Raw genomic sequence first — 54362 nt, 5'->3', positions numbered from 1 at the left:
CTGAAGATGCGCACGCGGGTGAGCATGGGGGACTGCCAGGGACGCATGTGCGTGGGCTATTGCAGCGATCGCCTGCGCGCCGCGACGGGGCGTGCTGACGTAGGCTGGTTGCGGCCGCGATTCCCGGTAGACCCGGTACCGTTTTCGGCATTCAAGCACGCAGGCACGGAGGCCTGACATGAACAAGACCTATGACATCGTGATTGCCGGTGCTGGTGTAATCGGCGCGTCCTGCGCGTACCAGCTGTCCAAGCGCGGCAACCTGCGCATTGCCCTGATCGACGACAAGCGGCCCGGCAATGCCACACGTGCTTCGGCAGGCGGGCTGTGGGCCATCGGCGAATCGGTGGGCCTGGGCTGCGGGGTGATTTTCTTTCGCATGCTGTCTTCCCAGGCCAAGCGCCAAGCTCACGGTGCGGCGGTGGCCGTGGACTCGAGCACCCCGCACATCCTGCCGCAATGTTTCTTCGATCTGGCGTTGCAGTCCAATGCGCTTTATCCGCAATTGCACCAGGAGCTGATCGAGCGCCACGGGATGGACTTCAAGTTCGAGCGCACTGGACTCAAGTACGTGATCCAGGACGATGAGGATCAGCTTTACGCCGAGCACATCGTCAAGCACATCCCTCATCTGCAGTCACAGATCCGCTGGCTGGACCGCCAGGCACTTCGCAAGGCGGAGCCATCGGTCACCGAAAACGCGCACGGTGCGCTGGAGTTTCTCTGCGACCACCAGCTCAGCCCGTTTCGCCTGGGGGACGCCTACATGGAAGGCGCACGGCAAAATGGCGTCGACTTGTATCTCAACACGCGTGTCACTGGCGTGTTGCATCAGGGCGGACGCATCAAAGGGGTTCGTACCGAACAGGCCGGTGACTTCCATTGCGACACCCTGATCAATGCGGCCGGCGCCTGGGCTGCCGAATTGAGTGAGTGGGCCACGGGCACGTCCATCCCCGTCAAACCTGTCAAGGGGCAGATCGTGTTGACCGAGCGCCTACCCAAGCTGCTTGATGGGTGCATCACCACCAGTGACTGCTACATGGCGCAAAAGGACAATGGGGAGATTCTCATCGGGAGCACCACCGAGGAGAAAGGCTTCGATGTCACCACGACTTTCCCGGAGATCAGCAGCCTGGTCCAGGGCGCCATACGCTGCGTCCCGGCACTCGAACAGGTCAACCTCAAGCGTACCTGGGCCGGCCTGCGGCCAGGCTCGCCCGATGAGCTACCCATCCTCGGGCCCGTGGATGAGATGCCGGGTTATTTCAACGCCTGCGGGCATTTCCGCACCGGGGTGCTGACCTCGGCAATCACGGGGGTAATGCTGGACAAGGTGGTCCACGAGGAGGCTTTGCCATTGGACATCACCCCGTTTCTGGCGCAGCGGTTCAGCAAGGTGGCGCTGCCGGCGTGAGAGGGCCTGGCGGGCCGTGTGAAAGCGGCTCGCCAGGCTGTGCATCAGGCAATGCGTCAAGGTGTGCTGATCGATTTGGCCATGGCAAAGGGTGCGGCAGGCGGTAGGGCGCACGCTATCGGTTCAGGCGGTCGCCGCCAGCCACTGAAGGGTCAGCTCAGTGGCGCCGGTGTGTTCATCTTCGCCGTGGGCCACGATTGAAAAGCCAGAACGTTGATAGAACGCGACCGCGCTTTCGTTGGCGCTGTAGACCTTCAGTACCAGGCGCGCCGAGCGTTGCTTGGCGTAGTCAAGCAGGCGGCTACCGATGCCCATGCCTTGTGACGCAGGCGCGACGAATAGCGCAGCAACCGTTTCCCCTTGCAGGGAAATGAAGCCTTCGACAGTGGCGTGCTGCTCGAAGACGAACGTTTCTGAAGCGGGAAGGTAGACGGTCCGCATCGCGTCGAGCTGGCCTTCCCAAAAGGCGCGGGGCACGAAGTGGTGAGCTTGGACTGACGCATCCAGCCAGATCTGCAGTACTGCATCGGTATCCGGCAACTCATAGGGGCGTAGCATGTCATGACCTCCTGTTCGACGCGGCAGGACCCTAAGCGACCCGCACATCTAATGCAAGCTGACGTGCGCTCATGGCCCTTTTGCACCCGACAATTCCTGCCGCACGATTGCAGCGCCTGCTGTCAGTGCGCGCAATTTGCCTTGGGCAACCGAGCGGGGCAGGGGCGCCATGCCGCAATTGGTGCATGGGTAGAGCTTGTCGGCGTCCACGAATGCCAGCGCCTTGCGCAGCGTATCGGCAACGGCCTCGGGTGTTTCGATAGCGTGCGTGGCCACATCGATTGCGCCGACCATGACTTTCTTGCCGCGGATCAACTCGATAAGGTCCATGGGTACGCGTGAGTTCTGGCATTCCAACGACACGATGTCGATACTCGATTGCTGAAGTTTGGGAAACGCCTTTTCATACTGGCGCCATTCGGCACCCAGGGTTTTCTTCCAGTCAGTGTTGGCCTTGATCCCGTAGCCGTAGCAGATATGCACTGCTGTCTCGCATTTGAGGCCTTCCAACGCCCGCTCGAGCGTGGCGATGCCCCAGTCGTTCACTTCATCGAAGAACACGTTGAAGGCGGGTTCGTCGAACTGGATGATGTCGACACCTGCAGCTTCCAGCTCTCTGGCTTCCTGGTTGAGCAGCACGGCAAACTCCCATGCGAGCTTTTCGCGGCTCTTGTAGTGGCTGTCGTAAAGCGTGTCGATCATGGTCATGGGCCCTGGGAGCGCCCACTTGATAGGCTGTCGAGTCTGCGCGCGCAAGAACCTGGCATCGTCGACGAACACGGGCTTGCGCCTGGCCACGGTACCTACCACTGTCGGAACGCTGGCGTCGTAGCGATCACGGATGCGCACAGTCTGCCGGTTCTCGAAGTCCACGCCGCTCAGGTGCTCGATGAACGTGGTCACGAAATGTTGACGCGTCTGTTCGCCGTCACTGACGATGTCTATCCCGGCGCTCGACTGTTCGTGCAGCGCCAGGCACAGTGCGTCCTGCTTGCCTTCGAGCAAGGCATCGCCGTGCAGTTTCCAAGGTGACCAGAGGGTTTCGGGCTGAGCCAGCCAGGTCGGCTTGGGCAAGCTGCCAGCGGTAGAGGTGGGGAGCAATGTGTTCATGAAATTCGACCTTGTGCGAGGAGGCGATCAACCTGCGAAGTGTGCAGACCATTGTTCGAGCAGCGTGTGGTAAGGCTTGATGAAGTGGGCCTCAGCGAACGTTCCTTGTTCAACGGCCAAACGGCTGCGCTCTACACGGTCGTAAACAATGCGCGTCAAAGAGTAGTCTTCGTGTTGCAGGCTAGGCTGATACGTGGCGCCGGCCGTTGCATTGGCGTTATAAATTTCGGGACGATAGATTTTCTGAAAGGTTTCCATCGTGCTCAAGCTGCTGATCAGTTCCAATGAGGTGTAGTCATTGAGCAAGTCGCCCGAACAGTACAAGGCCAGCGGCGCCCGGCTGCCTGCAGGCATGAAATAACGAACACGCAAGCCCATTTGCTTGAAATAAGCATCGGTCAATGAATAGTCATCCTGCCGGTACTCTTGGCCCAACACGGGGTGGTCATGCCCCGTGCGCTGATAGGTTCTGCTACTTGACACGCTCAGGCAAATGACCGGTGGCTTGATAAAGTGTTGCTGGTAAACCGATGAGCCCACAAACCCTTTGAAAAGTTTACCGTGCAGCACGCCAAAATCGGCAGGGGCACTGAAGTCCGGGCGGTGGACGTTATAGGCGGGCAGCACGATGCTGAAATCGTAATCGCGCACATAGGACGAAAAGTTGTTGCCGGCTATGCCCGGCAAACGCTGGCCGGTGTGATGATCAATGACGGCAGTGGACAGTATTTCGATCAAGGGCAGCGGCGTATGCGTGACCTCGGTTGTAAAGTGAATGTACACCGATACGATATCCAGCTCTACGGTGTAGCGGTCACCGGCAGGGTTGTCCCAGTGGGCCAGCGCGTTGAAGCGATTATTGATCATGCTCAGTGTGTGGCGAAGGTTCTGTTCGCGAAGTGAACCCCTTGCCAAGTTGGCAAAGTTGGTGGTCAGCCGCGTGTTTTCGCACGGGCAATAATGTTCGTCAAATCGCGTGCGTTTGAGCGAGTAGGTAATGGCTTGATGCGTCATGAGTATTGAGGTCCACTCGTTGAGTCTGTCCCTGTAAAGTGGGGGTCATCTTAGAGTGAGCGCACAGGTATCCCTACTGAATTGATTTCAGCACAGGATCAAGAGGACTCATGAAGCCAGGCGCACGCGTCAGCCTTCAGGAAGGCTGACGCCACAGACAAAGTCATTCGAGCCCAGGCGATGAGCGCCATATTCCACCACATACCCACTCCCTCGACGTTGGGCTTCGATGTGGGCCGTACGCTGGTCAGCGTAGACGTCGACAAAATGCCACGGATGACGATCTCTCAACACGCCCCAGCCCAGTACCCACCCTGGCTTGTGTGGATCAGCAGGCAGGTTCCTCTTAAGACTACGGATACTCATTCGAGACTCCCGTGGCGACCGGTTAACGCGTTGGCTCAACAGGTGTAGAGGATGGTGTATGACGCATCGCACCTGGGTACGATCACGACGGGTTTTTCGAACAACTGGTTGCCGTGAATGGTCGTCGTGAAGTGCGCCTTCTCCAGGCGTGCCCAGAGGCCCAGATCATGTATTTCAATGCGCGTAGCAACACGAGCTTGATGGCTGAGTTCGTGTTGGATGCGCGTTACAACATCACTCGCTTCTTCTTCTGTCATGACGATTACTCCGGTTGAGCAGAAACGTCCACGTCCCATAGAACCTGGACCTTGAACGGGGACTCCTGTGTAAGTAGAGCGCAATACTTCGCTGTTGGTGACCTTCTCCGACGAACGTAGCAGCGCCTTGATAACTGTTCGAGGCGCGTGGAGATCATGGCTGATGTGGGGGCGGGGACAGATAAACACAGCAGGGACTGCTAGTCTCAAGGTACCTGTTGATCGCTTTGGCTGAACCTCGCGCGGCAGTGGGGGTCATCAAGTAAGAGACCCACGATTTATTGCGTTTTGCGTTGCCAGTTTCTGAAAGGTTGGCTCGCTATGATCAGGCTCATCAGGTGAACACCTTCCGCAAAGGAGTCAGGCAATGGACTATTCCAGTATGGTCGAATCTTTGAACAAGATGCTCAAGGCGGCATCGGACGAGCGTGAGCATGCGCAGGCTTGTGCAAAGGCCAAGGACGCCTGTGAGAAACCGCGTGCAGAAGTGGAGGAAGCCGAGGTCATGGCGCAGCTGCCAGGATCTCAGGTCTGGGTCTATGAAGGGCGCAGCAGAAAAGCGACGACGTCGGCCTATGCGGTGCGAGGTCATGGCCGTTGAGCACGGCGCTCAGCGGTCTGCAGCCACCCTTGCAGTGGCTGGCGACCCCGATGAACAGGGCCGCTGCCCGCTGCACACAGCTTGAGTGAAGGGCCTCGTTCAGCCCTCGAACTGGATCACCATCCGGCCCTTGATGCGGCCATCGAGCATTTCTTCGAAGATCTGATTGATGTCCTCGATGGGGCGCAGGCTGACCTTCGGCACCACCTTGCCTTCGGCAGCAAATTGAAAGGCCTCTTGCAGGTCCTGGCGCGTGCCCACCAGCGAACCGATGACCTCAATGCCATCGAGCACCAAGCGCGGGATATTCAGGTTCATCGCTTCTGACGGTAGCCCCACGGCCACCAGCCGCCCACCGGCACGCAGAGCATCGACGGCCGAATCGAAGGCGCCCTTGGCCACGGCGGTAACCACAGCGGCATGGGCGCCACCGGTCTGGGCCTGGATGACCTTGGCAGCATCCTGGCTGGAGGGGTTGATGGTAAGATCGGCTCCCATTTCAGTCGCGAAGCGCAGTTGCTCTTCGTTGACATCAATCGCAATGACCTTGGCGTTGAAGACGTTCTTGGCGTACTGCAGTGCCAGGTTGCCCAGCCCGCCGAGGCCGTAGATTGCGATCCACTGGCCGGGACGAATGTTGGACGTCTTGACTGCCTTGTACGTGGTCACGCCTGCGCAGGTGATACTGCTGGCCGCAGCGGACGATAGCCCTTCCGGTACCTTTACCGAGTAGTCGGCCTTGACGATACAGGCCTCCGCCATGCCACCGTCTACGGTGTAACCGGCGTTCTTGACCTGCCGGCACAGCGTTTCATTGCCGCTGGTGCAATACTCGCAGTGGCCGCAGCCCTCATAGAACCAGGCCACGCTGGCGCGGTCGCCCGGTTTGAGGGACGTTACGCCAGGACCGACGTCCTGCACCACGCCAATGCCTTCATGGCCCAGCACAACACCCGTCTTGTCGCCGAAGTCACCGTTCTTGACGTGCAAATCAGTGTGGCAAACGCCGCAACACTGCATTTTCAGCAGGGCCTCGCCGTATTCGAGAGGGCGAACATGTTTTTCGACCACCTCAACGCGACCGCCTGGGGCTACGACAGCAGCTTTCATACGAACCTCCGTGTCTATTCGGTTGACTTGAAGCTAGCCCATGCAGAATAGCGCCCGCTTGCAAGTGGAAAACTGCCGCAGGTCATAGGAAGGCGGTGGCGTTGAGGACGGCGACAAAAAGAAAAGCCCGCGGCAAGAATGCGGCGGGCTGCAAGAACATACGGAGCACGGTCAGAGTGCCAAGGCGAATGTGATCATTTCGTGAAGAGAAGGTGATGGGTACGTCGTACGTGAAGAAAATGTGCGACTGGGCAGTGGCAGGCCCTGCTGACCGACAAAAAAATGCCCGCCAGGAACGAGCGGGCCAACAACGTCTTGAAGGGAGAACTCCTACGTTGAACGCAGGGCGTTAACCTGGGATTAAGTCACTGCGGCGTTGACCGCAGAAGCCGTTGAGCCTATACAGGCGTGCGACTTGAATTGAGGCTCATTATGCGCGACGACGACCTGCACGAACCTGAGCATGATCATTTGCTGGATCATGAATTTCATGATGAACAAGACGCGCTCGAGCCGGATGCCCATGGGGCGCAAGACGAGATCGAGATGCCATCGCTTGACGCGCTGGAAGAAGAAGAGCGCGATCATCCTGCGTGGTTCGACGACTGCGAGGATGAGTGATGGCGGGCCAGCAAAAGACAGGCAACAAAAAAGGCGCCTTGGGCGCCTTCTTCAGGATGTGGTGCGAGTGGCGGGACTCGAACCCGCAAGGCTCACGCCGACAGATTTTAAGTCTGCTGTGTATACCAATTCCACCACACTCGCACGCTTGAAAGGGCCACGGGGGCCGGCTTACTTCAGACAGAAGGGCTGTGCAATCAAGGCGGCTTTATAACCCACCGTTATAGCAGAGTCAACCTTGGCTGCCATATTCCGCACATCGCATCCCATCACACCTGGCCGATTGACAGTGTCATGAGCTTGGCCCAATGTTAGCCAAGTCACTGGATGTGATGGTCGGGCCGACGACTGCGCAATGAAGGTGAACAGCGTGCGTCAAGGTCTGAGCTCTAGCCGTTTGGATGATGTTCACCTGCCGTGCCGATGGAGCTCGCATGGTTTCAACTGATTGCCAGGTCAATTCAGATATGCCTGCTCATCGTTACGAGCAATTGGTCCAGTCGGTGGTGGACTACGCCATCTACATGCTCGATACCACCGGCCATATCGCCTCGTGGAATGCGGGCGCCCAGAGGATCAAGGGCTATAGCGCCGATGAAGTGGTGGGGCGTCATTTTTCCCTGTTCTTCACGCCTGAAGACTGCGCCGAAGGCAAGCCTGAGCAGTTGTTGCGTCAAGCGCTCGAACAGGGGGTGTCGCGGCATGAAGGGTGGCGCCAGCGCAAAGACGGCACGCGCTTCTGGGCATTGGTGGCCCTCGATGTGGTTCGCGATGACCAAGGCCAGGTCGTCGGGCTTGCCAAGGTCACGCGGGACATTACCGACCGCCGCGAGTCAGCGATGCAACTGGACGCCGTCAGAGCGCAGCTGTTCGAGGCTCAGAAGCTCGAGGCGCTGGGTCAGTTGACCGGTGGCCTGGCACATGATTTCAACAACCTGCTGACCATTATCCTCAGCTCTGCACGCTTGGCCCTTGCCGCCCCGGACCCAGAGCGCGTTCAGCGCATGCTGCACAACATTCTGGAAGCTGGCCAGCGCGGCACCGACCTGACCCGTCAGCTGCTCAGCTTTGCGCGTCATCGCAAGCTCGAGGTGACCTGTATAGAGCCGGCCAAACTGATCGACGCCACCCATGGATTGCTTGTTCACGCACTGCCCAGTTCGGTCACACTGGATGCGCGAGTGCAGCCCGATCTTCCCATCATCGAAGTGGATGCTGGTCAGTTGCAAATGGTGTTGCTCAACCTGCTGTTCAATGCCCGGGATGCCATCGCCGAGGAAGGCCGCATCGTGCTGACCGTCGAAGCGGTGTCGCTGACAGGTGAGGTCGATGGCCTGCACGGCCACTTCGTGTGCTTCGAGGTGCAAGACAGCGGCGAGGGCATGGCGGCGGAGGTACAGCCACGTATTTTCGAACCCTTTTTCACCACTAAACCCTTCGGTCAGGGCACCGGCCTGGGCCTGAGCCAGGTGTACGGATTTGCCAGGCAAAGCGGCGGTGCCATCAGCGTGCAAAGCGAGCTGGGGGTCGGCACGTGCATGCGGCTGTATTTACCCGTTCATTCAAGCCAGCCAGTTACCGAGCCGTGAGGGGCACAGCATGACTCAGACACTCAAGCGATTGTTGACAGGTATCGACGGGCTCGATGCCCTGCTCAAAGGTGGGTTGGTGGCGGGTGCGTCGTACATCGTGCAGGGCCCACCTGGCGCAGGCAAGACTATTCTGGCCAACCAACTGGCCTGCGAGCATGTGCGCAAGGGGGGCCGGGCGCTGGTGGCAACGTTGCTCAGCGAGTCCCATGAGCGGCTATTTCAATACTTGGGCACGCTGGACTTCTTCGACCCCTCGATGGTCGGCGATCAGATCCAGTTTGTCAGCGCCTTCGACACCCTGGAGCACGATGGCCTTGATGCCGTGGTCAGGTTGCTGAGGCAGGAGATCAGTCGACACAAGGCCAGCCTCCTCATCGTCGATGGCGTACTCAATGCCCGCCTACGTGCCGAAACATCGCTCGATACCAAAAAATTCGTCTCAGCGCTGCAAGGTCATGCGGCCTTTGCTGGCTGCACCGTACTGTTGTTGACCAGTGCGCGGCTCGAAGAAGGCAGCCCTGAACACACGATGGTCGACGGCGTGATCGAACTGGGTGAGCAGATGATGGGTAGCCGCGCCGTTCGTACGATTCAGTTGCGCAAGACACGTGGCAGTGGAGCCTTGTCCGGGCGTCACGAGTGCCTGATCGACGATACCGGTGTGAGGGTGTTTCCGCGTCTGGAGTCGTTGTTCGCCAAGCCCAGTGCGCCCGCTAGTGCAGTTGCATCCCGGATCAGCAGTGGTGTGTCGACGCTCGACGACATGCTCGATGGCGGACTGTCCTGCGCCTCTGTAACGCTTCTGATCGGCCCGTCGGGCATTGGCAAGACCTCGCTTGGCATGGCGTTTCTGGCGGCCAGCACACCCCAGGCGCCCGGCTTGCATTTCGGTTTCTACGAATCACCCGATCGCCTGCGCATCAAGGCGGCTTCGCTGGGGTACGACTTTGCAGCCATGGAACAGACCCAGAGCTTGACACTGTGCTGGGAGCCTTGTACGCAGGTGCTGCTGGACCAGCTGGGTGCGCGCTTGATCGAACAGGTGCAGGCAACCGGGGCCAAGCGAGTCCTTATCGACAGCCTGGGCGCGTGGAGCCGCCTGTCCACGGAACCTGACCGTCTGAATGCCTTTTTTCGCGCGTTGACCGGAGAGCTGCGCAATCGAGAGGTGAGTGTGATGCTGACCTGGGAAATGCGCGATATCTTTGGTGCGGAGATCACTGCGCCAGCGCCCGATTTATCAAGCATCGTCGACAACCTGGTGTTGATGCGATTCGTTGAGCACGACGGCACCTTGCGCCGAATGCTCTCCATCCTGAAAGTACGCGACAGTGCTCACGACGCGTCTTTGCATGAGCTTGTAATCGCATCGTCTGGGATCTCACTGCGTAGAGCGTTCGAAGGCACCAGCGGGGCCCTTTCTGGCACAGCTGTGCCGCAAGGGAGCCTTTAGGTTTCTCTTACATGAAGACTGTGCTGATCGTCGACGACGAATACCTGATAGCCGAGATCTTGGGTTTTGCCCTGGAAGACGAAGGGTATGCGATCGAAAAGGCGAGTAACGGCCAGAAAGCGCTGGAGGTACTCAAACGCGTACAGGTGCAGTTGGTCATCACCGACTACATGATGCCCGTGCTCAATGGTCAGGAGCTGGTACGTGCCATGCGGGCAGATCCTGCCTTGCGAACGCTGCCGGTCATCCTCATGAGCGGCGCCCAGGCCAGCGAGGGATGCCCGACATTATTCGCGGCAGTGTTCGACAAGCCATTCGACATGGGCGAGATGATTGCGACCGTGCGTGGCCTACTGAAGGGCTAAGGCTGTGGGCGCATCCCTGCAGCCCGCTTGAATGATCGGTGTCAATCGTCCTGCTTCTCAGGGGCCGGATTGCCGGCCTGGATGCGTTTGAAGATCTCCTCGCGGTGCACTTGAACGTCCTTGGGTGCGTCGATGCCTATTCTCACCTGCATCCCTTTGACGCCCAGAATGGTGACTTTGATGTCATCGTTGATGACGATGCTCTCGCCAACCTTACGGGTGAGTATCAGCATGTACTTCTCCTTGGTGATAAAAAAGTCCGCAGGCCATGTGCGCTAGCGGTGGGAGCCTATCCCTTTTCCTTCCATTAAAGACGCTTTAGAAGCCTAGTAATTCCCAAAATGTCAAAATCTATGGCACGAAGAAGGGATGCGAACAGCCAGCTACCGTATAAAGGATTTGTAGGACAAGGTGCTCTGTTGGGAAGGATAGTGGGGGCCTCGTTCAATAGGAAATACCTTTGCATCATGGAGTGGATAGACAAGCTCAATGTGCGGCCTGCTGTTCCAATGCCTTGAGAAAGACCAGCAAAGCGACCTCTTCCGGGTCCAGCCCCTTGCGCACTCGGCTCTTGGGCAAGGCGGCCAGCCGCCCGAGTGTGTAATGCTCCAGCACCGCTGGGTGGATATAGCAGCGTCGGCACACGGCGGGGGTGTTGCCCAGGCGCGAGGCGACTTGTTTGACAATGGCAGCGACCTGGCGCTTGGCCTCGGTTTCAGGCTCCCAGGCCAAGGGTCTGAGCAGGTCCAACGCAAGACTGCTGCCGGCCCAGGTACGGTAGTCCTTGGCCGTGAAGTCGGCGCCAGTCAACTGTTGCAAAAACTGATTGATGTCGCTCGAACCAATGCTGTGACGCTGGCCATCGGCATCCAGATACTGGAACAGCGCTTGGCCGGGCAGTTCCATGCAACGCTTCAGCAAGGCCGCCAAGCGTCGGTCACGCAGCGTCACATCGTGCTCGACGCCACGCTTGCCACGGAACTGAAAGCGGATGGTACTGCCCTTGACCTCTACATGTCGATTGCGCAGGGTCGTCAGCCCATAGGACTTGTTGTCGCGCATGTAGCGCTGGTTGCCAATGCGGATGAGGGTATGGTCCAGCAGGCTGACTACCAAGGCCATGACCTTTTCACGGTCAAGGCCCGGTCGTGACAAGTGGGTTTCCAATTGTGAGCGCAGCTTTGGCAATGCCTGGGCGAAGGCGAGCATTCGGTCGTATTTGTGCTGGTCACGGGTTTCACGCCATTGGGCATGATAGCGGTACTGCTTGCGGCCACGGGCATCGCGGCCAGTGGCCTGCAAGTGCCCTTGCGGGTCGGCGCATATCCAGACATCGGTATAGGCCGGTGGGATCACCAGTGCGGCGATACGTGCCAGTGTTTCAGGGTCGCGGACCCGTTCACCATTGGCGTCCAGGTAGATGAAGCGGTCGCGCCAGCGGCGACGAGTCAAGCCGGGCTGGCTGTCGTCGACGTAATGCAGCGTTTCGGGAAGCGGGCAGTCGAGCATGGGCGGCAGGCCTCGATCAAGTCACTGATCAATGGACAACGGCCGCTTGGTCGTTGCTCCATTTCTGCGCGTCAGCTCAGCAATGCAACCGATTTGATCTGTGCATACAGGCGCTGGCCTGGGTGTACCCCAAGCTGGTCCGCCGAGAAACGCGTAATACGGGCGAGCAGGGTGCTGCCGTCGGCATCCAGGCTGACCAATAAATGGGCTGGGTTGTCGGCAGCGTGGGTGGCGCGTACCTGAACCTGCACTCGGTTGAGGATGCTTGAGGTGCCGTCGGCGGTGAGCGCCAGGCTGACATCGCGAGCGTGGACCTTGACCCTCAAGGCGCTGCCCAGGGCCCGGATGGGGTGTGCGAAACGTAGTACGAGCCCGTTGTTGCCAGGCAAGCGCAGTTCAAGCAGGTCGTAGTGCGGGTCATGGCCTGTCACCTGGCCTTCGAGCACCACGCCGGCATCCTCGCCCTGAGCCAACGATAAGTCCAGACGCGCCAAGGTAGGGGCAACCGGGCCGCTCGCTACCACACGTCCATGCTCCAGCAGCACGACGTGGTCAGCCAGCCGCGCCACTTCGTCCTGTGCGTGGCTGACATAAACCACAGGCACGTCCAGTTCCTCGTGCAGGCGCTCGAGGTAAGGCAGGATTTCACGCTTGCGGGGCCCGTCCAAGGCAGCCAGGGGCTCATCCATCAGCAGCAGCCGGGGGCTGCTGAGCAGCGCGCGGGCAATCCCGACGCGTTGCGCCTCGCCACCCGATAGCGTCGAGGGCCGGCGCGCCAGCAGGTGGCCGATGCCCAGCAGCTCGCTGGCGTGTTCCAGGTCCACCTTGCGCTGGGTCCACGGCACACGGCGCCAGCCGAACTCCAGGTTGCCACGCACGGTCAGGTGCGCGAACAGGCTGGGCTCCTGGAAGACGTAGCCCACCGGGCGCTGATGGGGCGGTAGAAAGACGCCACGAGCGGTGTCCTCCCAGACCTCGCCATTGATTTCCACATACGCTTGGCCAGGGCGCTCCAGCCCGGCCAGACAGCGCAGGCAACTGGTTTTGCCCGAGCCGGAGTGTCCAAACAAGGCGCTGATACCGCGCCCTGGCAGTTGCAGGTCGACGTCCAGGGTGAAAGCGTCGCGTGCCAGTTTCAGGCGTGCCACGATCGAGTGCGTCATGTCAGTTCCAGCCCGCATTGCCGCGTCGGCCTGCGTACAGCAACAGCAGCACCAAGAAAGAGAACGCCAGCATGGCGCCTGCGAGCCAGTGCGCCTGGGTGTAGGCCATCGCCTCGACATGGTCGAAGATCTGCACGGATACCACGCGGGTCTTGTCTGGAATGTTGCCTCCGATCATCAACACGACACCAAACTCGCCTACGGTGTGGGCAAAACCCAGGATGCTGGCGGTGATGAAACCCGGACGGGCCAGTGGTAGCGCCACATGCACGAAACTGTCCCAGGGCCCGGCGCGCAGCGTGGCCGCCACTTCCATGGGTCGCTTGCCAATGGCGGCAAAAGCGTTTTGCAACGGCTGGACCACAAAGGGCATCGAGTAGATGACCGAGCCGATTACAAGGCCCGAGAAGCTGAACACCACATTGCCCAGGCCCAGTGCCGCAATCCCTTGGCCAAGCCAGCCATGCGGGCCTAGTGCAATCAGCAGGTAAAACCCGATCACCGTCGGCGGCAGCACCAAGGGCAGGGCAACGATGGCGCCTATCGGCCCGCGAAACCATGACCGCGTGCGTGCCAGCCACCAGGCAACCGGTGTGCCTACGATTAAAAGAATCAGGGTGGTCAGGCTGGCCAGCTTCAGGGTGAGCCAGATGGCGCCAAGGTCACTGGCATCGAGCGGCATCAGATTTCATAGCCATAGGCTTTGATCACCGCAGCTGCCTTGGGGCCCTTGAGGTAGTCCACCAAGGCCTTGGCAGCCGGGTTGCCTTTGCCTTTTTCCAGAATCACCGCGTCTTGGCGAATGGGGTCGTGCAAGGAAGCCGGGACGATCCAGGCCGAACCGCTCTGCACCTTGCCATCTTTGAAGATCTGCGACAGCGCCACGAAGCCCAGTTCTGCGTTACCGGTAGAGACGAACTGGAAGGCTTGGGTGATATTTTGACCTTCTACCCATTTGTCGCGCGTCGCCTCGGTCAGCTTGAGCTTTTCTAGCACTTGCGTGGCCGCCAGGCCGTAAGGGGCGGTCTTCGGGTTGGCGAGCGCGAGGTGCTGGTATGCATTGCGCTGCAAGACTGCGCCCTTGTCATCCACATACCCAGGCTGGGCCGACCACAGGGCCAGCGTGCCGATGGCGTAGGTAAAGCGTGAGCCTGGCACGATGGCGTGCTCTTTCTCGAGCTTGGCCGGGGTGCTGTCGTCTGCGGCCAGGAACACTTCGAAGGGGGCACCGTTGTTGATCTGGGCATAGAACTGCCCGGTAGCGCCGTAGGCTGCAATCAGCTTATGGCCGGTGTCCTTCTCGAAGTCCTTGGCGATGGCCTGGATGGGTGCGGTGAAGTTGGCAGCGACAGCCACCTGGACCTCGTCGGCCCAGGCAGTGTTCAGGGTGATCAGGCTGGCGAGGGCGGCTAGGTAAGGCAGGCGAGAACGCATTGGGAAAGCTCCTGGTTTTCGTTATATGCCTGACTATATAGCGCTTCGCCAATTGCTTGCAGCTGTTTTTATTGGATCGAGGCTCAAGCAAGGCACGGCGCGCTCGATCGGTCCGGTTAGCGGTTCAGACGAGCCAATGCCTTGTCTGCAATGTCACGGGTCAGGTCTGCAGCGGACAAGTGCCGGCCGAGGCGTAGTGCCTGGCCTGCCCAAAGGTTGCTGAAATCACTGCTGCCTTGGGCTTCAGTGATTGCCCGCAGTGGCATCAATGCGCCACCTGCGAGCGGAAACCGGGGTGCCTGCGCGCTCATGGGGCCCAGCTCGCGCATCAGGCGATTATGGATACCGCGGGCCGGGCGACCGGTGAACAGGTTGGTCAGGGCCGTGTCGCTGGCGGACGCGCTGTCCAGCGCCTGCCGATGAAACGGCGACACGGTGGCTTCGGGGCAGAACAGGTAGGCGGTGCCGATCTGCACCGCAGAGGCACCCAATGCCAGTGCGGCCAGCACACCACGGTGATCGCCAATGCCACCGGCCGCAATCACCGGGACATCGACGGCATCGACCACCTGCGGCACCAGCGCAAGCGTACCGATTTGGGTGGTGATGTCTTCACTGAGGAACATGCCGCGATGCCCGCCAGCCTCATAACCCATGGCGATGATCGCATCACAGCCGCGATCCTGCAGCCAGCGTGCCTCTTCGACGGTTGTGGCACTGGACAGTACTCGGGCCCCGCTGGCTTTGACCCTGCGCAGCAGGTCAGCCTGAGGCAGGCCGAAGTGAAAACTCACCACTTCAGGGCGCAGGTGCTCGACCAGCTGGCAGCTGTGTTCGTCGAAAGGCGCGCGGTTGGACACCGGTGCAGGTGCTTCGAAATCAGCCCCCAGCGTTCGATAGTAGGGCTCGAGCACCTGCTTCCAAGCGGTGAGGGCGTCAGCATCGGATGCAGGTACCTGATGGCAGAAGAAGTTCAGGTTCAGGGCGCGGCCAGGGCTGGCGGCTCGAAAGACAGCGATTTGCTCGCGTACCTGCTGGTGCGTGAGCATGGCGCAAGGCAATGCGCCCAGACCACCGGCCTGGCTTACCGCAATAGCCATCGCCGTACCTGATGCCCCGGCCATCGGCGCTTGAAGGATGGGCAGTTCGATACCCAGCAAATCGAGAATACGGCGATCGGGCCACTGGCTCATGCGACGCTCCTTCAGGCGCAATGGATGGAGACTGGGCGATTAGAGTGCCTTGCTGACCTGGATGTCGCTGACCTTGTCCACGTCTTCACCATGGATCTTGCGCAGGGCTTGTAGCGCTTGTTCCCGAGAGTCGTCTGACATGAGGGCGAAATCCCAGCGGCGCTGGCCTTCGAGCTTGTACTTGATGACGTACTTGATGGTTTGGGTCATGGCTGGCCTTACCTGAGCTGCGACGAGGAACGACGGATGATCTTGATCTTGTGCGTAAGGCTGGGCTTGCGCGTGACCGAGATCGGGCGGGTCGTCACGGTATCGATGGTGATGTTCCAGAAACCGGTGCTGGGCACGGTGATCTTGGCGGGGAACTTGTCGAAGTGGCCGCCGTGATAGGTGTGACGACCGCCATTCTTGAAGCTGCGGAAGTTGGCGTCGTTCATCAGACGGATGTTGCAGCGCTGGGAGCACTCGATGACGACGATGTCGTCCTCGTTGAGGTGCTCGCGCTGGTGTACGAATTTCATGTGTGGCTCCGCAAAGTCTGGTTTTGCAAACGCGCACGATAACACGATGCGCGGTGAGCGCGCCGGGCTGCTGACCGGGCGCAGATAAATCTGCCAGTACAGGGAGCAAAAGAGCCAGATCACGGTCGAACGGTGTTCCTGATGACAGAGGTGCAGCAGATGAAGTGGATGTTGGCGGCGTGGATGCTGACCCTGGCCGGGTGCGCCAGTGTGTCTGACCTAGAACAATCCCATGAGACGATGGATGTGATGTCAGGCAAGACGCCACGTGAATATGCCGACTGCGTGAAGGCCCGGCTGGCCGACTCGCGTGGCCCGTTGACGGAAGAAAAACGCGGTGATGGATTGCGTTTGATCGTGCCGCAGAAGTTTTCGCCAGGCGAGGGCCCAGGCGCGCTTCTGGATATCAGCCAGCGTGGCAACAATGGCAGCAGCATCAAGTTGCATGAACGTCTGAGCAACTTCCCATTGCGTCCGGGTGATGTGCGTAAAGCCGCGACGGCTTGTATTTCCGGGGATTGACCCAGCGCAAGTGACCGACCTCCTTTTGCTTATATGTTTTGGGCCTAAGCATATAACAATAGAAAAGGAGGTTCGTGATGAGACCATTCAGCGTCATGGTGATCGGTGGCCTGATGTCCCTGGCCTGGGCATCGGCCCACGCTGCAGATGGCCAGAAAGTCTTTACCCAAGGGGGCGCCGACCCTGCAGCCCTCGCCTGCATCGGATGCCACGGTGCCGATGGCAACGGTATCGGCGCAGCAGGCTTCCCACGGCTCGCCGGCCTGCCGGCCCCTTACTTGAGCAAGCAACTGCGTGACTGGCGCAATGGTACTCGACAGCAGGCGGTCATGGCGCCCTTGGCAAAGGCATTGTCCGAGGACGAGATCACAGCGGTGAGTGCCTACCTGGCCAGCTTGCCGGCGCCGGCAACCGGTGACCTGCGTCGTCAGCAAATCGCCAATGATCCAACGCTGCGGCTTGCGCTTTATGGCGACTGGAACCGGCACGTCCCTGGATGTATCCAGTGCCACGGCCCAGGCGGTAGCGGCGTAGGCGAGCATTTCCCGCCGTTGTCTGGCCAGCCCGCCGCTTATCTGGCGGCTCAACTGAACGCTTGGCGTGATGGAACGCGCAGCAACGACCCCAACCAGTTGATGGTCGGCGTGGCCAAGGCCATGACCCCCGACGAGATCACGGCCGTTTCCGCGTTTTTCGCTCTTCCTGCCAACCTGGAGGCCAAGCCATGAAGCCTTTGCTTACAGCCCTGCTGCTGGCAGCAGGTAGCGTTCACGCCAGCCCCGTGACCATGGAAGACCAGTCCCAGCTCAAAGTGCCGAATGCACAGGCGCAACCGCGCTTCGTGCCGCCGGCAGAGGGCGAGTTGCCGGACAATGCGTTTGGGAAGAGGGTGCGCGAGGGGCACGCCCTGTTCGTCGATACCCGACGTCTGATGCCTGAAGCGGTTGGCAACGGCATGAACTGCTCTAATTGCCACCTTGATCAAGGGCGCATGGCGCACTCGGCCCCTCTGTGGGGCGCTTACCCGATGTACCCGGCCTACCGAAAGAAAAACGACAAGGTCAACACGTATGCCGAGCGAATCCAGGGATGTTTTCAGTTCAGCATGAACGGCAAGCCGCCGGCGGCTGACAGCCCGGAGATGACCGCGCTGTCGGTTTATTCCTACTGGCTCTCTACCAAAGCGCCGACCGGTGTGCCGTTGGCCGGGCGAGGCTATCCGGAAGTGGCGCCGCCAGCGGGGGGCTATGACTTCAAGCGTGGGCAGCAGGTGTACCTCGAGCAGTGCGCGATCTGCCACGGCAAGAAGGGCGAAGGCCAGAAGGTGGCGGGCGAGTATGTGATGCCGCCGCTATGGGGCAGGGACGCCTACAACTGGGGGGCGGGCATGCACCGGATCAATACGGCGGCGTCATTCATCAAGTACAACATGCCGCTGGGTCGACCGGGCTCGCTCAGCGACCAGCAGGCCTGGGACGTGGCGGCCTGGATAAACCGGCACGAGCGGCCCCAGGACCCAAGGTTGGTAGAGGGCTCCATCGAGAAAACCCGCCTGAAGTTCCATGCCAATGATGGGGTCAATCTCTACGGCCAGAAGGTCGAAGGCGTGTTGATCGGGCAGGGCACCGGTCGCTGATGGCCAGGCAAGGGCCTGGAAGGATGACGTACCGGTCAGGAATATTGGGCGGCCCTTTGAACTATCCGTGAGCGGTTGCCTCTATGTTCCCAACGATCGGCAACAGGCGGGGCATTGTAAGGTGACCGCCGCCTGATTAGACTTCGCCGTAACCCCCAGGCCTAGCCTTTGTTAAGGACGTTTATGATCAAGAAATGCTTGTTCCCGGCAGCCGGCTATGGCACTCGCTTCCTGCCAGCCACCAAAGCCATGCCGAAGGAAATGCTGCCAGTGGTCAACAAGCCGTTGATCCAGTACGGCGTTGAGGAAGCATTGGATGCAGGGTTGAGCGAGATCTCCATCGTTACCGGCCGCGGTAAGCGCGCACTGGAAGATCACTTCGACATCAGCTACGAGCTGGAAAACCAGATCAAGGGCACCGACAAGGAGAAGTACCTGGTAGGCATTCGTCGCCTGCTGGACGAGTGCTCGTTCTCCTACACCCGTCAGACCGAAATGAAAGGCTTGGGTCACGCGATCCTCACTGGCCGTCCCCTGATCGGCGACGAGCCGTTCGCAGTGGTGCTGGCCGATGACCTGTGCGTCAACCCGGAAGGCGATGGCGTGCTGACCCAGATGGTGAAGCTGTACAACCAGTTCCGTTGCTCGATCGTCGCCATTCAGGAAGTCGATCCGCAGGAAACCAACAAATACGGTGTCATTGCCGGCGACATGATTCGTGACGACATTTTCCGTGTCACCAACATGGTTGAGAAGCCCAAACCCGAGGATGCGCCGTCCAACCTGGCCATCATCGGCCGTTACATCCTGACGCCCGACATCTTCGATATCATCGAGAACATCGAGCCCGGCAAGGGCGGTGAGATCCAGATTACCGACGCCTTGATGAAGCAAGCCCAGAGCGGCTGCGTGATCGCGTACAAATTCAAAGGGAAGCGTTTCGACTGCGGTGGCGCCGAGGGCTACATCGACGCGACCAACTTCTGCTTCGAGAACTACTACAAGGCTGGCAAGGCTTACTGAGCCCCTGCTGCAAGCCAGGCGCATTTTTTCTTGCCGCCTGATGCTTGAAGCTTGAAACTGCCGGTACCAAGCTGCAAGTGACAAGCCACGCTGCCCGTTCGTGCAGCCTGCCGCTTGAAGCTTGCAGCTTTTTTTTGGAGAACGAAAAGTGGCCTACGATTTTGATCTGTTCGTGATTGGCGCCGGCTCCGGTGGCGTGCGCGCCGCACGTTTCGCTGCCGGTTTTGGCGCCAAGGTAGCGGTTGCCGAGAGCCGCTATTTGGGCGGCACCTGCGTCAACGTGGGGTGTGTGCCCAAAAAGCTGCTGGTGTATGGCGCCCATGTGGCTGATGAGCTGGAGCAGGCGGCTGGATACGGCTGGACCCTGGAAGAAGGGCACTTCGACTGGGGCACCCTGATTGCCAACAAGAACCGTGAAATCGAACGGCTCAACGGTATCTACCGCAACCTACTGGTCAACAGCGGCGTGACCCTGGTTCAAGGTCATGCGCGCATCACCGGACCTAACGAGGTCGAAGTCGAAGGCCAGCGCTACAGTGCCGAGCACATCCTGATCGCCACTGGCGGCTGGCCCCAGGTGCCGGACATCCCGGGCAAGGAATTGGCGATCACCTCCAACGAAGCGTTTTACCTCAAGGACCTGCCGCGGCGGGTGTTGGTGGTGGGCGGCGGCTACATCGCGGTGGAGTTTGCCGGGATCTTCCAAGGGCTGGGCGCCGCGACAACGTTGTTGTACCGCGGCGATCTGTTCCTGCGCGGCTTCGATGGTTCGGTGCGCACTCACCTGAAGGAGGAGCTCGAAAAGCGCGGGCTCGATTTGCAGTTCAATGCTGACATCCAGCGCATCGACAAGCTTGAGGATGGCAGCCTCAAGGCGACGCTCAAGGACGGGCGGGAACTGGTTGCCGACTGCATCTTCTACGCCACCGGCCGGCGTCCAATGCTGGACAACCTTGGCCTGGAAAACACTGGTGTCGAACTTGATGACAAGGGCTACGTGCGCGTAGACGATCAGTACCAGACCACGGCGCCTTCGATCCTGGCCATTGGAGATGTAATCGGCCGTGTGCAGTTGACCCCGGTGGCATTGGCCGAAGGCATGGCTGTGGCCAGGCGTCTGTTCAAGCCGGAGCAGTACCGCCCCGTGGATTACCAGAACATCCCCACGGCCGTGTTCAGCCAGCCGCCTATCGGCACGGTAGGGCTCACTGAAGAACAGGCCGTCGAGCAGGGCTACGAGGTCAAGGTCTTTGAAAGCCGCTTCCGCGCCATGAAGCTGACCCTCACCGACATTCAGGAAAAGACCTTGATGAAGCTGGTGGTAGATGCCAAGACCGACAAGGTACTGGGTTGCCACATGGTCGGGCCGGATGCAGGCGAGATCATCCAGGGCCTTGGCATCGCACTCAAGGCGGGCGCGACCAAGCAACAGTTCGATGAAACCATCGGCGTGCACCCCACGGCAGCGGAAGAGTTCGTGACTCTGCGCACGGTGACCCGCTGACTCAGCCCAGGCCGCATGCAACGTGCGGCCTGCTTGCGGGGCGACGATTACGTAATCGTCGCCCCATGCGCGGTCGGTTTCATAGGCTAGCCGCGCGCTTGGGCATTACCGCGGTAAGCGCTTTGTAACCTGTCCCACTCATAGCCAAAACCAATCATGAGCATCAGGTTTGCCAATGAGCCTTTATCGGTTCATGCGGTTAGGATTCTCTCCGTCAACTGATTTCAACCCATGAAGGAGCGTCTCTCATGCCTATCATCAACAGCCAGGTCAAACCGTTCAACGCCACTGCCTACCACAAGGGCGAGTTCGTCCCGGTCAGCGAAGCCGACCTGAAAGGCAAATGGTCTGTCGTGTTCTTCTATCCAGCCGACTTTACGTTCGTTTGCCCGACCGAGCTGGGTGACCTTGCTGACAACTATGCCGAGTTCCAGAAACTGGGCGTTGAGATCTACGGTGTTTCCACCGACACCCACTTTACCCACAAAGCGTGGCACGACACCTCCGACACCATCGGCAAGATTCAGTACCCACTGATCGGCGACCCGACCCATGTGATCGCCCGCAACTTCGACGTGCTGATCGAAGAAGCCGGCCTGGCGGACCGCGGTACCTTCGTGATCAACCCCGAAGGCCAGATCAAGATCGTCGAGCTGAACGACGGCGGTGTGGGTCGTGACGCCACCGAGCTGCTGCGCAAGGTCAAGGCTGCCCAGTATGTCGCCGCCCACCCAGGCGAAGTCTGCCCAGCCAAGTGGAAAGAAGGCGAGGCCACTCTGGCGCCGTCGCTGGATCTGGTCGGCAAGATCTGATTGTCGCCCGATAAGCGCCTGTGCAGCGGCAGCGCCGCACAGGCCTTGCGGGATGAGCAGCCAGTCATGTGCCAAACGCGGGCGGTAAGCAGCCGCCACAGCTGAACCACTTACCGCCCCGTCAAACGCCCGGGCGACTTCGCCTGGGCGTTTTTGTATCTGAGTTTGAAAAAGGAAATCGCCCGTATGTTGGACGCCACGCTTAAATCGCAACTGAAAACCTACCTGGAGCGGGTCACCCAGCCGATCGAGATCGTTGCCTCCCTCGACGACGGTGCGAAGTCCCGCGAATTACACGACCTGCTGGTGGAAATCGCCGGCTTGTCCAGCCTCATCACCCTGCGAGCCGATGGCGACGACGCCCGCCGCCCTTCGTTCTCGCTCAATCGCCCCAACGGCGACATCAGCCTGCGTTTTGCTGGTATTCCCATGGGCCACGAGTTCACCTCCCTGGTGCTGGCGCTGCTGCAAGTGGGCGGCCACCCCTCCAAGGCCAGCCTGGAAGTGATCGAGCAGATCCAGACGCTGGAAGGGGAGTTCAACTTCGAGACTTACTTCTCGCTGTCCTGCCAGAACTGCCCGGATGTGGTCCAGGCATTGAACCTGATGGCGGTGCTCAACCCCAGCGTGCGCCATGTAGCCATCGATGGTGCGTTGTTCCAGGCTGAAGTCGATGCCCGCCAGATCATGGCCGTGCCCAGCGTGCACCTCAATGGTGAGGTGTTCGGCCAGGGGCGCATGGGCCTTGAAGAAATTCTTGGCAAGATCGACACCAACGCCGGCGCACGTCAGGCCGAGAAGCTCAACGCCAAACAAGCATTCGATGTACTGGTCGTAGGCGGTGGCCCGGCGGGTGCCTCTGCCGCCATCTATGCCGCGCGCAAGGGTATCCGCACTGGCGTGGCCGCCGAACGGTTCGGCGGGCAGGTGCTCGACACCATGGCCATCGAGAACTTCGTTTCCGTGCATGAAACCGAAGGCCCGAAACTGGCCACCGCGCTTGAAGAACACGTCAAGCAGTATGACGTGGACATCATGAACCTGCAGCGCGGTGAAGCACTGATTCCGGCTACCGACGGTGGCCTGCATGAAGTGCGCATGGCGAGCGGGGCTTCGCTCAAGGCCAAGACGGTCATCCTGGCCACCGGTGCTCGCTGGCGCGAAATGAATGTGCCGGGCGAACAGCAATACCGTGGCCGTGGCGTGGCCTACTGCCCGCACTGTGACGGCCCGTTGTTCAAGGGCAAACGCGTGGCGGTGATCGGTGGTGGTAACTCTGGCGTGGAAGCGGCGATCGACTTGGCGGGTATCGTGGCGCAGGTGACGTTGATTGAATTCGACAGCCAGCTGCGTGCCGATGCGGTGCTGCAACGCAAGTTGCACAGCTTGCCTAACGTGACGGTCATCACCCAGGCACTGACCACCGAAGTGATCGGCAATGGCGAGAAAGTGACTGGCCTGCGCTACAAGGACCGCACCAGCGACATCGAGCATGAGCTGGCGTTGGAGGGGATTTTCGTTCAGATCGGTCTGTTGCCGAACACTGATTGGCTCAAAGGCACCGTTGAACTGTCGGCACGCGGCGAAATCATCGTCGATGCCAGAGGGCAGACCAGTATTGCCGGTGTGTTCGCTGCAGGTGACGTGACGACGGTGCCTTACAAGCAAATCGTGATCGCCGTTGGCGAAGGGGCCAAGGCGTCTCTGGCCGCCTTCGACCACCTGATCCGCACCTCCGCGCCTGCATAAGCGACATTTCAGCAGAACCGCAACCCTCGCATGAACTGGCCGTGCCCCATGGCGCAGTGCATGCGGGGGTCTTGTCATGGGCCTGGCTAAACCCACGAGCCATGAGGGTGTCTATGCTTACAAGCAGACCCCTCAGGAGCCACGCCATGACCCTGATCAGCCGCGAACCCTGGTGGCTAGTGCCGCCAAAGCCCGGGCAGACTGAACAAGACCTGCACTGGGGCTACCTTGAGATCTACAGCAACGGCCACACGGTGTTTGTCGACCAGCGCCCAAGCGATCGCGAAATGACCGAGCGCAAGAGCTGCCGCAACTTCCCCAAATCAGACCGCTGAAGACTAGCCGCCTAGTGCGTCCAGCCGCGCTTCCAGTGCAGCGATGCGCGCTTCCAGTGCCTCGATTCGATCCTGTGTAACCGTACTGGTACCACGTCGCATTGAGCTCTCCTGCTGCTTTGCAGCCAGAATGGCTTCGATGTCTGCCGGGTCACCCAACGCATGAGTGTAACGGTCCTCACGCTGGCCGGCCTGACGCGGCAGGTGCACGGCCAAGTTCCGTGACACCAGACGTTCTAGCTGGTGGTGAATTTGGTCGGTGTCGTCGAAATCGTGCAGGCGGTTGCTACGGGTCAGCAACTCGCTCAAGGTTTGCGGGCCACGCAGGAACATCAGCCCCATCAACACCAGCTGCGCAGGAACCAATTCCAGCGCCTTGTCCACCCGGTGTTCCCAACGGTCGGCGCGGCTGCCCATCTGCAAGCGTGCCATCTGTTGTGCTTCGAGGCTGCGCAGCGCCTGACCCACTTGGCCCTGGGTAAGGTTCATCACCGGTTCGCGGCTGGTCTTCTGGTTACAGGCCAGGAGCAGGGCGTTGAGGGTAAGCGGGTAACTTTCCGGGCTGGTGGCCTGTTTCTCGATCAGCGAGCCGAGCACGCGAATCTCGACGCTGCTCAAGCGACCTTCAGTGGTGGTGTCTTGCTCGGACATGGCCCTGTCTCATTGCTGGGAAAAGGCCATTAGCGTAGGTGTATGAGGGAAGGGCCGCAAGACGGCCCGGCTAAATCAGGCGCTGCGGCGCGCTTCGGCCTGGCAGGCGGCTGCGGTGAACAGCACGTCGGTGGAGGAGTTGAGCGCGGTCTCGGCAGAATCCTGCAGCACGCCGATGATGAACCCCACCGCCACAACCTGCATGGCGATCTCACTGGGAATGCCGAACAAGCTGCAGGCCAATGGGATGAGCAGCAGGGAGCCGCCGGCCACACCGGACGCACCGCAGGCACAGACCGCCGCTACCACACTGAGCAACACTGCCGTGGGAAGGTCCAAGGGAATCCCCAAGGTGTGCACCGCCGCCAGCGTCAATACGGTGATGGTGATTGCAGCGCCAGCCATGTTGATCGTGGCCCCCAGCGGAATGGATACCGAATAAGTATCCTCATGCAGCCCAAGGCGTTCGGACAACGCCATGTTCACAGGGATGTTGGCTGCCGAACTGCGGGTGAAAAATGCAGTGATGCCGCTTTCGCGCAGACACAGCAGGGTGAGTGGGTAGGGATTTCGACGGGTTTTCCAGAATACGATCAGCGGGTTCATGACCAGGGCGACGAACAGCATGCACCCGATCAGTACCGCCAGCAGGTGCAGGTACCCCAACATGGCTTTGAGCCCTGACTGAGCCAAGGTGGAGGTGACCAGGCCGAAGATGCCCAGTGGCGCAAAGCGAATGACGATGCGCACGATCAGCGTGACGCCGTTGGACAGGTCGTCGACCACCTTGCGGGTGGTGTCACCGGCGCGGCGCAACGCGATGCCCAGGCCGATAGCCCAGGTCAGCACGCCGATGAAATTGGCATTGAGCAACGCGTTGATCGGGTTGTCGACCGCACTGAGCAACAGGTTCTTCAACACCTCACCGATGCCGCCCGGTGCACTTAGGGCGGCATCCGCTGCGTTCAGTACCAGGTGCGAAGGAAATACCATGCTGGCAACCACCGCCACGACAGCCGAGGCGAATGTGCCGAGCAAGTACAGCCCCAAGATGGGGCGGATGTGGGTTTCCTGTCCGTGCCGGTGATTGGCAATCGATGCCATGACCAGAACGAAGACCAGCACTGGCGCCACCGCCTTCAAGGCACTGACGAACACCGTACCGAGAAAGCCCAGGTCACGGGCAACGGTAGGGGCGATCAGGGCAAGCGCGATACCTGCCACCAGGCCGATAACGATTTGCGTCACCAGGCCGGTGCGGTTGAGAAGGCGAAGAAGCGGTGTCATGCGCAGCGAGGTCCTGAAATTCGAAAAGGTCTGGACTTTACCATAGACCTCGCCCAGGCACTTACTGCCCGTTGTGGGGAGCGCTACCAGTTGAACAGTTCGCGTCGCGCCCCTTCGGTGATGGCAACGATGCCAGGATGCTTGACCTTGCGCTCGACCGAAATGGCGTAGAAGGACTCGTTCACGGCCTCGGTTTGCCCAATCAACTGTACGCCATACTGCCGACACACTTCTTCGGCAATCACGCTGGGCGCCACGAAGATGCCGCTGCCAGACTGCCCGAACGCCTGCATCAAGGCACTGTCGTCGAACTCGCCGACGATGCGCGGTTGAAGATGTTGATCACCAAGCCAGCGTAGAAGGCGGCTGCGCAGCACCGTTTCTTGCCCGGGTATGAGCAGCGGCGCATCGTGCAGGCATTCAGGGAACGGGCCATCGTGCTGAAGGGCCAATGTTGGGGTTGCGAAAAAGCTCAGGCCGCATTCTCCCAGTTTCTGGCTATACCCTTTGATGTCCAGGTGGGGCGGCATCGGGCTGTCTGAAATGACCAGGTCCAGTCGCTGAATGGCAAGGTCGGCCAGGAGCCGCTCCAGCTTGTCTTCACGGCAGTTGATGCGCAGCACGTTCTCAAGCTCCATGGTGGGTGCCAATAATCGATAGACAATGGACTTGGGCACCACGTCAGCCACCCCGACCCGGAACAGGATCTGCTCCTGAGGGCCGGCACGCAGCATGGCTTCGAGTTCGCCCCCCAGCTGGAACATCTGCTCGGCATACGTCAGCGCCTGGCGTCCGGTCTCAGTGAGTTCCAATTGCCGGCCAACCCGCTGGAACAGCTCGACGCCATAAGCCTGTTCCAATAGCGTGATCTGACCGCTGATGGTCTGTGGCGTCAGATTCAATTGCTCGCTCGCCCGAACGATGCTGCCGGTTCGGGCTACCACCCAAAAGTAGTGGAGCTGGCGATAGTTAAGCATTAGCGCAGATGCCGATTCGGAAAAACCGAAGTATATCGCTTGAAAATACGAATTTTACAGAAGTATTGCGCCCTCTAGAATCCACTTCATTCAGGCGGATACGAGCCTGCGCACATCATTCCGGAGGCGCCTATGCTGTATTTCAAATCAATGGGTACTGCGCTGGTCATGAGCATGACGCTGTTGGCCCTGGCCGGCTGCGATCAGGCCGAGAAGTCTGCCCAGCAAGTGCTTGACCAGGCGGCGAAGTCGGCTCAGCAGGTGATCGAGCAAACCAACCAGGCGGCCCAGCAGGCCTTGAGCGACGCGCTTGGGACCGACCGGCGAGAGCCCGAGCAAGATGACACCGCTTCCGAAACCCAGGACATTTGATCCCCAACCCGCGTGACAGGATGTGAACAATGGAATATTTGCTGGAACTTGCCGCTAGCCCGACAGCCTGGGTGGCGCTCGCCACGCTGGTGGCCATGGAAGTTGTACTGGGTATCGACAACCTGATCTTCATCTCCATCCTGACCAACAAACTGCCAGTCGCGTATCGCTCCAAGGCACGCCGCATCGGTATCAGCATGGCACTGGTGATGCGCCTGGCACTGCTCAGCACCGTTGCCTGGATCGTGCAGCTGACCGACCCTGTGTTCGAGGTGTTTGGCAACGCCTTCTCCTGGAAGGATGTGATCCTGATCGCCGGCGGCCTGTTCCTGCTGTGGAAGGCCACTAAGGAAATTCACGAGAACGTCGATCCACACGGTGCCAAGGAAGAGTCCAAGGCTTCTTCTACCGTTACCTTGGGCTTCGCCGCAGCGATTTTCCAGATTCTGCTGCTCGATATTGTGTTCTCGGTAGACAGCATTATCACCGCAGTAGGCATGACTGAGCACTTGCCTATCATGATCATCGCCGTGATCACTGCCGTGATCGTGATGATGGTGGCGGCCGATCCGCTGGCCAACTTCATCAACGACAACCCAACAGTTGTCATGCTGGCGCTCGGTTTCCTGATCATGATCGGCATGACGCTGATCGCGGAGGGCTTCGGAGCCCACGTGCCCAAGGGCTATGTGTATGCCGCCATGGCGTTCTCAACCGCTATCGAGATTCTGAATATCCTGGCGCGTCGAGCACGGCTGAAGCGTGAGGTCAAGCAAGGGTGACAGCAGGCGGGGCGCATGGCGCCCCATTCGCTGCATGTTTCAGGTGGGTTCAGTGCGCCGCTGCTGCGTGTGGAGCACGCCGTGCAGGGGCGGGTTGAGGGCGTGGCTGTGGTTGCGCAACGGGTTGAGCGTGCCGCCGTGCGATGCGCAGTACGCCCCAGAGCATGGCCGCTGCAACGCTGAGCCACATGCACACCAACATGATGATTGCCAAGGTCATATTCATTTGTGCCTCCATCTCTACGGCGAGCGCTTGATACGCCAGCGATTGCCTTCCAGACACTTGATTAGTGTAGCCCTTGCGTGGGTACGTTCCATCGAATAACGCCTGCGGTGCCGAGATGATTCGCCAACATGCCCTGTCGGACTGTACCGCCATCGTTGTGGGACCTATCATCGCGAACACAGCAGGGCGCTGCCTGCCCTGCGTTCAGCAAGCGAGTATCCATGCCCAATTTCACCTTCTCGTCGCCGACCAAGGTCGTTCGCCAGCTCATCCTGGCGTGCTGGTTGGGTGTCACCTTGGCAGGTTGTGCCGGGACACCTTCTACCGCACTCCAGGGCCTGCCCCAGCGGGTGGAGCTCAGCAGCGTTCCGTTCTACCGCGGTAACGCCAACCACAGCGCAGCCATGGCATTGGCCGCGATTCTGTCGCAGCAAGGTGCGCCCATCACGCCTGGGCTGCTCGATCAGCCGCTGAACCTGCCCACAGGTATCGACAGCCTAGATACCAGCATCCCGCGCGTTGCGCGCGACTACGGTAGGGTGGTGTACCCCTTGGACAAGCGGCTAGATGCCTTGTTGACGCAGGTGGCCGCTGGAAACCCGGTGCTGGTTCGCTACCAGGACGGTTCGGCATGGTGGAGCGAACCCAGGTATGCGGTATTGATAGGGTATGACCGTTACAAACAGCGTGTGCTGATGCGTGCAGGCATGCAGCGCCGCCTGGTGATGGCATTCGACGATTTCGCCTCTGCCTGGGCGAAAGAGGGCCGTTGGGCAATCCTGGTGCAGCCGCCGGGGGAGTTGCCGGCGAACGTTGACCGTCAGCGCTGGCAACAGGCCGCTGACGATCTGGCGCGTGCGGGCCAGGAACTGGCGGCCAGGCAGGCCCTGGACAGCCTCAAGTGAGGCTGCTCGCATTTGGCTTTCCACGGTCACTGAAGGCGTGGCCTTGCCGGGGCGCTGGGCTGGTCGGCATGGGCCGCAACGCGGCCCGGCGAACATGAGTGAACCCCATCACGCCAGTGGCAGCCCTTTACCGGTTGCCACGTCTTGACTCAGAAGCCCAGACGGTCACGCAAGCTGTAGTACCAAGCGCCCAAGGCACTGAAGGGCACGCGCAGCATCTGACCGCCCGGGAAGGGGTAGTGCGGCAGCCCGGCAAAGGCATCGAACCGCTCCGCCTGGCCACGCATGGCCTCGGCCAGGACTTTGCCTGCCAGATGGGTATAGGTGACCCCGTGCCCTGAGCACCCCTGGGAATAATAGATGTTGTCACCGATACGGCCGACTTGTGGCAGACGCGACAAGGTGAGCAGGAAGTTGCCGGTCCAGGCGTAGTCGATCTTGACGTTCTTCAACTGCGGGAAGGCCTTGAGCATCTTCGGACGAATGATCGCCTCGATGTTGGCCGGATCCCGTGCACCATAAACCACGCCGCCTCCAAAGATCAGGCGCTTGTCGCTGGTCAGGCGATAGTAGTCGAGCAGGTAGTTGCAGTCTTCGACGCAGTAGTCCTGGGGAAGCAGTGTGCGCGCCAGTTCATCGCCCAGGGGTTCGGTCGTGATGACCTGTGTACCGCAAGGCATCGACTTGGCGGCAAGCTCCGGGACCAGGTTGCCCAGGTAGGCGTTGCCCGCCACGATGATGAACTTGGCGCGCACTTTACCCTGTGGGGTATGCACGACCGGGTTGGCGCCGCGCTCGATGCGCACCGCCGGAGTTTGTTCATAGATGGTGCCGCCCAACGATTCGACCGCAGCAGCTTCGCCGAGGGCCAGGTTGAGTGGATGGATATGCCCGCCGCTCATGTCGAGCATGCCGCCGATGTAGTTGTCGCAGGCCACCACTTCGCGGATGCGCTGTTGATCCATCAGCTCCAGCTGGTTGTGGCCGAAACGTTCCCACAGGCGCTTTTGCGATTCCAGGTGACCCATTTGTTTGCTGGTCAGCGCAGCGAACACGCCACCGTCCTTGAGGTCGCACTGGATGTTGTACTTGGCCACCCGCTCGCGAATGATGCGCCCGCCTTCGAAGGCCATCTGGCCTAGCAGCTGGGCTTGGCGAGCACCCACGGTGCGCTCGATGACATCGATGTCGCGGCTGTAGCTGTTGACGATCTGGCCACCGTTGCGGCCCGATGCGCCGAAGCCTACCTTGGCCGCTTCGACAATGCTTACCTTGAAGCCATTTTCCAGAAGGAACAGGGCGCTGGACAAGCCGGTGTAGCCCGCGCCGATGATGCAGACATCGGTTTGCACCTCACCCTGCAGCGCCGGACGTGGCGGCACCGGGTTGGCCGAGGCGGCGTAGTAGGACTGGGGGTAGGGGGTGTTAGCCATGCTGCAGAACCTCGTGTTTTATATTTTTAACGAATGTAGCGATGCTATCAATAATAATAAACACCCGCTAGTCGTCCGCTGAAAATCATGAACAGTGCTCGCGCCTGACGCCTCTTTATAAAGAGTTTGCAATTCAGTGGGTTAGCTTCAAAAAAACTGTTGACACGCCTTTGTAATTGCGTAGAATGCGCACCACGACAGGCACATAGCTCAGTTGGTTAGAGCACCACCTTGACATGGTGGGGGTCGTTGGTTCGAGTCCAATTGTGCCTACCAAATTGAAAAAGGGTGATCCGCAAGGGTCACCCTTTTTTGCGTTTTGCTTTGGAAGCTCTTAGATGGCTCCAATTCTCCGGCTGCTCGAAAGTTTTTGATTTATATCGAAAAAAAAGCTTTACAGGTGTTCAGTGAGTCTCTACTATGCGCACCACACGACAGGCACATAGCTCAGTTGGTTAGAGCACCACCTTGACATGGTGGGGGTCGTTGGTTCGAGTCCAATTGTGCCTACCAAATCCCAAAAAGGGCGATCAGAAATGATCGCCCTTTTTGCATGCCCGGCGGAATCAGCCTGTAACCTTTGGCCGCAGTTCGATGCTCAGTCTCGCGTGGTAGAATCCGCCTCTTCGAACCTGGAGGTACACGCGTGCGCAAACTGGTGGTGGTAATGGCAGTGCTGGCCCTGGCGGGCTGTGACAACGAGGTGGAGGGCGTGCACAAGCGTGTGGCCGAACACCTGCAAAATCCCAAGACCGCCAAGTTCGGTAACGTTCGCATCGATACGCAGGGTACGATCTGCGGTCAGGTGCGCGGCAAGGACGATGCCGGCCAATTCCAGGCCTACCGCAGCTATGTGGCCATCAAACGCGACGGTCAGTACGAAATCATTGTCGACGACAATGGCGACAACCTGCGTATTCGGGAGCTGTGTGGGGGTGCTGAATTGCAGCGCCGTGCGCAAGCGCTCGAAGGTGAGCCCGCGCCAGAGGGATGGGACGTCGAAGTGGTCCAGGGCGCCAACATGGGTGCACTCAGCGACATGACCGCGCGTCTGATCGAGAAAGGTATTCCGTCTTCGGTGGAGTACCGGGACGGCAAGCCTGTGGTGCTGCTGGGGCCGTTTCCTACCCGGGAGCAGGCGCAGGCCCGTCGCGATGAAGTCATGGCCAAGCTTGGCACCGACTCGGTGGTCATCCAGCACGGCGCAGCCCGCTAAGCGCTCGTGGCCGGTCGATCAGCTGCACGCCTTGAGGTCGACCGGCCCTACAAACTCATTACCGTGCCCCATCAGGCACCCGACCCGCTGGTTGCGTTGATACTCCCAAGGCTGCGGCGGATACGTCTTGTTCCATGCCTCGAACAGCTGACGGTCCTGCCTTGAGAGGCGCAAGTTGTATTGCTTGCTCATGTAGAAATAGGTGCGTGCAATCATGCCGCGGATCGAAGGCCGCGGCATGACCTTCCTGGCCTTGAAATCCACCTGGGTAAGGCATTGGCCGTATTGCCCACGTTGTTCCGGCAGCCAGCCGAAGCTGTAGTTGCTGCGGTCGCCGTTGACCTCCCCAACGCTTGGCACCAGATTGTGCAGGTCGGCTTCGGCGCGTTTGTATACCTCGTCGTGCTGCGAGCAGGCCTTACGACCGCCGCTTTGCCAACACTGGCGCTGATGGCCGATTTGCCAGGCCGGCACGATGTGCTCCCACTCGATGCGTGAAGCGCGTTGGGCATTCTTGCGTGGTGAATACCCACATGAAGCCATATCGACTTTGTTGCCGTTGTATTTGCAACCGCAGTAGAACTCGGTGGATTGTGGTGCGTAGAGTTGCCTGGCCACCTTCTTGGCTTCCTGGAACGTGCGGGGCGCATCGGCATAGGCAAGCGGAGCCATCAGCAGGCAGGCAGCTGCAATAAGCGAAACTCTCATGCGCGGTCAGTCTTCCTTGGGCACGGTCCAGAAAAGCTGTACGCCACCATCGTCGCGGTGGGCGAGGGTAACGTTGTCATTTTCGGCAATCTCGGCCAGCAACGTGTCCCAGTCCTCTGGTGTTTCCTGTTCCAGGCGAAAAATCAAAGCCGCCCGGCTGCGCTGGGCAATGGGGTTGTTGATGATTTTCTGAATGCGCATGCCCAGTTGTTGGTAGCTGGCAGGTGAGGGCGAGGAGGTAGACACAGGCATTTCCTTTTTTTGCTGTATGCACGTACAGTATTTCACTGTAAGGGATTTCGCAACAGCTTGAAGGCAAAGTTCTGTGGATCGCCCTCGCCATGTTCGCGATTCAGGCCAGGGTCTGCTGTAATAGCGGCACTTTCCGGAAATTGCTCATGTATCGATTGGTCTTACGCGTTACCTCTTCCACGCACCTCGCCCTGTTGTTTGTCGGTGGTGTCACTTCTCATAATCAAGCCTGGGCCGACCCGGCAACCGCGATCGTTATCGATCCGATGGTTGTCACGGGTGCCTACGCGCCTACCAGCAGCTTCGATCTGCCGTTCTCGGTGGACACGGTCGACCTGTCCAATGGCACCGATGGACAACTTGGCGTCAACTTGTCAGAGGTGCTGACGAAGGTCCCTGGCCTAGTGGTGCAGAATCGCCAGAACTATGCCCAGGACCTGCAGATATCATCCCGCGGGTTTGGTGCTCGCTCTGCATTTGGCGTGCGCGGTATCAAGCTGCTCAGCGATGGTATCCCAGCCAGCACCCCGGATGGACAGGGCCAGGCAGCCACGCTGAACCTGGATGTGGCCGACCGTATCGAGGTGCTGCGCGGCCCGGCCGCTACGCTTTATGGCAGCAACGCTGGCGGTGTCATCCAGATGTTCAGCCGTGACGGGGTGGGGCCGGCTCGCCTGGGTGCCGAAACCACCTTTGGCAGCGATGGCTTCAGCAAGCATCACCTGTCGGCACAGGGGGGCAACGAGATCGGGGGTTTCGTGCTGGACGCTTCGCGCATGGACACCAATGGGTATCGCGACCATAGCGCGGCCAAGCGCGACCAGACGTTCGCCAAGGTGCACATCAGGCCGGATACCGATTCACGCCTGGCGCTGACCTACAGCAGCCTGGAACAGAACAACACGCAAGACCCGCTGGGTCAGCTTTGGTCCAGCTACAAGCACGACCCACGTTCGGTCGCCGATGGCGCAAGGGATTACAACACGCGCAAGAGCATCGATCACCAGCAGGTGGGCATGAACTACGAGCGCTACGTTGGCGACGCTACCCTTCAGTTCAATCTCTACGCAGGGCGTCGGAGCGTGGTGCAGTACCTGTCGATTCCTCGGCAAATCGCCTCCAACAGCCAGCGCGGAGGCGGTGTGGTGGATTTTGACCGCGAGTTTCACGGCGGTACGCTGCGCTGGATTCAGCCGGTACCGGCCGTTCCCGGCCATTTCACGCTCACCGTGGGTGCCGACTACGACCAGAGCACGGATGACCGTCGGGGCTTCCAGAACTTCCGGGGCGACCAACTGGGGGTCAAGGGCGAGCTCAAGCGCGACGAGAAAGACATCGCGACCAGCCTGGACCCCTATGTGCAGGCGCACTGGGAAATCGGCAACTGGACCAGCGAGCTGGGCGTGCGCTACAGCACCATGAAGATGAAGGTCGATGACCACTACCTGGAAAACGGTGACGCCAGCGGTGTCAAGCGCTATCAGCAGGCCAACCCGACGCTGTCGGTGATGTACGCCTTCACGCCTGATCTGCGTGGCTATGCCAGCGTGGGAAAGGGCTTCGAAACGCCTACGCAGGCTGAAATGGCCTATGCGCCAGGCTTGCAGGAAAGTTTCAACTTCGGGCTGGACCCGGCCACCAGCAAGCAATATGAGCTAGGAGTGAAATATCGCCTGGGCGCGGCCACGCGGCTGAATGCTGCCCTGTTCGAGATCCGCACGGATAACGAAATCGTGGTCGATAATTCCACCAACGGCCGCACCAGCTATCACAACGCCGGGCAGACTGTGCGCCGTGGTTTTGAAGCCAGCATGCAGAGCGACTTTGCCGAGCACTGGCAGACCACCTGGGTGTTCACCCATACCGACGCTCGCTACGCCGATGACTTCAAGCAAGGCGGACAAGTCATCGACAGTGGCAATCGCTTGCCGGGCGTGCCGCGAGACAATCTGTATGCAGAAGTGGTGTGGAAACCGACCGCTTCGGTCAGCATGGGGTTCGAGGGGCAGTACCGTAGCAAGGTATTCGTCGAGGACAGCAACCAGCAGAAAGCTGCGCCTGCCTATGCTGTGTTCAACTGGCGCACGCGCTTCGAGCAGCAGGTCGGCCCCTGGACTTTCCATCAACTGGTGCGTCTGGACAACGTGTTCGACCGTCAATACGTGGGTTCGGTGATTGTCGGTGACAGCAATAAACGCTACTACGAGGCAGCCCCAGGGCGTTCGTGGTACGCCGGTGCTGGCTTGGAATATCAGTTCAAGTAGTGGGCTGATAACGCTGGAGCCGGTGATCGGCTCCAGCGTTATTGGGATCAATATTCCCAGAAAATCCGCTGCAGCTCTTTGCTGTCCTGGGTCTTGGTCATGGCGACCATGGCCAGGATGCGCGCTTTCTGCGGGTTCAGGTCATGTGCCACTACCCAATCGTTCTTGTCGTCAGGCTGCTCGGCGTTGCGTAGCACGAAGCCACCCTGGTTGACGTGGGAAGAGCGAATGATCTGCACGCCATTCTTGCGCAACTCCTGCAGTGCGGGCACTACGCGCGAAGATACCGAACCGTTGCCGGTGCCTGCGTGGATCAGCGCCTTGGCGCCGTTCTGTGCCAACGCCTTGTAGGCCGTATCGGTCACGTTCCCGTAGCCGTAAGCAATGTCCACCTGAGGCAGGCTGCTGATCTGCTTGATGTCGAATTCCGAGTCCAGGGTGTGGCGCTTGGCTGGCAGGCGGAACCAGTAGGACTTGCCTTCCACGACCATGCCCATCGGGCCCCAGGCGCTCTTGAAGGCTTCGGTCTTGATGTTCACGGACTTGCTGACGTCACGGCCCGACTGGATTTCATCATTGAGCGTCACCAGCACGCCCTTGCCGCGCGACTGCTTATCGCTGGCGACGGCGACGGCGTTGTACAGGTTGAGCATGCCGTCTGCCGACATGGCGGTGCCGGGGCGCATGGAGCCGACGACCACGATAGGCTTGTCGGTTTTTTCGACCAGGTTCAGGAAGTAGGCGGTTTCTTCCAGCGTATCGGTACCGTGGGTGATGACGATGCCATCCACGTCCTTGCTGTCGGCCAGCTCAGCCACCCGCTTGCCCAGCTTGAGCAGATCGTCGTTGGAGATGCTCTCGGAGGCAATCTGCATGACCTGCTCGCCACGCACGTTGGCCAGGTCTGCCAGTTCGGGTACGCCGGCGATCAATTTGTCGACGCCCAACTTGGCGGCCTGGTAAGTGGCGCTATTGGCGGCGCTGGCACCGGCACCGGCTATCGTGCCGCCGGTTGCCAGGATGACCACGTTGGCGAGCTTCTGCTGGGTTTTGGCTTCTTCGGCCGAAACCGTGGTTGGCAGGATCAGCAGCAGGGCGAGTGCGCTGGGGGCAAAGGATTTAAGTGCGGCATTCATCGTTTTTGTGCTCTCTTCCTAATGAGATGGTTTTAGTACGTCGCGCAGTCGGTAAGGCATGTTCCGTACCAGGTCCCCGGTGGCCTCTGTAACAGCTCGTGACACCGCGCTCGGACAGGTTCAACCCCGCAGCGGGCGCTGTTGAGGATGATGTTTTGGCCGGGGCTTCGAATGACTTGCGTAATCAGGGCCGGAAGTATTTCATTCGAAAACCCGATTAATTGTAGGGAAACGTGTTCGGTTATCCGAAAATTTACGGATAATCTTGCGCTGGCTTCAGCTAAACGTATTTGACAAACGCCTACCGCGTTCGCATAGTTACCCAGCGCAAACGTTTGCTTTCCGATAAAAAAACAAGATTCGGAGTCATCGCCCATGAAACTGCCTTTCCCAGGCCGCTTGTTGGCCGCCGCTGTTCTTTCTTCTTTGACCATGGCCCTGCCACTGTCTGCTGCTCATGCCGAAGACAAACCCAAGGTGGCGCTGGTCATGAAGTCATTGGCCAATGAGTTTTTCCGCACCATGGAAGACGGCGCCAAGGCCTACCAGAAAACCCATGCAGACGAATTCGACCTGGTTGCCAACGGCATCAAGAATGAGACCGACACGGGCGAGCAGATCCGCATCGTCGAGCAGATGGTCAACGCCGGTGCCAAGGCGCTGGTGATCGCGCCGGCCGACTCCAAGGCATTGGTCTCAGCTGTGAAAAAGGCGATGGACCAGGGGGTGGTGGTGATCAACATCGACAACCGCCTTGACCCTGAACTGCTCAAGAGCAAAGGCATCAGCGTACCGTTCGTAGGCCCTGACAACCGCAAAGGCGCACGCCTGGTGGGCGAGTACCTGGCCAAGGAAAAACTCAAGGCGGGCGATCAGGTGGGCATCATCGAAGGCGTGCCGACCACGACCAATGCCCAGCAGCGTACCGCAGGCTTCAAGGATGCGATGGACGCTGCGCAAATCAAGATCGTCTCTACACAGAGCGGCAACTGGGAAATCGACAAGGGTAATGCCGTCGCTGCATCCATGCTCAACGAATACCCTGAGCTCAAGGCATTGCTGGCGGGCAACGATAGCATGGCCTTGGGTGCAGTCTCGGCGGTACGAGCCGCTGGCAAGGCTGGCCAGGTGCAGGTTGTCGGTTACGACAACATCAATGCCATCAAGCCCATGATTGCCGATGGCCGCGTACTGGCAACGCTTGACCAGGCAGCTAGCCAGCAGGCTGTGTTCGGTATCCAGGCCGCGCTGAAAATGGTCAAGGGCGAGAAGCCCGATGTGGATGCCGATAACGTCATCCAGACCCCGGTCGAACTGATCACGAAGAAGCCTTGATGCTGCCAGGAGACACGGCGATGTCCGCATCGGTCCATGACGTGGTCCTGACTGCCCGCGGCCTCGGCAAGACGTACGCCCAGCCAGTGCTGGGCGAGGTGAGCCTGGAGCTGCGTGCTGGTGAGGTACTGGCCTTGACCGGCGAGAACGGCGCCGGCAAGAGCACCTTGTCCAAGTTGTTCAGCGGCCTGGAAACCCCCACTGCCGGGCACATGCTGTACCGTGGGCAGGCATATGCGCCGGTCAGTCGCAGCGAGGCCGAGCGCCTCGGCGTGCGCATGGTGATGCAGGAACTGAACCTGTTACCCACCCTGACCGTCGCAGAAAACCTGTTTCTGGACAACCTACCCAGCCGCTTCGGTTGGATCAGCCAGAAGCGCTTACGCCAGATGGCTGTCGATGCCATGGCCCAGGTCGGGCTCGAGGCGATTGACCCCGATACACCGGTCGGAGAATTGGGCATCGGTCACCAGCAAATGGTCGAGATTGCCCGCAACCTGATCGGAGACTGCCACGTGCTGATCTTCGATGAGCCCACCGCCATGTTGACCGCCCGCGAGGTCGAGTTGCTGTTCACCCAGATCGAGCGCTTGCGCGCCCGGGGGGTGGCCATCGTCTATATCTCCCACCGGCTCGAAGAACTGCAGCGCGTCGCGCAACGCATCGTCGTGCTGCGCGACGGCAGGCTGGTATGCGACGAGCCGATCCAGCGCTACAGCAGCGCCGAGTTGGTCAACCTGATGGTTGGGCGTGAGCTGGGAGAACACATCGACCTGGGCCGTCGCTCCATCGGTGGTCCATTGCTCAGGGTGGACAAGCTCAGCCGTGGTGAGAAGGTGCGTGAGGTGTCCTTCGAAGTCCGTGCAGGGGAAATCTTCGGTATCTCCGGGCTGATCGGCGCGGGTCGTACCGAGCTTCTGCGGTTGATCTACGGCGCCGACCGCGCTGACAGCGGTAGCATCGCCCTTGGCCAGCCGCCGCTGCCTGTCACCATCGATTCGCCGAAGTCCGCCGTCAGCGCGGGTATTGCCCTGATCACTGAAGATCGCAAAGGCGAAGGCCTGTTGTTGAGCCAGTCGATCAGCGCCAACATCGCCTTGGGCAACCTGGGTGCGGTGTCGCGGGCCGGTGTCCTGGACCGCGGAGCCGAACGCGAACTGGCCGAGCGGCAAATACAGGCCATGCGCATTCGCAGTGCCGGCGCCGATCAGGTCGTTGGCGAGCTGTCGGGTGGTAATCAGCAGAAGGTGGTGATCGGCCGCTGGCTTGAGCGCGATTGCCAGGTCTTGCTGTTCGACGAGCCCACGCGCGGCATCGACGTCGGTGCCAAGTTCGATATCTACGGGTTGCTCGCCGAACTCGCGCGGCAGGGCAAGGCTTTGGTCGTGGTCTCCAGCGACCTGCGCGAGTTGATGCTGATCTGCGACCGCATCGCGGTCCTGTCTGCCGGTCGCTTGATCGACACCTTCGAACGTGACCACTGGACCCAGGACCAGTTGCTGGCGGCAGCCTTCGCCGGCTATCAGAAACGTGACGCACTGCTGCACCCTGCAGCCCCCAGGATGGACGCATGAAAACCACACCGCTCGAAAACCAAAGCGCTGCCCCGGCACGCCGCAGCGGCACCTACCTGGGCCTTGGTACTTACCTGGGCCTGGCCAGCGCTTTGCTGGCGATGATCGTGCTGTTCTCGATGCTGAGCAGCCATTTCTGGTCATACAGTACCTTCAGTACCCTGGCCAACCAAATACCTGACCTGATGGTATTGGCCGTGGGTATGACATTCGTGCTGATCATCGGCGGCATCGATTTGTCGGTCGGTTCGGTGCTGGCCCTGGCCGCATCGACTGTCAGCGTGGCGATCCTTGGCTGGGGCTGGAGCATCGTGCCGGCTGCACTGCTGGGCATGGCTGTAGCCGCATTGGCTGGCAGCGTTACCGGCGTCGTCACCGTGGCCTGGCGTATCCCTTCGTTCATCGTCTCGCTGGGGGTGCTGGAAATGGCTCGCGGCCTGGCCTACCAGTTCACCGATTCGCGCACGGCCTACATTGGTGATGCCTATGCCTGGTTTTCCAACCCGATAGCCTTCGGGATATCGCCCGCGTTCATCATCGCCTTGCTGGTGATCGTGATCGCTCACCTGGTACTCACCCGTACCGTATTCGGGCGCTACCTGATCGGGATCGGCACCAACGAAGAGGCTGTGCGCCTGGCCGGTATCGACCCGCGCCCCTACAAGGTGCTGGTCTTCGCCCTGATGGGGCTGCTGGCTGGCCTGGCTGCGTTGTTTCAGGTGTCGCGCCTGGAAGCAGCCGACCCCAACGCGGGCTCCGGCCTGGAGTTGCAGGTGATTGCCGCTGTCGTGATCGGCGGTACCAGTCTGATGGGTGGGCGTGGCTCAGTCATCAGCACCTTTTTTGGCGTGCTCATCATTTCGGTGCTGGCGGCAGGCCTTGCGCAGATCGGGGCCAGTGAGCCGACCAAGCGCATCATTACCGGGGCTGTGATCGTTATTGCCGTGGTGCTCGACACTTATCGCAGCCGGCGCGCAGCCCGGCGGAACTGAACCATGGCAACCATCAAAGACGTCGCGGCGCTGGCGGGGATTTCTTACACCACAGTGTCCCATGTGTTGAATAAAACGCGACCGGTGAGCGAGCCTGTCCGGCTCAAAGTCGAGGCCGCCATTCGGGAACTAGACTACGTGCCCAGCGCCGTCGCGCGGTCGTTGAAGGCGCGCAGCACGGCCACCATCGGCTTGCTCGTGCCCAACAGCGTCAACCCTTACTTCGCCGAGCTGGCCCGAGGTATTGAAGACGCCTGCGAGCGCAATGGCTACTGCGTGATCCTGTGCAATTCCGACGACGATCCCCAAAAACAGCGCAACTACCTGCGCGTGCTGCTCGAAAAGCGCATCGATGGGCTGGTGGTAGGGTCGGTAGGGCAGGATGACGACTTGTTGCAAAGCCTTGCAGGGGTTCGCACACCCATGGTCATCGTGGACCGGGAGCTCGAAGGCGTCGACGCCGACCTGGTGCGCATCGACCACGAGTTGGGCGCCTACCTGGCTACGCGCCATCTATTGGAGCTTGGCCATCGGGATATTGCCTACATCGGTGGGCCAGCAGAAACCGGGGTGACGCAGATGCGCCTGGGCGGCTTTCGTCGGGCCTTGGCCGAGGCGGGCGTTACCGTGGCCGCTGAGCGTGTGCGCCACTGCGACTTCACGAGCCCCGGCGGCCACGCTGCAGCTGCCGAGCTGTTGGCAGGGGCGCGGCCGACGGCCATCTTCGCGGGTAACGACATGATCGGCTTCGGCGTATTGCGCGCAGCGGCCGAGCGCCACATTGACGTGCCGGGTGCGCTGTCGGTCATCGGCTTCGATGACATCGAGCTGAGCCGCTACGTCTACCCACCTTTGACCACAGTGGGGCAGTCGATCCGCGAGCTTGGCGAGAGCGCTGCGGCACTGCTGCTGGCGCGTATCGCTCAGCCCTGCAACAGCGCATCGCAGCAGCGCATCGTCACCCCGCGCATCGTTCTGCGCGAGTCCACCGGGCCGCGCCCGGACCTGTTCAACGATTACCGCTAAGGAAACAACATGAGTGCCAAGGTCGTGGTAGTCGGCAGCCTCAACATGGACCTGGTGGCGCGCGCCCAACGCCTGCCACGGCCTGGCGAGACACTGGCCGGCGATACCTTCTTCACCGCCGCCGGAGGCAAGGGGGCCAACCAGGCCGTGGCGGTCGCGCGGCTGGGCGCCAGCGCGGCAATGATTGGCTGCGTAGGCGACGACGCCTACGGCCCGCAATTGCGCAATGCCCTGGAAGTAGAAGGCATTGACTGCCAAGGCGTGGTCACCTGCACCGGCGTGTCCACAGGGGTGGCGATGATCACCGTGGATGCGGCCAGCCAGAACTGCATCGTGATCGTGCCTGGGGGCAACGGGCTGCTGGTGCCAGACGCCGTAGCGCGCTTCGACGGCCTGCTGCAGGCGGCGCAGGTGATCATCTGCCAACTTGAAGTGCCATTGGCTACCGTGGCCTGGACGTTGGCCAGGGGTCGTCAGCTCGGCAAGCGGGTGATACTCAATCCGGCGCCGGCAACAGGGCCGCTGCCCGCCGAATGGTTCAGCCATGTCGATTACCTGACGCCCAACGAAAGCGAGGCCGAGGCGCTGACCGGTGTTGCTGTGCACGATCAGGCCAGCGCTTTATTGGCGGGCGCGCGCCTGCTGGCGCTGGGAGCTGGCAAGGTGATCATCACCCTCGGCGCACAAGGTGCCTTGTTGGTCACGCCCGCTGGCCACCAGCATTATCCAGCACCCGTGGTGCAAGCCTTGGACACCACTGCCGCAGGGGACACCTTCATCGGAGGCTTTGCGGCGGGGCTGGTGCAGGGCCTGGAGGAGGGCGAGGCAATCCGCTTCGGGCAACGGGCTGCTGCCCTGTCGGTGACCCGCGCCGGCGCGCAACCTTCCATTCCCAGGCTCGCGGAGCTACTGCCATGAAGAAGACGCCCTTGCTGAACATTGCACTGTCCCGGACCATTGCCAGCATGGGCCATGGCGACATCCTGATCATCGGCGATGCCGGGTTACCCGTACCGCCCGGCGTCGAGCTGATCGACTTGGCCGTCACCCCGGGGCTGCCTGATTTCGCCAGTGTGCTGCGTTGTGTGCTGAGCGAACTGCAGGTCGAGCGTCACCTGTTGGCCGAAGAAATACAAACCGTGGCGCCGCCGGCTTTTGCAGAAATCGAGCGCCTGAAGGGCACGCTGGGCGAGCGTGAATACATGCCCCATGAAGCATTCAAGCTACTGTCGCGTAAGGCGCGGGCCATGGTACGCACGGGTGAGTGCCAGCCCTACAGCAATATCGCCCTGGTGTCTGGCGTAACGTTCTGACACTGACGGTTTCCTACTCGTTATCCACTGGCAACAGGAGTGCCTCGTCATGCTAAAACCCCTGCTTCAAGGACTCGCTCTCATGGCCGCAGCGTCTGCCGTACAAGCGGCACCCATCGACTTGATCATCGACACCGATCCGGGGGCTGACGATCTGGTTGCACTCTTTCTGGCCATGGCTTCGCCTGATGAGCTTAAGATTCGTGCCATCACGACAGTTGCCGGCAACGTGCGTCTGGAGAAGACCGCCCGTAACGCCCGTCTTGCCCGCGAATGGACAGGCCGTGAGGATATTCCGGTGTACGCCGGTGCGGGTCGCCCTTTGGTGCGCGCCCCCATTTACGCGGCCGAAGTGCACGGTGAAGAAGGTGTCGCCGGGGTAGAGGTACATGAACCCAAGCAGCCTTTGGCGAGCGGCAACGCTGTTCAGTACCTGATCGACACGCTAGGTACCGCCCCGCCACACAGCGTGACGCTGGCCATGCTTGGGCCACAGACCAACCTGGCGCTGGCCTTGATCCAGCGCCCGGAAATCGCCAAGGGCATCAAGGAAGTGGTGGTGATGGGCGGGGCTCATTTCAACGGTGGCAATATCACACCTGCGGCCGAGTTCAACCTGTATGCCGACCCACACGCGGCTGCCGTGTTATTGGCAAGTGGCGTACCGTTGACCTACCTGCCCCTGGACGTTACCCACAAGCTGCTGACCAGCGACGCACGGCTCAAGCAACTGGCCGGCGTCAACACACAGGCCAGCAAGCGTGTGGTGGACATCCTCAATGCCTACATCACCCATGACATGGCGTTATACGGAATGCCCGGTGGCCCGGTGCATGACGCCAGCGTCATCGCCTATCTGCTCAAACCCCACCAGTTCAGCGGCCGGCGGATCCACATGACGATCGACACCCGCGAGGGGCCGACCTTCGGCCAGACAGTGGCAGACTGGTACGGGGTGCTCAAGCAACCGGCCAATGTCATGTGGGTAGAGGAGGGGGATGCCCAGGGGCTGTTCGACCTGCTTAGCGAGCGGCTGGCGCGTTTGAAGTAGCAAGGCGTGGCGCATACCGTTCGACCACCTGGTCGATGAAGCCGCGCGCTGCCTCTGCGCCGCGGTCGCGTACCAGGAGGTCGATGGCGATCAGCAGCAACTCCTCCGGGGTGCTGGGGCTATAGGCGCTTTGCCCCTCCGCCCATTTGACCTTGATGTCGGCATCGATGCTGTGGGTGCTCATGAAAAGCTCTCGCTTGCGGCGCGGGATGAAAGAACGAACGTCCAAACCTGGCATTCGTAGCAGGCACTATGCCTTCACTTCTTAAAGTAAATCATGACTTTGCAGGCCAAACCAAGCGGCGTGTGGGCCGGGCGGTAAAATTCGGTCACGATTGTGTCCCCCGTCAGCCGCCCTGATGGTGCAGACTTGGCCAGTTTTGCAACGAATTTAAGGTGAGGCTGTCGGATCAGGCAGTTCCCAAATGATCTAGGAGGCTTCATGTTACATACCCGTGCTTATCTGGCGACCCTGGCGGTGGCTGCTGTCCTGGCGGGCTGCAGCACTGGTGGAGACTCCAGTGGCGGCCAAGTGCCTGAGGCACCTGCGGGCAATGATGGACGCTGCCAGGCCAGCGGCGCTGATTTTGCAGTGGGCAAGATGGGGAGCGCAGAGCTGCTGGAGCAGGCCCGCAAGGCGAGCGGTTCGCAAATGGCGCGCATCCTCAAGCCCCACGATGTGGTGACCCTGGAATACCGCTCAGAGCGGCTCAACTTGAACGTCGACGAGCAAGGGCGCGTGACACGCGTCAACTGCGGCTAAAGATCTACCTCGCGTATCGAGGGCGCCTGTGCCCTGTACGTGAGCCGTCAAAGCCAAGTCAAAAAAAACCCGCCACGAGGGCGGGTTTTTTTACGGCTATCCGAATTACTCCGGACGAACCTGCGCAGCCTGCATGCCCTTCTGGCCGCGCTCGGCGACGAAGGAAACAGTTTGGCCTTCTTTCAGGCTCTTGAAGCCGTCAGATTCGATGGCTTTGAAGTGAACGAACAGGTCGTCGCCGCCGCCTGCTGGGGTGATGAAGCCGAAGCCTTTTTCATCATTGAACCATTTGACGGTGCCGGTTTGGCGATTGGACATGGGTGAATCTCCAGAACATTTAGTATTTTCGGTGGTGCAATGCGGCCAAGGCTACGGAGCACGGGTACATCATAGTCTAATTCTGCGGCTGTCGCGTCTTTTACCTTCGCCCCAGTGTGATCCAGCGCAATTTCTTGCCGGATCACCGGCAGCTACACAGCGTCAGCTTTTAGGTGCGCAGGCCTGTTTCACGACGCTTTGCGCCTTCTGCATCAGTTTGGCGTCCACGCCATCCTTGCTGTCGAGGTCGGCAATTTCAGCGTCGGAGAAATTCTCCTTGATCGCTTTTGCACCACAGTCGCAGTGCTTTTTCGCTGCGGCAGCGTCAACGCCCTGGCCAGTGGCAACTTGCGTGCACTGGGCCATATAGGCATTTTCCTTGCCGGCAGGGAAGTTGCCAGCGTTCGCGGCCATTGGCATCAGCAGGGCGCCAGCGGCCGCCAGGGCCAGAAGAGACGGAACTCGCATAACCGATTACTCCTTGGGTCAGTTCTCATCAAGAGCAGGTTGCTTCCACACGTCTGATAGGGAAGCTGTCGCGGAAGTTCACCGCCGGCGGCAATTTCCAAATATTCCTGCGCACGGCTCTGACTGCGTGCTAGCATGCCCGGCTTGCAGCTGACAACGTCCCCGCTGCTGTTCTATTTTCTTTCCAGTCACTCTGGTTCGTCCCCGCAAGCCCAAAGGCTTCTGCCACTGTGAGGCAGGCTTCCCGTCAAACGGAAGGCAGGTTCGGATCTTGTACTGGCTCATCCCAACCCACGTGACCTTTGGTAGGGGTCACCACTAGGAGAGGAGGCGCCAATGCCCACCATTACTCTTCCCGATGGCAGCCAGCGTTCGTTCGATCACCCCGTGTCCGTTGCCGAGGTCGCCGCATCCATCGGCGCCGGTCTGGCCAAGGCTACCGTTGCCGGCAAGGTAGACGGCAAGCTGGTCGACGCGTGCGACCTGATCCAGAACGACGCTACGCTGCAGATCATCACCCCCAAAGATGAAGAGGGACTGGAGATCATTCGTCACTCGTGCGCCCACTTGGTTGGCCACGCGGTGAAGCAGCTGTATCCGACCGCCAAGATGGTGATCGGCCCTGTGATCGACGAAGGCTTCTATTACGATATCGCTTACGAGCGGCCCTTCACGCCGGATGACCTGGCGGCCATCGAGAAGCGCATGCAGCAGTTGATCGACACGGACTACGACGTCATCAAGAAGATGACTCCGCGCGCTGAAGTCATCGACGTGTTCACCGCCCGTGGCGAAGACTACAAGCTGCGCCTGGTCGAGGACATGCCGAACGAGCAGGCCATGGGCCTGTACTATCACGAAGAATACGTGGACATGTGCCGCGGCCCGCACGTGCCCAACACCCGTTTCCTCAAGGCATTCAAGCTGACCAAGCTGTCCGGCGCCTACTGGCGTGGCGATGCCAAGAACGAACAGTTGCAGCGCGTATACGGCACTGCCTGGGCGGACAAGAAGCAGCTGGCGGCCTACATCCAGCGCATCGAAGAAGCCGAGAAGCGCGACCATCGCAAGATCGGCAAGCAGCTCGACCTGTTCCATTTGCAGGAAGAAGCACCGGGCATGGTGTTCTGGCACGCTAACGGCTGGACTGTCTACCAAGTGCTCGAGCAGTACATGCGTAATGTCCAGCGCGAGAACGGTTATCAGGAAATCAAGACCCCGCAAGTGGTCGACCGCATCCTGTGGGAGCGTTCGGGCCACTGGTCCAACTACGCCGAGAACATGTTCACCACGTCGTCGGAGAGCCGTGACTACGCAGTCAAGCCAATGAACTGCCCGTGCCACGTGCAGGTCTTCAACCAAGGGCTCAAGAGCTACCGCGACCTGCCGCTGCGCCTGGCCGAGTTTGGTGCGTGCCACCGCAACGAGCCATCTGGCGCCCTGCACGGCATCATGCGTGTGCGCGGCTTCGTACAGGACGATGCCCACATCTTCTGCACCGAAGAGCAGGTAAAGAAAGAAGCTGCCGACTTCATCAAGCTGACCCTGGATGTGTACAAGGACTTCGGCTTCAGCGACATCGCCATGAAGTTGTCCACCCGTCCGGCCAAGCGTGTTGGCTCCGAAGAGCTGTGGGACCGTGCCGAGGGCGCGTTGGCCGATGCCCTGAACGAATCTGGCCTGGAGTGGGAATACCAGCCGGGCGAGGGCGCCTTCTACGGGCCGAAGATCGAGTTCACCCTGCGTGACTGCCTCGGCCGTAACTGGCAGTGCGGCACCCTGCAGTACGACCCGAACCTGCCGGAGCGTCTGGACGCCAGCTACATCGCCGAAGACAACAGCCGCGTGCGCCCGGTCATGCTGCACCGCGCCATTCTGGGTTCGTTCGAGCGCTTCATCGGCATGCTGATCGAGCACTACGCCGGCGTGTTCCCTGCCTGGCTGGCGCCGACGCAGGCGGTGATCATGAATATCACCGACAAACAGGCCGATTTTGCCCTTGAAGTTGAGAAAACTCTGAACGGTAGCGGTTTCCGTGCCAAGTCGGACTTGAGAAATGAGAAGATCGGCTTTAAAATCCGTGAGCATACTTTGCTCAAGGTCCCGTACCTTTTGGTTATAGGGGACCGCGAAGTCGAAACGCAGACCGTAGCAGTGCGTACTCGCGAAGGCGCTGACCTGGGCTCCATGCCCGTCGCCCAGTTCGCTGAGCTCCTGACGCAAGCGGTTTCCCGGCGTGGTCGCCAAACAACGGAGTAATGACTATTAAGCGTGAAATGAGAAATGATAAACGTGCTGTACCGAAGGCCCCGATCAACGAGAATATCTCGGCCCGCGAGGTTCGGTTAATTGGCGCAGACGGCGAGCAGGTTGGCATCGTCTCGATTGATGAAGCGCTTCGTATCGCTGAAGAAGCGAAGCTGGATCTGGTGGAAATCTCTGCAGACGCGCTTCCGCCCGTCTGCAAGGTGATGGACTACGGCAAGCACCTCTTCGAGAAGAAGAAGCAGGCCAACGAAGCCAAGAAAAACCAGAAACAGATCCAGATTAAAGAAATCAAGTTTCGTCCAGGGACGGAAGAAGGGGATTACCAGGTAAAACTACGCAACCTGGTACGTTTCCTTACCGAAGGGGACAAGGCCAAGATCTCTCTGAGATTCCGTGGTCGTGAGATGGCCCACCAGGAGCTGGGCATGGAGCTGTTGAAGCGGGTTGAAGCTGACCTGATCGAATACGGTTCCGTCGAGCAGCATCCTAAGATGGAAGGACGCCAGCTTATGATGGTCATCGCCCCCAAAAAGAAGAAGTAATCTCCCGGGCACGGCAGGCCTGATGATTATTGTGTAATTTTTATCGAATGCGGAGTTCCAACATGCCAAAAATGAAAACCAAGAGCGGTGCTGCGAAGCGCTTCCTGAAGACCGCTTCGGGCTTCAAGCACAAGCACGCTTTCAAGAGCCACATCCTGACCAAAATGTCGACCAAGCGTAAGCGTCAACTGCGCGGTGCCAGCTTGCTGCACCCGTCCGACGTGGCAAAAGTCGAGCGCATGCTGCGCGTACGTTAATTCTGGTTAAGATAGAGGAAGTTACTCATGGCTCGTGTTAAGCGTGGCGTCATCGCCCGTAAGCGTCACAAGAAAATTCTGAAACTGGCTAAAGGTTACTACGGTGCACGTTCGCGCGTATTCCGTGTTGCCAAGCAAGCGGTCATCAAGGCAGGCCAATACGCCTACCGCGACCGTCGCCAGAAGAAGCGTCAGTTCCGCGCACTGTGGATCGCTCGTATCAACGCCGGTGCCCGCACCAACGGTCTGTCCTACAGCCGTTTGATTGCTGGCCTGAAAAAGGCTTCGATCGAAATCGACCGTAAGGTTCTGGCCGATCTGGCAGTGAACGAAAAAGCGGCGTTTGCTGCGATTGTCGAGAAAGCTAAAGCCGTTCTGGCTTAAGTACCCGCGACAATCACCCGGCGACGCTTGCGTCGCCGGGCATTGAACGTCATCGATAGGGGAAGAGCCTTCAAAGCTCTTCCCCTATTTTCGTATCTGGAGTCTGTACATGGAAAACCTGGATGCGCTGGTCTCCCAAGCCCTGGAGGCCGTGGAGCGCGCTGAAGACATCAATGCCCTGGAACAGATCCGGGTCAACTATCTCGGCAAGAAGGGCGAGCTGACCCAGGTGATGAAGACCCTGGGCAACCTGCCAGCCGAGGAGCGGCCCAAAGTGGGCGCGCTGATCAACGACGCCAAAGAGCGCGTCACCGTTGTGCTGAACGCACGCAAGGCAGCCTTCGAAGAAGCCGAGCTCAGCGCTCGCCTGGCTGCCGAATGCATTGATGTGACCCTGCCAGGCCGTGGCCAGGCCACCGGTGGCTTGCACCCCATCACCCGTACACTCGAACGCATCGAACAGTTCTTCACGCACATTGGCTACGGCATTGCCGAAGGTCCTGAAGTCGAAGACGACTATCACAACTTCGAAGCGCTCAACATCCCGGGCCACCATCCGGCCCGGGCGATGCACGATACCTTCTATTTCAACGCCAACATGCTGCTGCGTACCCACACATCGCCGGTGCAGGTACGGACCATGGAGTCCACCCAGCCACCCATTCGCATTGTATGCCCTGGCCGCGTTTACCGCTGCGACTCGGATATCACTCACTCGCCGATGTTCCACCAGGTCGAAGGCTTGCTGATTGACCGCGGCATCAATTTCGCCGACCTCAAGGGCACCATCGAAGAATTTCTGCGTGTGTTCTTCGAAAAAGAACTGGCGGTGCGTTTCCGTCCATCGTTCTTCCCCTTCACCGAGCCGTCTGCTGAGGTGGATATCCAGTGCGTCATGTGCTCGGGCAATGGCTGCCGGGTATGCAAGCAGACCGGCTGGTTGGAAGTGATGGGCTGCGGCATGGTGCACCCGAACGTGCTGCGCATGTCGGGCATCGATCCTGAAGAATTCCAGGGCTTTGCCTTCGGCATGGGCGCCGAGCGCCTGGCCATGCTGCGCTATGGCGTCAATGATCTGCGTTTGTTCTTCGACAACGACCTGCGGTTCTTAGCCCAATTCCGCTAAGCCAATCGACGCAACCTTCAGGAGAAGAACAGCATGAAATTCAGTGAACAGTGGCTGCGCGGTTGGGTAAACCCGCAAGTCTCCCGTGACGAACTGGTGGCCCGCCTGTCCATGGCCGGCCTGGAAGTCGACAGCGTAACCCCTGCTGCTGGCCAGTTCAGCGGCATCGTGGTGGGTGAAATCCTTGCCACCGAACAACACCCGGACGCCGACAAGCTGCGTGTGTGCCAGGTCAGCAATGGTCAGGAAACGTTCCAGGTCGTGTGCGGCGCGCCTAACGCACGGCCAGGGATCAAGATCCCGTTTGCCATGATCGGCGCCGAACTGCCTGGCGACTTCAAGATCAAGAAGGCCAAGCTGCGCGGTGTGGAGTCCTTCGGCATGCTCTGCTCGGCGGCGGAATTGCAGATCAGTGAAGAAAACGACGGTCTGCTCGAACTGGCCAGCGATGCGCCGGTAGGCGAGGACATTCGCCAGTACCTGAGTCTGGATGATGCCAGTATCGAAATCGGACTTACCCCCAACCGGGGTGATTGCCTGTCGATCGCTGGCCTGGCCCGCGACGTCAGCGCGCTGTACGACGTACCGGTTACCCGCCCGCTGGTACCCGCCGTGGCTGCCGCGCACGACGAAGTACGCCCGGTCGAGGTCCAAGCGCCGGCTGCCTGCCCACGTTACCTGGGTCGGGTGATCCGCAACGTTGACCTGAGCAAGCCGACGCCGCTTTGGATGGTCGAGCGTCTGCGCCGCAGCGACGTGCGCAGCATCGACGCTGCCGTAGATATCACCAACTACGTGATGCTCGAACTCGGCCAGCCGATGCACGCTTTTGACCTGGCAGAGATCAACGGCGGCATTCGCGTGCGCATGGCCGAAGAGGGCGAAAAACTCGTCCTGCTAGACGGCCAGGAAGTTGCACTGCGTGCCGACACCCTGGTCATCGCCGACCACACCCGCGCCCTGGCCATCGCCGGCGTCATGGGCGGCGAGCACAGCGGCGTCGATACTGCCAAAACCCGCGATCTGTTCCTGGAAAGCGCGTTCTTCGAGCCGATTTCCGTTGCAGGCAAAGCCCGCTCCTACGGCCTGCACACGGATGCCTCGCACCGTTACGAGCGCGGCGTCGATTCCCAGTTGGCCCGTGAAGCCATGGAGCGTGCGACCGCGTTGCTACTGGAAGTGGTAGGCGGTGAAGCCGGCCCCATCGTCGAAGCCGTCAGCGAACAACACCTGCCCAGCATCGCCCCGGTTACCTTGCGTGCCGAGCGCATCGCCCAGATGCTTGGCATGGAAATGGACCCGGCCCAGGTCGAGCAGTTGCTCAACAACCTTGGTCTGGCTACCCAGGCGGACGGGGCAGGGCAGTGGACGGTCAACGTTCCGAGCCACCGCTTCGATATCAGCCTTGAAGTCGACCTGATCGAAGAGCTCGCGCGACTGTACGGTTACAACAACTTGCCCGTGCGTTACCCGCAGGCACGCCTGGCGCCGCAAGCCCGTCCGGAAACCCGTGGCGAGCTGCCGAACCTGCGTCGTCTGCTGGTTGCTCGTGGTTATCAGGAAGCCATTACCTACAGCTTCATCGATCCGAAACTGTTCGAGCTGTTCAGCCCAGGCGTAGAGCCACTGTTGCTGGCCAACCCCATCTCCAGCGACATGGCGGCCATGCGTGCCTCCTTGTGGCCGGGCCTGGTCAAGGCAGTGCAGCACAACCTCAATCGCCAGCAGGACCGGGTGCGCTTGTTCGAAAGTGGCCTGCGTTTCGTTGGCCAACTGGGCAACTTGGCGCAGGAGCCGATGATTGCCGGCGTCGTTACGGGCAGCCGCTTGCCTGAAGGCTGGGCCAATGGCCGTGACACCATCGACTTCTTCGACGTGAAGGCCGATGTGGAAGCCTTGTTGGGTCATTCCGGCGCGCTGGACGATTTCACCTTCGTCGCTGGCAAGCATCCAGCCTTGCACCCTGGTCAGACGGCTGAAATCCAGCGTGAAGGCAAGGTTGTTGGCTATTTGGGCGCGCTTCATCCCGAGCTTGCAAAAGCCCTGGACCTGGACCGTCAAGTCTTCGTTTTCGAGTTGGTGCTGGCCGATGTGGTCGAAGGCCGGTTGCCGAAATTCAGCGAGCTGTCCAAGTTCCCGGAAACTCGTCGTGACCTGGCGTTGATCGCAGGACGTGATGTAGCGTCTCAAGACGTACTTGACGTAATTCGTGACAATGCAGGCGAATGGCTCACAGACCTCAGGCTGTTTGATGTCTACCAGGGTAAAGGCATTGATCCTGATAGAAAAAGCCTGGCAGTCGGCTTGACCTGGCAGCATCCATCGCGCACTCTTAACGACGATGAGGTGAACACTACCTTGCACACTATCCTCACCTCGCTCGAACAAAGGTTGAACACCACGTTAAGGAAATAACGGCATGGGTGCTCTGACGAAAGCTGAGATGGCCGAGAGGCTGTACGAGGAGCTGGGGCTTAACAAGCGTGAGGCCAAGGAGCTGGTCGAGCTGTTTTTCGAAGAAATTCGGCACGCACTTGAAGAGAACGAGCAGGTCAAGTTGTCCGGTTTCGGCAACTTCGACCTTCGCGATAAACGCCAACGGCCGGGCCGCAACCCCAAGACTGGGGAAGAAATCCCGATCACCGCACGGCGCGTCGTCACCTTTCGTCCAGGGCAGAAGTTGAAGGCCCGGGTTGAGGCCTATGCTGGAACCAAGCCATAACGACGAACTGCCCCCCATACCGGGCAAACGGTACTTCACCATTGGTGAAGTGAGCGAACTTTGCGCTGTAAAACCGCACGTGCTGCGGTATTGGGAGCAGGAGTTCGATCAGCTCAATCCTGTGAAGCGGCGGGGCAATCGGCGTTATTATCAGCGCCAAGACGTGCTGATGATCCGCCAAATCCGCGCATTGCTTTACGACCAGGGCTTCACCATCGGCGGGGCGCGCTTGCGGCTTTCCAGTGATGAGGCCAAGGATGAGTCGAGCCAGTACAAACAGCTGATTCGTCAGATGATTGTGGAGCTGGAAGATGTGCTGGTGGTGTTGAAGAAGTGACCGTTGTTTAAGATGAGTGGAAATTTTTGAAAAAAAGCTTCCATTAATCAAAAGGTTAGGGTATCTTCTTCATCGTTCTCAGCGGTAACGAGAACATGCTTCAAACCGAGTCGGGGCGTAGCGCAGCCCGGTAGCGCACTTGCATGGGGTGCAAGGGGTCGAGTGTTCGAATCACTCCGTCCCGACCATTATATTCAATGACTTAGCCACCTTAGGGTGGCTTTTTCATTTCTGCATCTGGGGAGATTTTCGGGACATCATCCGATTTTCCTCTTCAAGATCGTCAACACAGGGCCTCTAGAGTTCGTTGTTGATACCATGTTCGCAGCCTCAATCAGCTTGCCCAGCTCTGCGCCGGAGTAATAACTGGTGATGCTGCCGTTCTTGTGCCCGAGCAGTGATTTCCGATCTTCCTCAGTAACGCCTGCTGCCAGCAGTCGTCGACCGAAGGTATGCTTGAAATCGTGAATCCTGATCAAGGCATATCCAGGGTGAGCGGGGCGAAGGTTGTCCTCCTGCCAGGGTTTCGCCGCTCTTACCCGTGCCCTCTTCCAGGGGCTCCGTCTCGGGCCAATACTTGTAGCCAGCGTGTTGCTCGCAGACGGGACGCCTTTCAAGACGTCGAACGCGCCTACCTTTACGTTGACCACCTCGTGGGCCAGATACTCAGGGGGTCATTGCTCTCATAGATCCGGCCTACACTGGCACGCAGATGCAGTTGGCTATTATGCTTCACCATACGGCACGCTCGGCGTGGGCTATTTGTGCCTGTCGATTTACTTTCAAAGCGCTTCATGCGCGAGTAGCGGTGCCTCTCATTTCCTACCGATTTGAAACTTCAGCTTATCGGTTGGCCACCAGTTGAAAGACGGCGGTGGCTCATAACAGCCTGGCTGGTTAGCAGGCGAAGCATCACACCGAACGGCGTATCCCTTAGAGCCTACCTCCGTAGTGTCATCGCTGGAGCTGTAGTGAGAGCAGCCCGCCAGCGCAGTGAATATGAGTGATGCAGCAACACGCTTCATAAAGAAATTCCTTCCATAGATTGCACTATCGTATCGCTTAGCAGTAGCGGGGATAGCCCCGCTCGTCGACGCCTGCATTGCTCGGTATTGCTAGGCTCACTGTATCCGAGGTCGTCGTGCTTTGGTGACACAGATCTCTAAGACCACCCGTGATTCAAGAAAGCGAGTCGAGCAGCTTGTTGAGGATGCCTTCCTGGTATTGCCGGTTGTAGCAGCCCGGTTGATTCGCAGGAGTGTCATCGCACGCAATCTCATGCTTGTTAGTGGGGCTCCCGTAGGTGCTGTTGGAGAAGTGGGAGCAGCCAGTAAGCAGCCAGCTGAATGGCGCTAGTGCGAAAAATCCATTTTCCATATCCAGTGGCGCGTATCGGATGATGCAGATTGGACGTTCGTGCAACCAATAAGGCACATCCAAGCCCGCCCAGTGTGGGCTTTTTTGTCCGGAGAAAACCTATGACTACACCCCGCGGTGTCCGCAACACCATCCAGGGAACATCGATTACAGCTCGCGCAACGCCTGGCAAGAGCAACTGGGCCTGGAGGTAGGCGTGACCAAGCCGCGCTTCGCCCGCTTCGACCATCCAGAGAACGGCGTCCGTGTCCTGGGCAAGCTGCTGCTCAATTATCGGGGCAAGGATGGGATGCCCGGCGTTGGCCGGCCTGGTATCGACACTCCGCTGGAGTTCATCAACCGGTGGGCGCCAGCGAGCGAGAACGACACCAATGCCTATGCGAAAGCCATCGCCAAGCGCCTGGGCGTCGGCGTGCGCAACTCGATTGTCATCTT

61 protein-coding genes, 4 tRNA genes and 2 pseudogenes (2 of these 67 cut by a window edge) are annotated in these 54362 nt (G+C 59.9%); 40 read left to right on the top strand and 27 right to left on the bottom strand.

What is annotated here, in order from left to right; all coding sequences use genetic code 11:
- Together hcnB and hcnC are read left to right on the top strand one after the other, a co-directional pair.
- On the top strand, positions 1–177 hold the 3' end of the coding sequence (gene hcnB / locus MOP87_RS12150) for a cyanide-forming glycine dehydrogenase subunit HcnB (RefSeq protein ID WP_028686448.1). It extends 1218 nt beyond the left edge of the window; the window shows 177 of its 1395 coding nt (coding positions 1219–1395); the start codon falls outside the window, past its left edge; the stop codon is at positions 175–177.
- A gap of 1 nt (position 178) precedes the next feature.
- Positions 179–1417 (top strand): cyanide-forming glycine dehydrogenase subunit HcnC, encoded by a 1239-nt coding sequence (hcnC, locus tag MOP87_RS12145; RefSeq protein WP_027916126.1) that lies wholly within the window; start codon positions 179–181, stop codon positions 1415–1417.
- 123 nt (positions 1418–1540) lie between these two features.
- Here the strand turns inward: hcnC and MOP87_RS12140 are convergent, their stop codons facing one another.
- The 5 genes from MOP87_RS12140 to MOP87_RS12120 all read right to left on the bottom strand — a co-directional run bounded on the left by MOP87_RS12140 (position 1541) and on the right by MOP87_RS12120 (position 4722).
- Entirely contained in the window at positions 1541–1975 is a 435-nt protein-coding gene (locus MOP87_RS12140) for an N-acetyltransferase (protein ID WP_145279793.1), read from the bottom strand.
- Between the two features lie 69 nt (positions 1976–2044).
- Positions 2045–3085: a methionine synthase gene (locus MOP87_RS12135; protein WP_028686447.1), complete on the bottom strand. Its 1041-nt coding sequence runs from the start codon at positions 3083–3085 to the stop codon at positions 2045–2047.
- A gap of 27 nt (positions 3086–3112) precedes the next feature.
- Positions 3113–4099: a DUF1852 domain-containing protein gene (locus MOP87_RS12130; RefSeq protein WP_027916124.1), complete on the bottom strand. Its 987-nt coding sequence runs from the start codon at positions 4097–4099 to the stop codon at positions 3113–3115.
- Positions 4100–4228: 129 nt separating this feature from the next.
- Complete coding sequence (locus MOP87_RS12125; protein WP_080992835.1) at positions 4229–4465, bottom strand: hypothetical protein; 237 nt, start codon at positions 4463–4465, stop codon at positions 4229–4231.
- A gap of 35 nt (positions 4466–4500) precedes the next feature.
- The gene (locus tag MOP87_RS12120; RefSeq protein WP_027916123.1) at positions 4501–4722 is read right to left on the bottom strand and encodes a hypothetical protein; all 222 of its coding nucleotides are present in this window, start codon (positions 4720–4722) and stop codon (positions 4501–4503) included.
- 367 nt (positions 4723–5089) lie between these two features.
- On the opposite strand from MOP87_RS12120, the gene MOP87_RS12115 reads away from it, so the two are divergent.
- Positions 5090–5323 carry a hypothetical protein gene (locus MOP87_RS12115; RefSeq protein ID WP_027916122.1) on the top strand — a complete coding sequence of 78 codons (234 nt, stop codon included), beginning with the start codon at positions 5090–5092 and terminating at the stop codon, positions 5321–5323.
- Positions 5324–5422: 99 nt separating this feature from the next.
- Here MOP87_RS12115 and adhP read toward each other — a convergent pair whose 3' ends face one another.
- The gene (adhP, locus tag MOP87_RS12110; RefSeq protein WP_028686444.1) at positions 5423–6433 is read right to left on the bottom strand and encodes an alcohol dehydrogenase AdhP; all 1011 of its coding nucleotides are present in this window, start codon (positions 6431–6433) and stop codon (positions 5423–5425) included.
- 432 nt (positions 6434–6865) lie between these two features.
- On the opposite strand from adhP, the gene MOP87_RS12105 reads away from it, so the two are divergent.
- Positions 6866–7054: a hypothetical protein gene (locus MOP87_RS12105; protein WP_027916120.1), complete on the top strand. Its 189-nt coding sequence runs from the start codon at positions 6866–6868 to the stop codon at positions 7052–7054.
- Between the two features lie 59 nt (positions 7055–7113).
- Here MOP87_RS12105 and MOP87_RS12100 read toward each other — a convergent pair.
- A tRNA-Leu gene (locus MOP87_RS12100) sits at positions 7114–7198 on the bottom strand.
- A 290-nt stretch (positions 7199–7488) separates the two neighbouring features.
- On the opposite strand from MOP87_RS12100, the gene MOP87_RS12095 reads away from it, so the two are divergent.
- The 3 genes from MOP87_RS12095 to MOP87_RS12085 are packed head-to-tail and all read left to right on the top strand — an operon-like array spanning position 7489 to position 10464.
- Complete coding sequence (locus MOP87_RS12095) at positions 7489–8643, top strand: PAS domain S-box protein (protein WP_027916119.1); 1155 nt, start codon at positions 7489–7491, stop codon at positions 8641–8643.
- A 10-nt stretch (positions 8644–8653) separates the two neighbouring features.
- Positions 8654–10099, top strand: coding sequence for an ATPase domain-containing protein (locus MOP87_RS12090; protein WP_242809557.1), 1446 nt, complete (start codon positions 8654–8656; stop codon positions 10097–10099).
- Between the two features lie 11 nt (positions 10100–10110).
- Entirely contained in the window at positions 10111–10464 is a 354-nt protein-coding gene (locus MOP87_RS12085) for a response regulator (RefSeq protein ID WP_027916117.1), read from the top strand.
- Between the two features lie 41 nt (positions 10465–10505).
- On the opposite strand, the gene csrA is transcribed toward MOP87_RS12085, so the two are convergent.
- The 8 genes from csrA to MOP87_RS12045 form a co-directional block, all read right to left on the bottom strand.
- The gene (gene csrA / locus MOP87_RS12080) at positions 10506–10697 is read right to left on the bottom strand and encodes a carbon storage regulator CsrA (protein WP_027916116.1); all 192 of its coding nucleotides are present in this window, start codon (positions 10695–10697) and stop codon (positions 10506–10508) included.
- Between the two features lie 253 nt (positions 10698–10950).
- The gene (locus tag MOP87_RS12075; RefSeq protein WP_242809555.1) at positions 10951–11973 is read right to left on the bottom strand and encodes a DNA topoisomerase IB; all 1023 of its coding nucleotides are present in this window, start codon (positions 11971–11973) and stop codon (positions 10951–10953) included.
- 71 nt (positions 11974–12044) lie between these two features.
- Positions 12045–13136: a molybdenum ABC transporter ATP-binding protein gene (modC, locus tag MOP87_RS12070; protein ID WP_028686440.1), complete on the bottom strand. Its 1092-nt coding sequence runs from the start codon at positions 13134–13136 to the stop codon at positions 12045–12047.
- Position 13137: 1 nt separating this feature from the next.
- A complete protein-coding gene (gene modB / locus MOP87_RS12065) occupies positions 13138–13818 on the bottom strand; it encodes a molybdate ABC transporter permease subunit (protein WP_027916113.1) in 681 nt (226 codons plus the stop codon).
- The gene (modA, locus tag MOP87_RS12060; RefSeq protein ID WP_028686439.1) at positions 13818–14570 is read right to left on the bottom strand and encodes a molybdate ABC transporter substrate-binding protein; all 753 of its coding nucleotides are present in this window, start codon (positions 14568–14570) and stop codon (positions 13818–13820) included. Before modA ends, modB begins: the two co-directional genes overlap by 1 nt.
- A 116-nt stretch (positions 14571–14686) precedes the next feature.
- Positions 14687–15763 carry a nitronate monooxygenase family protein gene (locus tag MOP87_RS12055; protein ID WP_049695790.1) on the bottom strand — a complete coding sequence of 359 codons (1077 nt, stop codon included), beginning with the start codon at positions 15761–15763 and terminating at the stop codon, positions 14687–14689.
- A gap of 39 nt (positions 15764–15802) precedes the next feature.
- On the bottom strand, positions 15803–15973 hold the full coding sequence (locus MOP87_RS12050) for a hypothetical protein (RefSeq protein ID WP_088523181.1): 171 nt from the start codon (positions 15971–15973) through the stop codon (positions 15803–15805).
- An 8-nt stretch (positions 15974–15981) separates the two neighbouring features.
- Positions 15982–16284, bottom strand: a complete 303-nt coding sequence (locus tag MOP87_RS12045) for a DUF1883 domain-containing protein (protein WP_027916110.1) — start codon at positions 16282–16284, stop codon at positions 15982–15984.
- Positions 16285–16443: 159 nt separating this feature from the next.
- Between MOP87_RS12045 and MOP87_RS12040 the strand changes: the two genes are divergently transcribed.
- The 8 genes from MOP87_RS12040 to MOP87_RS12005 all read left to right on the top strand — a co-directional run bounded on the left by MOP87_RS12040 (position 16444) and on the right by MOP87_RS12005 (position 23865).
- A complete protein-coding gene (locus tag MOP87_RS12040; protein ID WP_027916109.1) occupies positions 16444–16806 on the top strand; it encodes a hypothetical protein in 363 nt (120 codons plus the stop codon).
- Between the two features lie 77 nt (positions 16807–16883).
- Complete coding sequence (locus tag MOP87_RS12035) at positions 16884–17534, top strand: c-type cytochrome (protein ID WP_027916108.1); 651 nt, start codon at positions 16884–16886, stop codon at positions 17532–17534.
- On the top strand, positions 17531–18442 hold the full coding sequence (locus MOP87_RS12030; RefSeq protein WP_049695791.1) for a c-type cytochrome: 912 nt from the start codon (positions 17531–17533) through the stop codon (positions 18440–18442). The genes MOP87_RS12035 and MOP87_RS12030 overlap by 4 nt, the downstream gene beginning before the upstream one ends.
- Positions 18443–18625: 183 nt before the next feature.
- On the top strand, positions 18626–19465 hold the full coding sequence (galU, locus tag MOP87_RS12025; RefSeq protein ID WP_027916106.1) for a UTP--glucose-1-phosphate uridylyltransferase GalU: 840 nt from the start codon (positions 18626–18628) through the stop codon (positions 19463–19465).
- A gap of 148 nt (positions 19466–19613) precedes the next feature.
- Positions 19614–20969, top strand: coding sequence for a glutathione-disulfide reductase (gene gorA, locus MOP87_RS12020; RefSeq protein ID WP_027916105.1), 1356 nt, complete (start codon positions 19614–19616; stop codon positions 20967–20969).
- A 248-nt stretch (positions 20970–21217) separates the two neighbouring features.
- The gene (gene ahpC, locus MOP87_RS12015) at positions 21218–21781 is read left to right on the top strand and encodes an alkyl hydroperoxide reductase subunit C (protein WP_028686434.1); all 564 of its coding nucleotides are present in this window, start codon (positions 21218–21220) and stop codon (positions 21779–21781) included.
- 186 nt (positions 21782–21967) lie between these two features.
- The gene (ahpF, locus tag MOP87_RS12010) at positions 21968–23530 is read left to right on the top strand and encodes an alkyl hydroperoxide reductase subunit F (protein WP_242809553.1); all 1563 of its coding nucleotides are present in this window, start codon (positions 21968–21970) and stop codon (positions 23528–23530) included.
- Between the two features lie 146 nt (positions 23531–23676).
- The gene (locus tag MOP87_RS12005) at positions 23677–23865 is read left to right on the top strand and encodes a hypothetical protein (RefSeq protein WP_027916102.1); all 189 of its coding nucleotides are present in this window, start codon (positions 23677–23679) and stop codon (positions 23863–23865) included.
- Positions 23866–23868: 3 nt separating this feature from the next.
- On the opposite strand, the gene MOP87_RS12000 is transcribed toward MOP87_RS12005, so the two are convergent.
- The 3 genes from MOP87_RS12000 to nhaR all read right to left on the bottom strand — a co-directional run bounded on the left by MOP87_RS12000 (position 23869) and on the right by nhaR (position 26780).
- Complete coding sequence (locus MOP87_RS12000; protein WP_242809551.1) at positions 23869–24516, bottom strand: DUF480 domain-containing protein; 648 nt, start codon at positions 24514–24516, stop codon at positions 23869–23871.
- A 75-nt stretch (positions 24517–24591) separates the two neighbouring features.
- Complete coding sequence (gene sstT, locus MOP87_RS11995) at positions 24592–25803, bottom strand: serine/threonine transporter SstT (protein WP_027916100.1); 1212 nt, start codon at positions 25801–25803, stop codon at positions 24592–24594.
- An 83-nt stretch (positions 25804–25886) separates the two neighbouring features.
- Positions 25887–26780, bottom strand: coding sequence for a transcriptional activator NhaR (nhaR, locus tag MOP87_RS11990; RefSeq protein WP_028686432.1), 894 nt, complete (start codon positions 26778–26780; stop codon positions 25887–25889).
- A 132-nt stretch (positions 26781–26912) separates the two neighbouring features.
- Between nhaR and MOP87_RS11985 the strand changes: the two genes are divergently transcribed.
- Positions 26913–27152, top strand: coding sequence for a hypothetical protein (locus tag MOP87_RS11985; RefSeq protein ID WP_027916098.1), 240 nt, complete (start codon positions 26913–26915; stop codon positions 27150–27152).
- Between the two features lie 29 nt (positions 27153–27181).
- Complete coding sequence (locus tag MOP87_RS11980) at positions 27182–27934, top strand: TerC family protein (protein ID WP_242809549.1); 753 nt, start codon at positions 27182–27184, stop codon at positions 27932–27934.
- Between the two features lie 49 nt (positions 27935–27983).
- Here MOP87_RS11980 and MOP87_RS11975 read toward each other — a convergent pair whose 3' ends face one another.
- Positions 27984–28160: a hypothetical protein gene (locus MOP87_RS11975; RefSeq protein ID WP_165919234.1), complete on the bottom strand. Its 177-nt coding sequence runs from the start codon at positions 28158–28160 to the stop codon at positions 27984–27986.
- Positions 28161–28381: 221 nt separating this feature from the next.
- On the opposite strand from MOP87_RS11975, the gene MOP87_RS11970 reads away from it, so the two are divergent.
- On the top strand, positions 28382–29065 hold the full coding sequence (locus MOP87_RS11970) for a peptidase C39 family protein (protein WP_027916096.1): 684 nt from the start codon (positions 28382–28384) through the stop codon (positions 29063–29065).
- A 149-nt stretch (positions 29066–29214) separates the two neighbouring features.
- Here MOP87_RS11970 and MOP87_RS11965 read toward each other — a convergent pair whose 3' ends face one another.
- The gene (locus MOP87_RS11965; RefSeq protein WP_027916095.1) at positions 29215–30498 is read right to left on the bottom strand and encodes an FAD-binding oxidoreductase; all 1284 of its coding nucleotides are present in this window, start codon (positions 30496–30498) and stop codon (positions 29215–29217) included.
- 199 nt (positions 30499–30697) lie between these two features.
- Between MOP87_RS11965 and MOP87_RS11960 the strand changes: the two genes are divergently transcribed.
- The 3 genes from MOP87_RS11960 to MOP87_RS11950 all read left to right on the top strand — a co-directional run bounded on the left by MOP87_RS11960 (position 30698) and on the right by MOP87_RS11950 (position 31714).
- A tRNA-Val gene (locus MOP87_RS11960) sits at positions 30698–30774 on the top strand.
- 160 nt (positions 30775–30934) lie between these two features.
- Positions 30935–31011, top strand: a tRNA-Val gene (locus MOP87_RS11955).
- 133 nt (positions 31012–31144) lie between these two features.
- Positions 31145–31714, top strand: coding sequence for an SPOR domain-containing protein (locus tag MOP87_RS11950; RefSeq protein WP_027916094.1), 570 nt, complete (start codon positions 31145–31147; stop codon positions 31712–31714).
- A gap of 18 nt (positions 31715–31732) precedes the next feature.
- Here MOP87_RS11950 and MOP87_RS11945 read toward each other — a convergent pair whose 3' ends face one another.
- The gene (locus MOP87_RS11945; RefSeq protein ID WP_027916093.1) at positions 31733–32422 is read right to left on the bottom strand and encodes an endonuclease I family protein; all 690 of its coding nucleotides are present in this window, start codon (positions 32420–32422) and stop codon (positions 31733–31735) included.
- Between the two features lie 6 nt (positions 32423–32428).
- Positions 32429–32674: a DUF1654 domain-containing protein gene (locus MOP87_RS11940; RefSeq protein WP_028686430.1), complete on the bottom strand. Its 246-nt coding sequence runs from the start codon at positions 32672–32674 to the stop codon at positions 32429–32431.
- Positions 32675–32940: 266 nt separating this feature from the next.
- On the opposite strand from MOP87_RS11940, the gene MOP87_RS11935 reads away from it, so the two are divergent.
- On the top strand, positions 32941–34938 hold the full coding sequence (locus MOP87_RS11935; RefSeq protein WP_242810547.1) for a TonB-dependent receptor: 1998 nt from the start codon (positions 32941–32943) through the stop codon (positions 34936–34938).
- A 47-nt stretch (positions 34939–34985) separates the two neighbouring features.
- Here the strand turns inward: MOP87_RS11935 and MOP87_RS11930 are convergent, their stop codons facing one another.
- On the bottom strand, positions 34986–36074 hold the full coding sequence (locus MOP87_RS11930; protein WP_028686428.1) for an asparaginase: 1089 nt from the start codon (positions 36072–36074) through the stop codon (positions 34986–34988).
- Between the two features lie 375 nt (positions 36075–36449).
- Between MOP87_RS11930 and MOP87_RS11925 the strand changes: the two genes are divergently transcribed.
- From MOP87_RS11925 to MOP87_RS11895, 7 genes are read left to right on the top strand one after another with little or no spacing between them, the layout of a single operon-like run.
- The gene (locus tag MOP87_RS11925; RefSeq protein WP_027916088.1) at positions 36450–37409 is read left to right on the top strand and encodes a sugar ABC transporter substrate-binding protein; all 960 of its coding nucleotides are present in this window, start codon (positions 36450–36452) and stop codon (positions 37407–37409) included.
- A gap of 20 nt (positions 37410–37429) precedes the next feature.
- Entirely contained in the window at positions 37430–38983 is a 1554-nt protein-coding gene (locus tag MOP87_RS11920; protein WP_145279760.1) for a sugar ABC transporter ATP-binding protein, read from the top strand.
- Positions 38980–39975, top strand: a complete 996-nt coding sequence (locus MOP87_RS11915; RefSeq protein WP_145279758.1) for an ABC transporter permease — start codon at positions 38980–38982, stop codon at positions 39973–39975. Before MOP87_RS11920 ends, MOP87_RS11915 begins: the two co-directional genes overlap by 4 nt.
- Before the next feature lie 3 nt (positions 39976–39978).
- Positions 39979–41001 (top strand): LacI family DNA-binding transcriptional regulator, encoded by a 1023-nt coding sequence (locus MOP87_RS11910; RefSeq protein ID WP_059183860.1) that lies wholly within the window; start codon positions 39979–39981, stop codon positions 40999–41001.
- Positions 41002–41010: 9 nt separating this feature from the next.
- On the top strand, positions 41011–41919 hold the full coding sequence (gene rbsK, locus MOP87_RS11905) for a ribokinase (protein WP_027916084.1): 909 nt from the start codon (positions 41011–41013) through the stop codon (positions 41917–41919).
- Positions 41916–42314 (top strand): D-ribose pyranase, encoded by a 399-nt coding sequence (rbsD, locus tag MOP87_RS11900; protein WP_027916083.1) that lies wholly within the window; start codon positions 41916–41918, stop codon positions 42312–42314. Before rbsK ends, rbsD begins: the two co-directional genes overlap by 4 nt.
- A 49-nt stretch (positions 42315–42363) precedes the next feature.
- Entirely contained in the window at positions 42364–43365 is a 1002-nt protein-coding gene (locus MOP87_RS11895; RefSeq protein WP_242809548.1) for a nucleoside hydrolase, read from the top strand.
- Here the strand turns inward: MOP87_RS11895 and MOP87_RS11890 are convergent.
- Positions 43337–43549 carry a hypothetical protein gene (locus MOP87_RS11890; RefSeq protein ID WP_027916081.1) on the bottom strand — a complete coding sequence of 71 codons (213 nt, stop codon included), beginning with the start codon at positions 43547–43549 and terminating at the stop codon, positions 43337–43339. The two genes, MOP87_RS11895 and MOP87_RS11890, sit on opposite strands and share 29 nt — an antisense overlap.
- A gap of 258 nt (positions 43550–43807) precedes the next feature.
- On the opposite strand from MOP87_RS11890, the gene MOP87_RS11885 reads away from it, so the two are divergent.
- The gene (locus MOP87_RS11885; protein ID WP_197873759.1) at positions 43808–44128 is read left to right on the top strand and encodes an I78 family peptidase inhibitor; all 321 of its coding nucleotides are present in this window, start codon (positions 43808–43810) and stop codon (positions 44126–44128) included.
- Positions 44129–44233: 105 nt separating this feature from the next.
- On the opposite strand, the gene MOP87_RS11880 is transcribed toward MOP87_RS11885, so the two are convergent.
- Complete coding sequence (locus tag MOP87_RS11880) at positions 44234–44446, bottom strand: cold-shock protein (protein WP_028633362.1); 213 nt, start codon at positions 44444–44446, stop codon at positions 44234–44236.
- A gap of 162 nt (positions 44447–44608) precedes the next feature.
- Complete coding sequence (locus MOP87_RS11875; protein ID WP_110606661.1) at positions 44609–44914, bottom strand: hypothetical protein; 306 nt, start codon at positions 44912–44914, stop codon at positions 44609–44611.
- A gap of 336 nt (positions 44915–45250) precedes the next feature.
- Between MOP87_RS11875 and thrS the strand changes: the two genes are divergently transcribed.
- The 9 genes from thrS (at position 45251) to MOP87_RS11830 (ending at position 52738) form a co-directional block, all read left to right on the top strand.
- Positions 45251–47173 carry a threonine--tRNA ligase gene (gene thrS / locus MOP87_RS11870; protein ID WP_027916077.1) on the top strand — a complete coding sequence of 641 codons (1923 nt, stop codon included), beginning with the start codon at positions 45251–45253 and terminating at the stop codon, positions 47171–47173.
- Entirely contained in the window at positions 47173–47724 is a 552-nt protein-coding gene (gene infC, locus MOP87_RS11865; RefSeq protein WP_173645890.1) for a translation initiation factor IF-3, read from the top strand. The genes thrS and infC overlap by 1 nt, the downstream gene beginning before the upstream one ends.
- A 62-nt stretch (positions 47725–47786) precedes the next feature.
- Positions 47787–47981, top strand: a complete 195-nt coding sequence (gene rpmI, locus MOP87_RS11860; protein ID WP_003250667.1) for a 50S ribosomal protein L35 — start codon at positions 47787–47789, stop codon at positions 47979–47981.
- A gap of 27 nt (positions 47982–48008) precedes the next feature.
- Positions 48009–48365 (top strand): 50S ribosomal protein L20, encoded by a 357-nt coding sequence (gene rplT, locus MOP87_RS11855; protein ID WP_003250671.1) that lies wholly within the window; start codon positions 48009–48011, stop codon positions 48363–48365.
- A gap of 109 nt (positions 48366–48474) precedes the next feature.
- Positions 48475–49491 (top strand): phenylalanine--tRNA ligase subunit alpha, encoded by a 1017-nt coding sequence (gene pheS, locus MOP87_RS11850; protein ID WP_027916075.1) that lies wholly within the window; start codon positions 48475–48477, stop codon positions 49489–49491.
- A gap of 33 nt (positions 49492–49524) precedes the next feature.
- Complete coding sequence (pheT, locus tag MOP87_RS11845; RefSeq protein ID WP_110606663.1) at positions 49525–51906, top strand: phenylalanine--tRNA ligase subunit beta; 2382 nt, start codon at positions 49525–49527, stop codon at positions 51904–51906.
- 4 nt (positions 51907–51910) lie between these two features.
- A complete protein-coding gene (gene ihfA, locus MOP87_RS11840; RefSeq protein ID WP_003250679.1) occupies positions 51911–52213 on the top strand; it encodes an integration host factor subunit alpha in 303 nt (100 codons plus the stop codon).
- On the top strand, positions 52194–52550 hold the full coding sequence (locus tag MOP87_RS11835) for a MerR family transcriptional regulator (RefSeq protein ID WP_003250681.1): 357 nt from the start codon (positions 52194–52196) through the stop codon (positions 52548–52550). Before ihfA ends, MOP87_RS11835 begins: the two co-directional genes overlap by 20 nt.
- Positions 52551–52661: 111 nt before the next feature.
- Positions 52662–52738, top strand: a tRNA-Pro gene (locus MOP87_RS11830).
- Between the two features lie 69 nt (positions 52739–52807).
- Here the strand turns inward: MOP87_RS11830 and MOP87_RS11825 are convergent.
- A pseudogene (locus MOP87_RS11825) lies at positions 52808–53110 on the bottom strand (site-specific integrase); the annotation flags it as partial.
- Between the two features lie 918 nt (positions 53111–54028).
- On the opposite strand from MOP87_RS11825, the pseudogene MOP87_RS11820 reads away from it, so the two are divergent.
- Positions 54029–54362, top strand: a pseudogene (locus MOP87_RS11820) (structural protein P5); it runs 112 nt beyond the window's last position.

Origin of the sequence: Pseudomonas sp. I3-I5, from assembly GCF_022699445.1 — a bacterium.
GTDB lineage: Bacteria > Pseudomonadota > Gammaproteobacteria > Pseudomonadales > Pseudomonadaceae > Aquipseudomonas > Aquipseudomonas fulva.
Note: the sequence above shows the minus strand (reverse complement) of the source record. Positions and strands in the feature narration are given on the sequence as shown.

Coding starts and splice junctions, on each gene's coding strand:
- MOP87_RS11920 (WP_145279760.1), top strand. CDS start 37,430: ATGTCCGCATCGGTCCATGACGTGGTCCTGACTGCCCGCGGCCTCGGC.
- galU (WP_027916106.1), top strand. CDS start 18,626: ATGATCAAGAAATGCTTGTTCCCGGCAGCCGGCTATGGCACTCGCTTC.
- MOP87_RS12055 (WP_049695790.1), bottom strand. CDS start 15,763: ATGAGCCAGTGGCCCGATCGCCGTATTCTCGATTTGCTGGGTATCGAA.
- rplT (WP_003250671.1), top strand. CDS start 48,009: ATGGCTCGTGTTAAGCGTGGCGTCATCGCCCGTAAGCGTCACAAGAAA.
- thrS (WP_027916077.1), top strand. CDS start 45,251: ATGCCCACCATTACTCTTCCCGATGGCAGCCAGCGTTCGTTCGATCAC.
- MOP87_RS11930 (WP_028686428.1), bottom strand. CDS start 36,074: ATGAATGCCGCACTTAAATCCTTTGCCCCCAGCGCACTCGCCCTGCTG.
- modA (WP_028686439.1), bottom strand. CDS start 14,570: ATGCGTTCTCGCCTGCCTTACCTAGCCGCCCTCGCCAGCCTGATCACC.
- MOP87_RS11880 (WP_028633362.1), bottom strand. CDS start 44,446: ATGTCCAATCGCCAAACCGGCACCGTCAAATGGTTCAATGATGAAAAA.
- MOP87_RS12030 (WP_049695791.1), top strand. CDS start 17,531: ATGAAGCCTTTGCTTACAGCCCTGCTGCTGGCAGCAGGTAGCGTTCAC.
- MOP87_RS12140 (WP_145279793.1), bottom strand. CDS start 1,975: ATGCTACGCCCCTATGAGTTGCCGGATACCGATGCAGTACTGCAGATC.
- MOP87_RS11895 (WP_242809548.1), top strand. CDS start 42,364: ATGCTAAAACCCCTGCTTCAAGGACTCGCTCTCATGGCCGCAGCGTCT.
- MOP87_RS12035 (WP_027916108.1), top strand. CDS start 16,884: ATGAGACCATTCAGCGTCATGGTGATCGGTGGCCTGATGTCCCTGGCC.
- MOP87_RS12075 (WP_242809555.1), bottom strand. CDS start 11,973: ATGCTCGACTGCCCGCTTCCCGAAACGCTGCATTACGTCGACGACAGC.
- MOP87_RS12040 (WP_027916109.1), top strand. CDS start 16,444: ATGAAGTGGATGTTGGCGGCGTGGATGCTGACCCTGGCCGGGTGCGCC.
- modC (WP_028686440.1), bottom strand. CDS start 13,136: ATGACGCACTCGATCGTGGCACGCCTGAAACTGGCACGCGACGCTTTC.
- MOP87_RS11965 (WP_027916095.1), bottom strand. CDS start 30,498: ATGGCTAACACCCCCTACCCCCAGTCCTACTACGCCGCCTCGGCCAAC.
- nhaR (WP_028686432.1), bottom strand. CDS start 26,780: ATGCTTAACTATCGCCAGCTCCACTACTTTTGGGTGGTAGCCCGAACC.
- MOP87_RS11885 (WP_197873759.1), top strand. CDS start 43,808: ATGTTACATACCCGTGCTTATCTGGCGACCCTGGCGGTGGCTGCTGTC.
- pheS (WP_027916075.1), top strand. CDS start 48,475: ATGGAAAACCTGGATGCGCTGGTCTCCCAAGCCCTGGAGGCCGTGGAG.
- MOP87_RS11875 (WP_110606661.1), bottom strand. CDS start 44,914: ATGCGAGTTCCGTCTCTTCTGGCCCTGGCGGCCGCTGGCGCCCTGCTG.
- MOP87_RS11925 (WP_027916088.1), top strand. CDS start 36,450: ATGAAACTGCCTTTCCCAGGCCGCTTGTTGGCCGCCGCTGTTCTTTCT.
- MOP87_RS12095 (WP_027916119.1), top strand. CDS start 7,489: ATGGTTTCAACTGATTGCCAGGTCAATTCAGATATGCCTGCTCATCGT.
- MOP87_RS12000 (WP_242809551.1), bottom strand. CDS start 24,516: ATGTCCGAGCAAGACACCACCACTGAAGGTCGCTTGAGCAGCGTCGAG.
- adhP (WP_028686444.1), bottom strand. CDS start 6,433: ATGAAAGCTGCTGTCGTAGCCCCAGGCGGTCGCGTTGAGGTGGTCGAA.
- ahpC (WP_028686434.1), top strand. CDS start 21,218: ATGCCTATCATCAACAGCCAGGTCAAACCGTTCAACGCCACTGCCTAC.
- MOP87_RS11940 (WP_028686430.1), bottom strand. CDS start 32,674: ATGCCTGTGTCTACCTCCTCGCCCTCACCTGCCAGCTACCAACAACTG.
- MOP87_RS12045 (WP_027916110.1), bottom strand. CDS start 16,284: ATGAAATTCGTACACCAGCGCGAGCACCTCAACGAGGACGACATCGTC.
- MOP87_RS12085 (WP_027916117.1), top strand. CDS start 10,111: ATGAAGACTGTGCTGATCGTCGACGACGAATACCTGATAGCCGAGATC.
- MOP87_RS11945 (WP_027916093.1), bottom strand. CDS start 32,422: ATGAGAGTTTCGCTTATTGCAGCTGCCTGCCTGCTGATGGCTCCGCTT.
- rbsK (WP_027916084.1), top strand. CDS start 41,011: ATGAGTGCCAAGGTCGTGGTAGTCGGCAGCCTCAACATGGACCTGGTG.
- MOP87_RS11985 (WP_027916098.1), top strand. CDS start 26,913: ATGCTGTATTTCAAATCAATGGGTACTGCGCTGGTCATGAGCATGACG.
- MOP87_RS11935 (WP_242810547.1), top strand. CDS start 32,941: ATGGTTGTCACGGGTGCCTACGCGCCTACCAGCAGCTTCGATCTGCCG.
- MOP87_RS12120 (WP_027916123.1), bottom strand. CDS start 4,722: ATGACAGAAGAAGAAGCGAGTGATGTTGTAACGCGCATCCAACACGAA.
- MOP87_RS11975 (WP_165919234.1), bottom strand. CDS start 28,160: ATGAATATGACCTTGGCAATCATCATGTTGGTGTGCATGTGGCTCAGC.
- pheT (WP_110606663.1), top strand. CDS start 49,525: ATGAAATTCAGTGAACAGTGGCTGCGCGGTTGGGTAAACCCGCAAGTC.
- MOP87_RS12105 (WP_027916120.1), top strand. CDS start 6,866: ATGCGCGACGACGACCTGCACGAACCTGAGCATGATCATTTGCTGGAT.
- MOP87_RS11915 (WP_145279758.1), top strand. CDS start 38,980: ATGAAAACCACACCGCTCGAAAACCAAAGCGCTGCCCCGGCACGCCGC.
- MOP87_RS12050 (WP_088523181.1), bottom strand. CDS start 15,973: ATGACCCAAACCATCAAGTACGTCATCAAGTACAAGCTCGAAGGCCAG.
- ahpF (WP_242809553.1), top strand. CDS start 21,968: ATGTTGGACGCCACGCTTAAATCGCAACTGAAAACCTACCTGGAGCGG.
- infC (WP_173645890.1), top strand. CDS start 47,173: ATGACTATTAAGCGTGAAATGAGAAATGATAAACGTGCTGTACCGAAG.
- hcnC (WP_027916126.1), top strand. CDS start 179: ATGAACAAGACCTATGACATCGTGATTGCCGGTGCTGGTGTAATCGGC.
- MOP87_RS12090 (WP_242809557.1), top strand. CDS start 8,654: ATGACTCAGACACTCAAGCGATTGTTGACAGGTATCGACGGGCTCGAT.
- rpmI (WP_003250667.1), top strand. CDS start 47,787: ATGCCAAAAATGAAAACCAAGAGCGGTGCTGCGAAGCGCTTCCTGAAG.
- MOP87_RS11835 (WP_003250681.1), top strand. CDS start 52,194: ATGCTGGAACCAAGCCATAACGACGAACTGCCCCCCATACCGGGCAAA.
- MOP87_RS12125 (WP_080992835.1), bottom strand. CDS start 4,465: ATGAGTATCCGTAGTCTTAAGAGGAACCTGCCTGCTGATCCACACAAG.
- ihfA (WP_003250679.1), top strand. CDS start 51,911: ATGGGTGCTCTGACGAAAGCTGAGATGGCCGAGAGGCTGTACGAGGAG.
- MOP87_RS11890 (WP_027916081.1), bottom strand. CDS start 43,549: ATGAGCACCCACAGCATCGATGCCGACATCAAGGTCAAATGGGCGGAG.
- rbsD (WP_027916083.1), top strand. CDS start 41,916: ATGAAGAAGACGCCCTTGCTGAACATTGCACTGTCCCGGACCATTGCC.
- sstT (WP_027916100.1), bottom strand. CDS start 25,803: ATGACACCGCTTCTTCGCCTTCTCAACCGCACCGGCCTGGTGACGCAA.
- MOP87_RS11970 (WP_027916096.1), top strand. CDS start 28,382: ATGCCCAATTTCACCTTCTCGTCGCCGACCAAGGTCGTTCGCCAGCTC.
- MOP87_RS12135 (WP_028686447.1), bottom strand. CDS start 3,085: ATGAACACATTGCTCCCCACCTCTACCGCTGGCAGCTTGCCCAAGCCG.
- MOP87_RS11980 (WP_242809549.1), top strand. CDS start 27,182: ATGGAATATTTGCTGGAACTTGCCGCTAGCCCGACAGCCTGGGTGGCG.
- MOP87_RS11910 (WP_059183860.1), top strand. CDS start 39,979: ATGGCAACCATCAAAGACGTCGCGGCGCTGGCGGGGATTTCTTACACC.
- csrA (WP_027916116.1), bottom strand. CDS start 10,697: ATGCTGATACTCACCCGTAAGGTTGGCGAGAGCATCGTCATCAACGAT.
- MOP87_RS12005 (WP_027916102.1), top strand. CDS start 23,677: ATGACCCTGATCAGCCGCGAACCCTGGTGGCTAGTGCCGCCAAAGCCC.
- MOP87_RS12115 (WP_027916122.1), top strand. CDS start 5,090: ATGGACTATTCCAGTATGGTCGAATCTTTGAACAAGATGCTCAAGGCG.
- modB (WP_027916113.1), bottom strand. CDS start 13,818: ATGCCGCTCGATGCCAGTGACCTTGGCGCCATCTGGCTCACCCTGAAG.
- MOP87_RS12130 (WP_027916124.1), bottom strand. CDS start 4,099: ATGACGCATCAAGCCATTACCTACTCGCTCAAACGCACGCGATTTGAC.